This is a genomic window from Gemmatimonadota bacterium, assembly GCA_030747075.1.
GTDB lineage: Bacteria > ARS69 > ARS69 > ARS69 > ARS69 > ARS69.
Genome location: JASLLL010000006.1, coordinates 1 through 56396, shown reverse-complemented (window position 1 = coordinate 56396; position 56396 = coordinate 1). Strand labels below are relative to the sequence as shown.

At 65.7% G+C, this 56396-nt stretch carries 58 protein-coding genes and 1 tRNA gene (1 of these 59 running past the window's edge); 10 read left to right on the top strand and 49 right to left on the bottom strand.

All coding sequences use genetic code 11. From position 1 onward, the window contains the following. Window positions 1–1013 carry the 5' portion of an ornithine--oxo-acid transaminase gene (rocD, locus tag QF819_03465; GenBank protein ID MDP6802219.1) on the bottom strand. The gene continues 205 nt to the left of window position 1, outside the view, so the window shows 1013 of its 1218 coding nt (coding positions 1–1013); it begins with the start codon at window positions 1011–1013; its stop codon lies off the left edge, out of view. 147 nt (window positions 1014–1160) lie between these two features. Here rocD and QF819_03460 point away from each other — a divergent pair, with 147 nt between their 5' ends. Then, complete coding sequence (locus QF819_03460; protein ID MDP6802218.1) at window positions 1161–1811, top strand: acyltransferase; 651 nt, start codon at window positions 1161–1163, stop codon at window positions 1809–1811. After that, window positions 1808–3130 carry an aminotransferase class I/II-fold pyridoxal phosphate-dependent enzyme gene (locus tag QF819_03455; protein ID MDP6802217.1) on the top strand — a complete coding sequence of 441 codons (1323 nt, stop codon included), beginning with the start codon at window positions 1808–1810 and terminating at the stop codon, window positions 3128–3130. Before QF819_03460 ends, QF819_03455 begins: the two co-directional genes overlap by 4 nt. A gap of 71 nt (window positions 3131–3201) precedes the next feature. Here the strand turns inward: QF819_03455 and QF819_03450 are convergent. The 6 genes from QF819_03450 to QF819_03425 all read right to left on the bottom strand — a co-directional run bounded on the left by QF819_03450 (window position 3202) and on the right by QF819_03425 (window position 8720). After that, window positions 3202–3286: transfer RNA gene (locus QF819_03450), tRNA-Leu, on the bottom strand. Between the two features lie 14 nt (window positions 3287–3300). Then, window positions 3301–3723 (bottom strand): preprotein translocase subunit SecG, encoded by a 423-nt coding sequence (gene secG / locus QF819_03445; protein MDP6802216.1) that lies wholly within the window; start codon window positions 3721–3723, stop codon window positions 3301–3303. Next, on the bottom strand, window positions 3720–4484 hold the full coding sequence (gene tpiA, locus QF819_03440) for a triose-phosphate isomerase (protein MDP6802215.1): 765 nt from the start codon (window positions 4482–4484) through the stop codon (window positions 3720–3722). Before tpiA ends, secG begins: the two co-directional genes overlap by 4 nt. Then, window positions 4481–5695, bottom strand: a complete 1215-nt coding sequence (locus tag QF819_03435; protein MDP6802214.1) for a phosphoglycerate kinase — start codon at window positions 5693–5695, stop codon at window positions 4481–4483. The genes tpiA and QF819_03435 overlap by 4 nt, the downstream gene beginning before the upstream one ends. A gap of 1 nt (window position 5696) precedes the next feature. Continuing rightward, entirely contained in the window at window positions 5697–6707 is a 1011-nt protein-coding gene (gap, locus tag QF819_03430) for a type I glyceraldehyde-3-phosphate dehydrogenase (GenBank protein MDP6802213.1), read from the bottom strand. A 135-nt stretch (window positions 6708–6842) separates the two neighbouring features. After that, window positions 6843–8720: a GAF domain-containing protein gene (locus tag QF819_03425; GenBank protein MDP6802212.1), complete on the bottom strand. Its 1878-nt coding sequence runs from the start codon at window positions 8718–8720 to the stop codon at window positions 6843–6845. A gap of 249 nt (window positions 8721–8969) precedes the next feature. Here QF819_03425 and QF819_03420 point away from each other — a divergent pair, with 249 nt between their 5' ends. From QF819_03420 to QF819_03410, 3 genes are read left to right on the top strand one after another with little or no spacing between them, the layout of a single operon-like run. Next, window positions 8970–9770 carry a sigma-70 family RNA polymerase sigma factor gene (locus QF819_03420; protein ID MDP6802211.1) on the top strand — a complete coding sequence of 267 codons (801 nt, stop codon included), beginning with the start codon at window positions 8970–8972 and terminating at the stop codon, window positions 9768–9770. Then, complete coding sequence (locus QF819_03415; protein ID MDP6802210.1) at window positions 9767–10564, top strand: hypothetical protein; 798 nt, start codon at window positions 9767–9769, stop codon at window positions 10562–10564. Before QF819_03420 ends, QF819_03415 begins: the two co-directional genes overlap by 4 nt. Beyond that, entirely contained in the window at window positions 10456–12591 is a 2136-nt protein-coding gene (locus QF819_03410; protein MDP6802209.1) for a CHAT domain-containing protein, read from the top strand. Before QF819_03415 ends, QF819_03410 begins: the two co-directional genes overlap by 109 nt. 32 nt (window positions 12592–12623) lie before the next feature. On the opposite strand, the gene rnc is transcribed toward QF819_03410, so the two are convergent. From rnc to rfaE1, 14 genes are all read right to left on the bottom strand, one after another. Continuing rightward, window positions 12624–14135 (bottom strand): ribonuclease III, encoded by a 1512-nt coding sequence (rnc, locus tag QF819_03405; GenBank protein MDP6802208.1) that lies wholly within the window; start codon window positions 14133–14135, stop codon window positions 12624–12626. Beyond that, window positions 14132–15373: a beta-ketoacyl-ACP synthase II gene (gene fabF, locus QF819_03400; GenBank protein ID MDP6802207.1), complete on the bottom strand. Its 1242-nt coding sequence runs from the start codon at window positions 15371–15373 to the stop codon at window positions 14132–14134. Before fabF ends, rnc begins: the two co-directional genes overlap by 4 nt. Window positions 15374–15395: 22 nt before the next feature. After that, entirely contained in the window at window positions 15396–15644 is a 249-nt protein-coding gene (locus QF819_03395; protein MDP6802206.1) for an acyl carrier protein, read from the bottom strand. A gap of 16 nt (window positions 15645–15660) precedes the next feature. Then, window positions 15661–16395 carry a 3-oxoacyl-[acyl-carrier-protein] reductase gene (gene fabG / locus QF819_03390; GenBank protein MDP6802205.1) on the bottom strand — a complete coding sequence of 245 codons (735 nt, stop codon included), beginning with the start codon at window positions 16393–16395 and terminating at the stop codon, window positions 15661–15663. Then, the gene (gene fabD / locus QF819_03385; protein MDP6802204.1) at window positions 16392–17333 is read right to left on the bottom strand and encodes an ACP S-malonyltransferase; all 942 of its coding nucleotides are present in this window, start codon (window positions 17331–17333) and stop codon (window positions 16392–16394) included. Before fabD ends, fabG begins: the two co-directional genes overlap by 4 nt. 9 nt (window positions 17334–17342) lie before the next feature. Further along, the gene (locus QF819_03380; GenBank protein ID MDP6802203.1) at window positions 17343–18326 is read right to left on the bottom strand and encodes a beta-ketoacyl-ACP synthase III; all 984 of its coding nucleotides are present in this window, start codon (window positions 18324–18326) and stop codon (window positions 17343–17345) included. 1 nt (window position 18327) lies between these two features. Next, window positions 18328–19341 carry a phosphate acyltransferase PlsX gene (plsX, locus tag QF819_03375; GenBank protein ID MDP6802202.1) on the bottom strand — a complete coding sequence of 338 codons (1014 nt, stop codon included), beginning with the start codon at window positions 19339–19341 and terminating at the stop codon, window positions 18328–18330. Window positions 19342–19387: 46 nt separating this feature from the next. Further along, complete coding sequence (gene rpmF, locus QF819_03370; GenBank protein ID MDP6802201.1) at window positions 19388–19573, bottom strand: 50S ribosomal protein L32; 186 nt, start codon at window positions 19571–19573, stop codon at window positions 19388–19390. An 8-nt stretch (window positions 19574–19581) separates the two neighbouring features. Continuing rightward, window positions 19582–20148 carry a DUF177 domain-containing protein gene (locus tag QF819_03365; protein ID MDP6802200.1) on the bottom strand — a complete coding sequence of 189 codons (567 nt, stop codon included), beginning with the start codon at window positions 20146–20148 and terminating at the stop codon, window positions 19582–19584. Between the two features lie 20 nt (window positions 20149–20168). Continuing rightward, window positions 20169–20597 (bottom strand): nucleoside-diphosphate kinase, encoded by a 429-nt coding sequence (ndk, locus tag QF819_03360; protein ID MDP6802199.1) that lies wholly within the window; start codon window positions 20595–20597, stop codon window positions 20169–20171. A 75-nt stretch (window positions 20598–20672) separates the two neighbouring features. After that, on the bottom strand, window positions 20673–21545 hold the full coding sequence (sucD, locus tag QF819_03355) for a succinate--CoA ligase subunit alpha (GenBank protein ID MDP6802198.1): 873 nt from the start codon (window positions 21543–21545) through the stop codon (window positions 20673–20675). Window positions 21546–21554: 9 nt separating this feature from the next. Beyond that, window positions 21555–22709, bottom strand: coding sequence for an ADP-forming succinate--CoA ligase subunit beta (gene sucC / locus QF819_03350; protein ID MDP6802197.1), 1155 nt, complete (start codon window positions 22707–22709; stop codon window positions 21555–21557). After that, entirely contained in the window at window positions 22706–23236 is a 531-nt protein-coding gene (gene rfaE2, locus QF819_03345; protein ID MDP6802196.1) for a D-glycero-beta-D-manno-heptose 1-phosphate adenylyltransferase, read from the bottom strand. Before rfaE2 ends, sucC begins: the two co-directional genes overlap by 4 nt. After that, on the bottom strand, window positions 23233–24243 hold the full coding sequence (gene rfaE1, locus QF819_03340; protein MDP6802195.1) for a D-glycero-beta-D-manno-heptose-7-phosphate kinase: 1011 nt from the start codon (window positions 24241–24243) through the stop codon (window positions 23233–23235). The genes rfaE2 and rfaE1 overlap by 4 nt, the downstream gene beginning before the upstream one ends. A gap of 140 nt (window positions 24244–24383) precedes the next feature. Here rfaE1 and QF819_03335 point away from each other — a divergent pair, with 140 nt between their 5' ends. The 3 genes from QF819_03335 to QF819_03325 all read left to right on the top strand — a co-directional run bounded on the left by QF819_03335 (window position 24384) and on the right by QF819_03325 (window position 28281). Further along, window positions 24384–26132, top strand: coding sequence for a M6 family metalloprotease domain-containing protein (locus tag QF819_03335; protein MDP6802194.1), 1749 nt, complete (start codon window positions 24384–24386; stop codon window positions 26130–26132). Between the two features lie 120 nt (window positions 26133–26252). Continuing rightward, the gene (locus QF819_03330) at window positions 26253–26591 is read left to right on the top strand and encodes a DUF3467 domain-containing protein (GenBank protein MDP6802193.1); all 339 of its coding nucleotides are present in this window, start codon (window positions 26253–26255) and stop codon (window positions 26589–26591) included. Beyond that, a complete protein-coding gene (locus QF819_03325; GenBank protein MDP6802192.1) occupies window positions 26584–28281 on the top strand; it encodes a DUF1957 domain-containing protein in 1698 nt (565 codons plus the stop codon). The genes QF819_03330 and QF819_03325 overlap by 8 nt, the downstream gene beginning before the upstream one ends. On the opposite strand, the gene rnd is transcribed toward QF819_03325, so the two are convergent. After that, entirely contained in the window at window positions 28278–29456 is a 1179-nt protein-coding gene (gene rnd, locus QF819_03320) for a ribonuclease D (protein MDP6802191.1), read from the bottom strand. The two genes, QF819_03325 and rnd, sit on opposite strands and share 4 nt — an antisense overlap. 150 nt (window positions 29457–29606) lie before the next feature. Here rnd and QF819_03315 point away from each other — a divergent pair, with 150 nt between their 5' ends. Further along, window positions 29607–30311, top strand: coding sequence for a hypothetical protein (locus QF819_03315; protein MDP6802190.1), 705 nt, complete (start codon window positions 29607–29609; stop codon window positions 30309–30311). A gap of 303 nt (window positions 30312–30614) precedes the next feature. On the opposite strand, the gene QF819_03310 is transcribed toward QF819_03315, so the two are convergent. Genes QF819_03310 through obgE form a run of 3 tightly spaced genes read right to left on the bottom strand, consistent with a single transcriptional unit; the run spans window position 30615 to window position 33620 of the window. Then, window positions 30615–31562: a hypothetical protein gene (locus QF819_03310; GenBank protein MDP6802189.1), complete on the bottom strand. Its 948-nt coding sequence runs from the start codon at window positions 31560–31562 to the stop codon at window positions 30615–30617. Then, the gene (gene dprA, locus QF819_03305) at window positions 31555–32589 is read right to left on the bottom strand and encodes a DNA-processing protein DprA (protein ID MDP6802188.1); all 1035 of its coding nucleotides are present in this window, start codon (window positions 32587–32589) and stop codon (window positions 31555–31557) included. The genes QF819_03310 and dprA overlap by 8 nt, the downstream gene beginning before the upstream one ends. Next, entirely contained in the window at window positions 32586–33620 is a 1035-nt protein-coding gene (obgE, locus tag QF819_03300; protein ID MDP6802187.1) for a GTPase ObgE, read from the bottom strand. Before obgE ends, dprA begins: the two co-directional genes overlap by 4 nt. Window positions 33621–33796: 176 nt before the next feature. On the opposite strand from obgE, the gene QF819_03295 reads away from it, so the two are divergent. After that, the gene (locus tag QF819_03295) at window positions 33797–34486 is read left to right on the top strand and encodes an HAD family hydrolase (protein ID MDP6802186.1); all 690 of its coding nucleotides are present in this window, start codon (window positions 33797–33799) and stop codon (window positions 34484–34486) included. A gap of 7 nt (window positions 34487–34493) precedes the next feature. Here the strand turns inward: QF819_03295 and QF819_03290 are convergent, their stop codons facing one another. From QF819_03290 to QF819_03175, 24 genes are all read right to left on the bottom strand, one after another. Then, window positions 34494–34754 (bottom strand): zinc ribbon domain-containing protein, encoded by a 261-nt coding sequence (locus tag QF819_03290; GenBank protein ID MDP6802185.1) that lies wholly within the window; start codon window positions 34752–34754, stop codon window positions 34494–34496. Window positions 34755–34788: 34 nt separating this feature from the next. After that, the gene (gene coaD / locus QF819_03285) at window positions 34789–35274 is read right to left on the bottom strand and encodes a pantetheine-phosphate adenylyltransferase (GenBank protein MDP6802184.1); all 486 of its coding nucleotides are present in this window, start codon (window positions 35272–35274) and stop codon (window positions 34789–34791) included. Then, on the bottom strand, window positions 35271–35822 hold the full coding sequence (rsmD, locus tag QF819_03280; GenBank protein ID MDP6802183.1) for a 16S rRNA (guanine(966)-N(2))-methyltransferase RsmD: 552 nt from the start codon (window positions 35820–35822) through the stop codon (window positions 35271–35273). Before rsmD ends, coaD begins: the two co-directional genes overlap by 4 nt. A gap of 42 nt (window positions 35823–35864) precedes the next feature. Further along, the gene (locus QF819_03275; protein MDP6802182.1) at window positions 35865–36416 is read right to left on the bottom strand and encodes a shikimate kinase; all 552 of its coding nucleotides are present in this window, start codon (window positions 36414–36416) and stop codon (window positions 35865–35867) included. A 155-nt stretch (window positions 36417–36571) separates the two neighbouring features. Further along, the gene (locus QF819_03270; GenBank protein ID MDP6802181.1) at window positions 36572–37840 is read right to left on the bottom strand and encodes a secretin N-terminal domain-containing protein; all 1269 of its coding nucleotides are present in this window, start codon (window positions 37838–37840) and stop codon (window positions 36572–36574) included. Next, entirely contained in the window at window positions 37833–38426 is a 594-nt protein-coding gene (locus QF819_03265; protein MDP6802180.1) for a hypothetical protein, read from the bottom strand. The genes QF819_03270 and QF819_03265 overlap by 8 nt, the downstream gene beginning before the upstream one ends. Beyond that, window positions 38423–39055, bottom strand: a complete 633-nt coding sequence (pilO, locus tag QF819_03260; protein MDP6802179.1) for a type 4a pilus biogenesis protein PilO — start codon at window positions 39053–39055, stop codon at window positions 38423–38425. Before pilO ends, QF819_03265 begins: the two co-directional genes overlap by 4 nt. Before the next feature lie 12 nt (window positions 39056–39067). Beyond that, window positions 39068–39634, bottom strand: a complete 567-nt coding sequence (locus QF819_03255; protein ID MDP6802178.1) for a PilN domain-containing protein — start codon at window positions 39632–39634, stop codon at window positions 39068–39070. Continuing rightward, window positions 39631–40662, bottom strand: coding sequence for a type IV pilus assembly protein PilM (gene pilM / locus QF819_03250; protein ID MDP6802177.1), 1032 nt, complete (start codon window positions 40660–40662; stop codon window positions 39631–39633). The genes QF819_03255 and pilM overlap by 4 nt, the downstream gene beginning before the upstream one ends. A 197-nt stretch (window positions 40663–40859) precedes the next feature. Beyond that, window positions 40860–41621 carry a prepilin peptidase gene (locus QF819_03245; protein MDP6802176.1) on the bottom strand — a complete coding sequence of 254 codons (762 nt, stop codon included), beginning with the start codon at window positions 41619–41621 and terminating at the stop codon, window positions 40860–40862. Beyond that, window positions 41618–42670 (bottom strand): tetratricopeptide repeat protein, encoded by a 1053-nt coding sequence (locus QF819_03240; GenBank protein MDP6802175.1) that lies wholly within the window; start codon window positions 42668–42670, stop codon window positions 41618–41620. Before QF819_03240 ends, QF819_03245 begins: the two co-directional genes overlap by 4 nt. Further along, window positions 42667–43434 (bottom strand): ABC-2 transporter permease, encoded by a 768-nt coding sequence (locus tag QF819_03235; GenBank protein MDP6802174.1) that lies wholly within the window; start codon window positions 43432–43434, stop codon window positions 42667–42669. The genes QF819_03240 and QF819_03235 overlap by 4 nt, the downstream gene beginning before the upstream one ends. Then, window positions 43431–44450, bottom strand: a complete 1020-nt coding sequence (locus QF819_03230; protein MDP6802173.1) for an ABC transporter ATP-binding protein — start codon at window positions 44448–44450, stop codon at window positions 43431–43433. Before QF819_03230 ends, QF819_03235 begins: the two co-directional genes overlap by 4 nt. Window positions 44451–44523: 73 nt before the next feature. After that, window positions 44524–44988 carry a prepilin-type N-terminal cleavage/methylation domain-containing protein gene (locus QF819_03225; protein MDP6802172.1) on the bottom strand — a complete coding sequence of 155 codons (465 nt, stop codon included), beginning with the start codon at window positions 44986–44988 and terminating at the stop codon, window positions 44524–44526. 110 nt (window positions 44989–45098) lie between these two features. Next, a complete protein-coding gene (locus QF819_03220) occupies window positions 45099–45563 on the bottom strand; it encodes a type II secretion system protein (protein MDP6802171.1) in 465 nt (154 codons plus the stop codon). A gap of 311 nt (window positions 45564–45874) precedes the next feature. Further along, entirely contained in the window at window positions 45875–47254 is a 1380-nt protein-coding gene (locus tag QF819_03215) for a sigma-54 dependent transcriptional regulator (GenBank protein MDP6802170.1), read from the bottom strand. After that, complete coding sequence (locus tag QF819_03210) at window positions 47251–48513, bottom strand: ATP-binding protein (GenBank protein ID MDP6802169.1); 1263 nt, start codon at window positions 48511–48513, stop codon at window positions 47251–47253. The genes QF819_03215 and QF819_03210 overlap by 4 nt, the downstream gene beginning before the upstream one ends. A gap of 8 nt (window positions 48514–48521) precedes the next feature. Next, window positions 48522–49733: a type II secretion system F family protein gene (locus tag QF819_03205; GenBank protein ID MDP6802168.1), complete on the bottom strand. Its 1212-nt coding sequence runs from the start codon at window positions 49731–49733 to the stop codon at window positions 48522–48524. Next, entirely contained in the window at window positions 49730–50830 is a 1101-nt protein-coding gene (locus tag QF819_03200) for a type IV pilus twitching motility protein PilT (GenBank protein MDP6802167.1), read from the bottom strand. The genes QF819_03205 and QF819_03200 overlap by 4 nt, the downstream gene beginning before the upstream one ends. Before the next feature lies 1 nt (window position 50831). Then, the gene (gene pilB / locus QF819_03195; protein MDP6802166.1) at window positions 50832–52541 is read right to left on the bottom strand and encodes a type IV-A pilus assembly ATPase PilB; all 1710 of its coding nucleotides are present in this window, start codon (window positions 52539–52541) and stop codon (window positions 50832–50834) included. Then, window positions 52444–52920: a helix-hairpin-helix domain-containing protein gene (locus QF819_03190; GenBank protein ID MDP6802165.1), complete on the bottom strand. Its 477-nt coding sequence runs from the start codon at window positions 52918–52920 to the stop codon at window positions 52444–52446. Before QF819_03190 ends, pilB begins: the two co-directional genes overlap by 98 nt. A 188-nt stretch (window positions 52921–53108) precedes the next feature. Then, window positions 53109–54167, bottom strand: a complete 1059-nt coding sequence (locus tag QF819_03185) for a mannose-1-phosphate guanylyltransferase (GenBank protein MDP6802164.1) — start codon at window positions 54165–54167, stop codon at window positions 53109–53111. Continuing rightward, on the bottom strand, window positions 54164–55537 hold the full coding sequence (locus tag QF819_03180; GenBank protein ID MDP6802163.1) for a phosphomannomutase/phosphoglucomutase: 1374 nt from the start codon (window positions 55535–55537) through the stop codon (window positions 54164–54166). The genes QF819_03185 and QF819_03180 overlap by 4 nt, the downstream gene beginning before the upstream one ends. A gap of 39 nt (window positions 55538–55576) precedes the next feature. Then, window positions 55577–56119 carry a CvpA family protein gene (locus tag QF819_03175; GenBank protein MDP6802162.1) on the bottom strand — a complete coding sequence of 181 codons (543 nt, stop codon included), beginning with the start codon at window positions 56117–56119 and terminating at the stop codon, window positions 55577–55579. Between the last annotated feature and the right edge of the window lie 277 nt (window positions 56120–56396).

Here is a 56396-nt window from a genome sequence, read left to right as displayed (position 1 = left end):
CCGCGGATCTCTTCCACCACCTCCGACGGGACCTCGGCCAGCCGCTCCATGAGGTACGCGCCCATCTCCCGCGAGTTTTCCACGAGGTTCTCTTCGCGAAGCACGGCCAGCGCCTCCCGGGCAACCGCGCAGCCAAGCGGATTCCCGCCGAAAGTCGATCCGTGATCCCCCGGCCGGAAGACCCCCATGGCTTCGCTGTCCGCCAGCACCGCGCTCACCGGGTAGAAGCCGCCGGAGAGCGCCTTCCCGACAATCAACGCGTCCGGCCGGATCCCGGCGTGCTCGTGCGCGAACAGCTTCCCGGTCCGTCCCAGTCCGCTCTGGATCTCGTCGGCAATCAGAAGCACCCTGTGTTGCGTGCAAAGCTCCCGCACACGCTTCAGGTATCCGTCCGGCGGAATGATGATCCCCGCCTCGCCCTGAATGGGCTCCACAAGGAACGCCGCCGTCCGCGGAGTGATCGCCGCCTCCAGTGCGTCCGCATCTCCGAACGGAACCACCGGGAAGCCGGGCGTCAATGGCCCGAAGCCCTCGCGGTACTGCTCATCCGTGGAGAAACTGATCACGGTAGTCGTCCTCCCGTGGAAGTTCCCCTCGGCCACGATGATCTCCGCCTGATCACGCTCCACACCCTTGACCTCGTACGCCCACTTCCGCGCCATCTTGACGGCGGTCTCCACCGCTTCGGCGCCGGTGTTCATGAGCAGCACCTTCTCGAACCCGGCCACCTCGCAGAGTTCCTGACAAAGCGGACCAAACTGGTCGTTGTGGAAGGCACGCGAAGTCAGCGTGACACGCTCCGCCTGAGACCGGAGCACCTCGAGAATCCGCGGATGACAGTGTCCCTGATTCACCGCCGAATACGCCGCAAGCATGTCCAGATACCGACGGCCTTCCGGGTCCCAGACCCAGACGCCCTCCGCGCGTTCAATCACGATCGGAAGAGGGTGGTAGTTGGTGGCGGAGAACTGGTCTGCAAGATCAATGAATCGGTCAGTGGATCCGGTGGTCATGAGTGACCCTCCTACGAACAAAGCCCGCGCGCATTCGCCCGGCATTCCCGGGCGGAGCGCAAGATATCAGACAGACCGGGCCGGGGAAAGCGGAAGCACATCCCACCGAGGCGACACCCGTTGCCTTCCCCTGCCCTCACGCGTACCATGGGCGGTCCTGGAATCAGCGAGGAGGGAGTCGTGGCAAGTCCTGCCGGAGTGTTCGTTCACGCGCGCGGTCTCTGCGATTCAGACACCGTGGGAGAAGGCACCCGCATCTGGGCCTTCGCCCATGTTCTCCCGGGAGCCGTCGTCGGCCGGGAGTGCAACATCGGAGAGTGCAGCTTCGTCGAGGGAGGTGGCGTCCTCGGAGACTTCTGTACGGTGAAAAACGGAGTCGCGGTGTGGGACAAGGTCACCTGCGAAGACTATGTCTTCCTCGGACCCAACGCGTGCTTCACAAACGACTTCCTCCCGAGATCCGCATTCAAGAAAGACCCGGAAACGGAGTTCCGATCCACGCTGATCCGAACGGGAGCCACCATCGGCGCCAACGCCACCATCGTCTGCGGCATCACGATCGGCCTGCACGCCATGATCGGCGCCGGCGCCGTCGTAACGAAGGATGTCCCGGACTTCGCGCTGGTGTACGGAAGCCCCGCCCGGCATCACGGCTGGGTCGGACGGTACGGAGAGAGCATCTCCTTCGATGATCAGGGACGCGCGGAATGCCCTCGCACCGGAGACATCTACCGACTCGCGGAGGGGATCGTCACGCTCGAGCAGGAGGGAAGTCCTCCGGATGGAGAGTCCGCATGACCGCCTCGAAAACCCCGGACAGGAATCTCACGCACTTCCTTCCCGGTGACGACGCCGCGCAACCCGGCCTGTCCCGGTATGCGGACCGCGTAGAGGGCTCCACCATCCTTCGGATCGCCGCCGAAATCCGCGCGATGCAGGGGCGTGGAGAGCAGGTGCTCAACCTCACGGTCGGGGATTTCCGGCCGGATCAGTTCCCGGTTCCTGAAGCTCTGGTGGACTACATCGTAGAGGCACTGCACGACGGGGAAACCAACTACCCACCCGTCGACGGCGTTCCGGAACTCCGGGAGCAGATCCGTGTGCTCAACCGGGACGATCTGGGACTGGAGTACCCCATGGAGAGCGTGCTCGTGGCCGGAGGCGCGCGCCCCCTCATCTATTCCACCTACATGGCGGTGGTGGACCCGGAGGACTGCGTGCTGTATCCCGTTCCCTCGTGGAACAACCACCACTACGCCTATCTCTCCGGCGCAAACGCCACGGCGCTTCCCGTCTCTCCAGACCGGAACTTCCATCTGGACGCGGAAGCCATCGAACCGTGGATTCAGCGCGCACGCCTCCTGTGTCTGAACTCGCCGCTGAACCCGACGGGCACCTGCATTTCGGAAAGCGCGCTCGGCGGGATCTCCGAGGCCATCGTACGGGAGAACTCCCGGCGGGAGGCCATCGGGCAGCGTCCGCTTTATGTGGTCTACGATCAGGTATACCGCACGCTGACCTATGGAGACTCCAGACACCACACACCCGTGGGGCTGGTCCCGGAGATGGCGCCCTACACGGTCCTGGTGGACGCGGTGAGCAAGGCCATGAGCGGCACCGGGCTGCGCGTGGGGTGGGCTGCCGGACCGCCGCATCTCATTGCGAAGATGCGGGAAATGGCCGGGCACTACGGGGCCTGGGCGCCGCGCGCGGAACAAGTGGCCACGGCTCGCTTCCTGAAAGACCGCACCGCGCTCTCCGCGCACCGGGTCTCCTTCATCGGTCAACTGCACGACCGTCTGGATCGCATCCACCTGGCGCTGGGCGACATGGCCACCGCCGGATGTCCCGTGGAGCACATCCCGCCGCAGGGAGCCATCTACCTCTCCGTGCGATTCGACTTGGTCGGAAAGCGGGTGGCGGGCCGCGACATCCGGACCAACGAAGACATCCGCCGACTTCTGCTGGAGGAGGCCGGGCTGGGTGTTCTTCCCTTCCAGGCTTTCGGGATGGAGGGAGACACCGGCTGGATGAGGATTTCCGTCGGCGCGGTCAGCCCTTCGGAGATCGATGCGGGCATGGTGCGTCTGAGAGATGTGCTGACCAGGGTGGAGTAGCCCACCGGGTGCTTCCGCACAGACAGAACGAAGAAAGGGCGGCCGGGTTTCCCCTGACCGCCCTCTTCTCATGGTGCCCGGGGCGGGACTCGAACCCGCAAGGGTTGCCCCACACGGCCCTCAACCGTGCGTGTTTACCAGTTTCACCACCCGGGCACTCGGATCAGACTCTACTCTCCGCCCGCACTCTCTCCCCCGTCGGTGGAGGCGGGTTCTCCCGCGCCGCTCCCCGCACCCGGCGCCGGAAACGAGGGTGCCACCGGGGTTCCTGTGCCATCGCCTCCCAGAGGCGCGCCCGTGGCGGGTGCCGCTACCGGAGCGTTCTGAGCCGCCTCCCGGGCGACGATGCTCTCCGGCCCGTCTCCTCCCCCGATACCGATCAGCGTCAGCACCAGGGAGGTCACCATAAACGAGGCCCCCAGGATGGTCGTGGCCTTCGACAGGAATGTGGCCGCGCCTCGTCCACCAAACACCGTGGCCTCCGCGCCACCGCCGAATGCGCTCCCCCCCGCGAGCCCCGTGCCCTTGGAGGACTGGAGAAGCACGGCGAGAATCAGGCCGAGACAGACAATCACATGAACTCCGAGAATCACTCCGTACATGCCGCACCCACGATGGTAGTGAAGTCGCTGGCCCGGAGGGCCGCCCCCCCGATCAGGCCTCCGTCAATGTCCTGCCGGGACAGAAGGTCCGCGGCGTTGTCCGGCTTCATGCTCCCTCCGTAGAGGATGCGAACGGAGCCCGCGGGCTCTTCGCCGAACAATGTTTCAACCTCTGCGCGAATCCGCGCATGCACCTCCTGAGCCTCTTCCGGCGTGGCCGTCTTCCCTGTACCGATGGCCCAGACCGGCTCGTAAGCGAGGATCAACCTCCCGACCTCCGGGGCCGGCAGACCTTCCAGCGCCCCGCGCACCTGGCCCAGCACCACCTCTGCGGTGCGGCCTGATTCGCGTTCCTCCAGGGTCTCTCCCACGCAAACGATGGGGACGAGGCCCGCTCCACGAGCCGACTCCAGCTTTTCCCGGACACCCGAATCGGTCTCTCCGAAGAGCTGGCGACGCTCCGAGTGGCCGAGTATCACGAAATCGCAGCCGAGGTCAACCAGCATCGGCGCGGAGACCTCTCCAGTGTACGCCCCGGACGGGGCGGAATGGGCGTTCTGGGCGCCCATACGCACCCCGGACCCTCCCAGCACCTCCCCCACCGCCGCCAGTGCCGTGAACGGCGGGCATACCACCACATCCACGCCCCCGGCCCCGCCGCGAAGCGAGTTCACGATCTCCCGCGCGAGCGCCCGGGCCTCTCCCGTCGTCTTGTGCATCTTCCAGTTCCCGCATACGAATGGCGTTCTCAAGAGTTCACCTCCGTCAGGGCCGCCACGCCGGGAAGGAGTTTCCCCTCCAGGAACTCAAGGGACGCACCGCCTCCCGTCGATACATGGCTCACTCGATCCGCGCACGCGGCCTTCGCAATGGCGGCGGCGGAGTCTCCCCCGCCGATGATCGTGGTCGCTCCGAGGTCCGTCGCCTCGGCCATGGCACGCGCAATGCCCAGCGTTCCCTCTGCAAACCGATCCATCTCAAAAACACCCATGGGCCCGTTCCAGAGGACGGTTCGCGCGCCGAGAATCACCTTGCGGTACTCCGCCACGGTTTCCGGGCCGACATCCAGCATCCAGCGATCCACGGGGATCTCGCCCACGGGGACGACCGACGCATCCGCATCGGCATCAAACGCCGAAGCCACCACGCCGTCCACAGGAAGCCGAAGGTCCCGGCCGTTCTCCGAGGCCCGTGCGAGAAGCCCCTTCGCCAGCCCGATCCGGTCCTCCTCCACGAGGCTGTTCCCCGTCTCCAGCCCGAGCGCCCGGAAGAAGGTCCCGGCCATCGCCCCGCCAATGAGAATGGAGTCCATCCGATCCAGCAGGTTCTCCAGCACATCCATCTTCCCGCTGATCTTCGCGCCCCCGAGAATGGCCACGCACGGCCGCTCCGGGTCCGTCACGGCGCCTCCCAGAAACGCCAGCTCCTTCTCCAGCAGAAACCCCGCCGCCGCCTGTTCAAAGTGCGCGGCCGCGCCTGCCGTGGAAGCGTGTGCGCGATGCGCGGTCCCAAACGCATCACTCACGAACAGATCCGCCAGCGCGGCGAGACCCTTCGCAAAGGACTCCTCGTTGGCGGTCTCCTCTGCGTGGAATCGCAGGTTCTCCAGCAGGAGCACCTCCCCGTCGCCCAGTTCGGCGGCCAGCCGCATCACCTCCGGCCCGACGCAATCCGGCGCCATCGCGACCGGCATCCCCAGTTCCCGCGACAACTCCCCGGCCACCGGCGCAAGGCTCAGGTCCGGCACGACACGGCCTTTCGGGCGACCCAGATGCGACATCAGGATGACCCGCGCCCCGGCCTCTGTCAGGTGGCGGATGGTGGGCAGGCTGGCCCGAATCCTCGTCCCGTCCGCCACCGCTCCGTGCGCGAGCGGCACATTCAGGTCGCATCGGACGAGCACCCGCTTCCCGGAAGCGTTCAGATCCCGGACGGACAGCCGACGAGCAGAGGAGGACACCATGTCAGCCGGAAATCCCCTTCGCCATGCGCAGCGTCATTTCCGCCAGACGATTGGAGTAGCCCCACTCGTTGTCGTACCAGCTCACCACCTTCACCAGCGTTCCCCCGATCACCGTCGTGCACATGGAATCGAAGATGGAGCTGTGCGGATTCCCAATGATGTCCACCGAGACAAGCGGCTCGTCGGAATACTCCAGCACCCCGCGAAGCTCTCCTTCGGCAGCGGACTTCATGGCCTCGTTGATTTCCTCTGCGGTGGTTTCGCGCGAAAGCACCGCCGTGAGGTCCACCACCGAACCGTTCGGTACCGGAACGCGAATGGCCATGCCCGTCAGCTTTCCTTCCAGCTCCGGAAGCGCCTTGGACACCGCAGCCGCCGCGCCGGTCGTGGTGGGAATCATGCTGACCGCAGCGGCACGCGCACGACGCAGGTCCTTGTGGGGAAAGTCCAGGATCCGCTGGTCGTTGGTGTACGCGTGGATCGTCGTCATGAGGCCGTGCTCAATCCCCCAGGTCTCGTGGAGCACCTTCGCGACGGGAGCCAGGCAGTTGGTGGTGCAACTGGCGGTCGAGACCACTTCGTGGCCAGCCGGATCCACCATGTCATCGTTCACGCCGATCACGACCATCACATCCGCGTCCTTCGACGGCGCGGAGATCACCACCTTCTTCGCGCCGGCCTTCAGGTGCAGCGCGGCCTTCTCGCGGGCGGTGAAAAGCCCCGTGCTCTCCGCCACGACATCCACACCGAGCTCTCCCCAGGGGAGCTTCCCCGGATCCCGCTCCGACAGAACGCGCAGCAGGCGACCCTCGACTTCGATGCCCCCGTCCACCACTTTGACATCCTTGCCGAGACGACCGTGGACCGAGTCGTACTTGAGCAGGTGCGCCAGAGTCGCGGAGTCCGTCAGATCATTCGCGGCGACGATTTCGACATCCGGGTTGGACATCAGGACGCGATAGAAGTTTCGGCCGATGCGACCGAACCCGTTGATTCCGATCCTGACTGGCATGTGAAGTTCCTCCCGGGGCGCAGCCCCGTCCGACCCGGCCCGAAGGGCCCGGAAACTGTGAAGACCGGGCCGACCGCGTGCGCGAGGGCGACCCATTCAAAAGGCGATTGAGGTTACTTCCTGACCCCGCGGGGGTCAAGAACGGGAGTCGCTCGAAGCGATGCACCTTCCGGGAATCGTGCCCGCGCTCTCCAGAAGCTGAAGGGACTCGTCCGCGAAGGTGTCGACGGCCGTTCCTTCAACCGAGACCACGCCAACCACCCGACCGTCATGTCGAAGTGGCGCGGCCGCACTGAACGGAGCCGGACCTCCCCCGGTCGCGGCGGGAGCCAGCACGATGGCGTGATCCTCCGCCGCCGCCCACCCCACCAGCCCCGTTCCGACCGGAGCCGACACGGATCCCTCGGGAACCGCCGAAATCCCGGCCGCCGCCCGCAGAACAAGCCGGTCACCCGAAGGGTCCAGCGAGTAGATCGCGCACGACTGCGTACCGAGCCCGGACGCAAACCGCTCGGCCATCCGCTCCAGCCGGAGAGCCAGCCCCTCACCCGACGCGGCAATCGCCTCCAGGTCCGCCTCCAGCGAATGCTCCCGGGTTCCCCTCTCCGCGCGCTCCAGCAACAGCGCGCGTTCCAGAAGCGGCCCGGCCCGGCGGCCCAGCGCGGCAGCTTCTTCGAGTTCGCCACGGTCCAAATCCGGCGCAAGAGGTGAGGAGCGGAAGTTGAGAACACCCAGTATCCCGGTGGCCGTTCGAACAGGGACACACACGGAAGAGGGAATGGTCGGCCGGTCGGGGTCCAGATCGAACGCCGCGTCCGCGACCTGCCCGGTGAGAAGAAGTGGCTCCCCCCGATCCGCCACCCTTCCGGCGATCCCTTCGCCTCGAAGCCTCCGGGATTCCTGAACGACCGTCGGCGGCAATCCTCGCGACGCCACCACACGAAGCGCTTCCCCTTCCTCGTCGAAAAGCATGAGGCTCCCGGAAGAGGCCCCGATCCGCTCGATGCCCATGTCGACAATCTGCCCGCCCAGCCGGGCAAGATCCGACAAGAGCTCCGCCGCCGCCTCGAGTCGTTCGACTTCGTCCATGGGAGCCGGGCCTTTCGCGGGCTGCTCCCCGGATGGAGGTTCCTCCGCGGCGGGTTCCCCGGGTGCGGCAGGCAAGGGGTCCTCCGCAGCCAGTTCCTGTGGCGGCGACTCCACCAGCACCTCCGGCGCGGCGCAGGTGCGGTCGAGGAAGGGGTCCGGTTCCACGAGGAACTCCTCCAGGTCGTCGCGACGGACACGGGGCACCGCGCTCAGCCCGAGCGAGTCAAGAGAACCCTCCAACCCGTCGCGTGCCAGCACCACCGCATCCGGCGGGGTCTCCAGCGTCACGGAGAGGTTTCCGGAGATCGCGGGAATGCCCAGATCCTGCGCCAGCGAAAGCCCGGGAGCCTCCGCGTCGGGGTCAAAGACCATGGCGATGGCCATGCGGCGAACCCGGTAGAGCAACCGGAGCGCGGGAATCTCGTTGTCACCGGCACCCAGAAGAACCACCCGGATGGCGGGAGCGTCCGCTTCAATCAAGCTGTCCTGCACGGGAGCGACCTCCTCTTTCGAGGACCGCCCCATCCTACCCTGTCCCGGGGGGGGCGTGCCTTCCTTTGCGCGGGAAGCCGTCTCCTCCCCAATGGAAGCCTCGGGAACCGGTTCCTTCAGCGGGACTTCCGCGACCCAGAGGAGAATCCGCCGGTAGGCCGGGTCCTCGGTGTCCCACGCCGCGGCCCTGATACGAACCCGGGGACCGCCCTCCGCAGGCGCGGCCACTTCCACCGACCCGACTCCCTGGTCGAGCAGATCCGTGAGCACCGCCCCTACCGTACGGTCACTCCCGTCATCCACCAAGATGTCGATGAGCGGATGCTCGGCCAGCGATGCGCCCCGCGCCTGATTCGGCTCGTCGAATCCCAGGAGGCACGCCATCGCGCGGTTCGCCGAGCGAACGCACAGGCGGTCGTCCAGCACGGCCATGCCATCCGGAGCCAGGTCGAGCAGCTTCTCGCTGAACGCGAGAAGATACGCCAGACCCTCCTCCCAGGGCGCCGCGCCGCCGGGGGGGTTCTCGTGGTCGATGTCAGCCTCCGGGCCGAGGTGTCAGGACACTCCAATCCTGATCAATAATCGGCGGAACCGCGCGTGGACTTGAAGGAACCCACGGAGATGCGTGCGCGGCACCTGCCTCCGTGCTAGCCTTTGAGCCTCACGGGTCCGGAGGAGTTCGTGTCGAACCATCGCCCCCTGTCCGGGATGCTGAAAAGCTTGGAAGGCATGGAAACCCGCCATGACGGCGTGGCGATCGGAGAAGTCGTGGACCTCCTCGGTTCCGACGCGCCGCGCGGCTGGCGTCTCTTCGTCGAGAAATACTCGCGATTCGTCTATTCGGTTTCGCTGAAGTTTTCCGGCGGTCTGGACGACCCGGAGGAGTTCGCCGCAGAACTCTACCGACGCGTCTTCGTTCGGCTGGAGGCCCGGGACTTCGCGCTCATTCGGGGCTTTCGAGGGCAATGCGAGTTTCGCACCTACCTCTACCGGGTGATCCAGACGGAGCGGTTTCGGCTCTTCAGACGGCGTGGCGTGGAGAGAGGCGGCAAGGACATTCTGGAGCGGGAGGCTCTCCTTTCCGTGGAAGCACCCAAGGGAGACTCATTGGATCCGGGGAAGAGCCCCCTCCCCGACTGGAATCACGGAGTCGGGCGGAAAGCAGCGCGTGAGGCGCTGGAGGCGTTGGGGGAGGAGGACCGCCGAATCCTCACTCTGCGCTTCGCCGGAGGGCTGAAGCTCCGGGAGCTCGCTGAAGTCCTCGGAGCACGAGACACCAACGACGCCGCCTACCGGCTCCGGAAGGCGCTGGGACGGTGCCGGGCCTTGACGACCGCGCGTTCCTCCCCGGAATGGGACGAAAGCGCGTTTCACGGAGCGGCCGACCAGTTCCGGGAGGCGCTTTTTGCGGCAAACGGTATTCAAAACGCGGGTGAAGAGGTGTCTGATCATGGAGAACAGGGAAAGGACCACCAGCCATGACGCACGACAGGAACCAGCCACCCGGGAAGGCCCTCTTTCGAGATCTCGAAGAGGAAGCGCTGATCCTGACCGATTGGGGCCGGGGGGGCTCTGCGGACCCGTTCACGGAGGGCGCAGATCTTCCGGAAGCGGTCCTCGGACTGCTGGACGGCACCCCATCCGGCAAAGAAGCGGAAGCTGCCCGGACGCTCCTGGCGTCGGATCCGGACCTCGCACGGAGGTTCGGGGAACTGGTGGCGGCGCTTCGCGAGACGGGCGGCTCTGTGGACGCACACGATGCGCCCGCGGCACTTCTCCGCGAGGCCGTCGAGAGAGTTCCCGCCGTGGCGGATTCCCCGGCGCGACGCTCCTGGTCGACATCGCTCCGCGAGATGATGTCTCTGTCGCCCGGATGGACGGTCGCGGGAGTCGCCGCGACGGCCGCCTTGGTGCTCTTCTTCGTGCGATCCGCACCGCTGGAACACGAGACACCCGCCTACCGCGCCGCCCGTTCGGGCACGAGCGCTGTCGTCCTGCACACTCCGGAAGACGGCGGATTGGCCTCCGGGCCGGTGACGCTGTCCTGGGAACCGGTCGCGGGCGCGGTGGAGTATCGCGTGGTGCTTCACGACCTGAAAGCCGGGAAGATCCTGGAGGCGGGACGCACCGGCGGAACCACACTCCTCATCGACCCGGAGTCCCTTGGATGGCTCGAAAGCGGAAGCGGCATCACCTGGGTGATTCATGTGCGCACGGCCGATGGCTCGCATGCGTCGTCGGCGCCGTCCTCCTTCCGCTGGTCGCCCTCGCGCTGATCGCACTCCCCGCGGAGGCGGAAAATCCGGCGCCCGCGTCGGATGTGCTTCGCCTCTCCGATGAAGCGCTCGACCTCCAGTCGCGCGGGTTTCCGGCGCGGGCGGAGCCTCTTCTTCGCCGCGCGGCCCGACAGGCTGCGGGCCTGCCTGCGAACCACCCCGATGCCCCCACTGCTCTTGGACGATGGGCATACTGGCTTCTGCACGACGGCATCTGGGAGAGCGCCGCTGCCGTCGCATTGCGAGCGGCCGACCGCGCGCGCGACCTGGGTGACACGCCGGAGGATCGCGCCGAAAACGCACGGCGGGAGGTCTGGTACCTGTGGATCCGGGCCGATGCATGCCGCCTGACAGGAGACGCACCCGGCGCGAGGGAGGCACTCCGCCGCGCGTGGAGCCACATCGAGGCGGAGGCCCCACGCGGGATGCCCGAAGCGGAACTCGCGCTGGTCGAGGCCCTTCTGGCGCTGGACGACGACCGCCCCGGGGACGCGCTGCCGTGGCTCGACCGCGCAAAGGAGCTTCCCTCGGCGGACCCCGCGGGCGGCGCACTCCAGATCGAACTGGCCCGGGTGGAGGCGCTGGCCGCATCAGGCCGCCGGGCGGACGCGGAACGAAGTCTGGCCGCTGCGCACACGCTGGCGCGAACCGCCGCCGACCGCGCCGATGTCCACCAGCGGGAAGCGCTGACCGCGCAGCTCGCGGGGGAGCCGGGACGCGCGTGGGCGGCCGCGCACCGCGCCATGGAGTTCGCCCGGTCGTGGATTGCGGACGCTCCCGACGCCGGGGAGCAAGCTCTTCGGCAGCGCCGGACCCGTCCCTATCTGGAGACCCTCCTCGACCTCGCCCTTCACTCGCCCGCCGGGTCCGGTTTCGCCGAAGACGCACTGGCCCTGACGCTGGGCTTCCCTCCGCCGGCGCTTCGCCCGGGGGAGGCGCTCGTCGCATGGCACTGGGGCGGCGCCCGCGTCCTCGGGTTCCTGCGCGAAGGGCCTTCGGGGTCCGTCCGCCCGTTTTCCGCAGGCGCACCGGAAGAACTTCGCGAGTGGATCCTGCTCTACCGCGCGTGTCTCGCGGACCCGGCGCGATCGGAGGACGCTCACCGCGTCGGCCAGATTCTCTCGAAGCGTCTCCTTCCCTTCGCCGAAGCACTACTTCCGGAGCGCATTCTTGCCGCGCCGGACGGGATTCTGGAAGGGCTCGCGCTGGCGGCCCTCCCGATCGGCGGGCTCGCGGAGCCCCTGGGGATCCGGTGTTCGGTGATCCGCATCACCTCAGCGACCGTCACCGAGCGCCCGGCGGATGACTCGGTGCTCCTGGATCTATTGGTGCTCGCCGCTCCGTCCCCTCCCGCCGGAGCGATCCCTGCCACGCAACTCGTCGGCGCGGAAAGAGAAGGCGCGCGCATTGCAGCCGAATCCCCCGACGCGGAGGCCCTCTGCGGAGAGGCGGCGACCGAGGCGCGCCTCTCGGCGAAGCCCGCCGCACGAATACTGCACATCGCCGCACACACGGGTTCCTCCGGAGGGGCTGCGGGTCTCCTGCTGGCTCCCGGTGCCGACGACGACGGGGTCCTGACGCCCGCTGAAGCAGCCGCGCTCCCGCATCCGCCGCGCCTGGTGATCCTGTCGGGATGCGAGACTCTCCTCGCCGATGTCCCCGGGCGCCGGGCCGTCGGGGACATCGGCACCGCGTTCCTGATGGCCGGTGCAGAGACGGTCGTGGGGGCTCTCTGGAAAGTGGACGATCAGTCCACGACTCGGTTCATGGAACGGTTCCACCGGAACCTGCGCACCGGCGTGCGCCCGTCCGAGGCGTTGCGGGAAACTCGGAGGCAGTGCGCGGAGTCACGGCGGAAGTCGCTGGCGGACCCGTTCACATGGGCGGCATTTGTCGTGCGCGGGCGGGATCTTCCTCCGGGAGCCGCGCCTCCCCCCCGACCGGGCCGGAGGGGAGCGTGGTGGCTCGGCGTACCCGTCGCCCTCGTGGCGGGGGCGGTGCTTCTCCGACGGAGAACCACCGGCTGACCCCCCACCGGAGGTCGCCCTCCCGGCGAGAACTACCGGCGGCGGGCAGCCTTCTTCTTCCGCGGCACAAATGCCACGGGCTCTTTCTTCGCCTCTTCCGGCGCGGGCGACGCCGGGGCCTTCGGCTCCACCGGGGGATCGGCGGGCGAGGACGCTTCCGGCTTGTCCACAGATCGAACGCGAGACTCCCGCTCCCGAGGCGCGGGGGCTTCTTCACGACGGGAAGTCCGGCGGCCGCGGTCCGATGTCCTCTCAGGCTCTTCGGCGGAAGAGGGCGTCCGGGGTTCCTCTTCGCGGGTCGGTTCGGACATGCGCGTGCGCGACGGACGCTTCCTCGCAGCGGCCCGCTTCTCCTTCAATGCACGCGACTCTTCCTCTTCCAGGCGCAACTCTTCCTGCCGCGACTTGCGCAGTCTCTCCCGCGAAGCGTGAACTCCGTGCGCAGAACCTTCCGCAGGACCGCGCCCCGTAAGGTCACGATCCTCCCGCTCCCCATTCGCCCGGATGGGCTCCTGCGACCTGCGCCTCCCCCGGGGGGACCTGCTCCCGTCGCCGCCGGATCGGCGGGACTCATCCCGACGGGTGCCGCCACGCGACCTGTCCGACGGCCTGGAGTCGGACGGCGCTCGCCGCCCTTGGTTGGACTCCGCGGAAACCGTTCGCTCTCCGCGTGAGCTCTGCGCCCTCTCGGGTCCACTCCTCGAACCCTCCCCGCCGCGAGTGCGTCTGCCGCGCGCTCGTCGTCCGCCCCTTCGGGAACCGCTCTTCTGAAGGTGGGTTTCCAGCGCGGCCCGTGCGGCCGCCTGTTCCGCGTCCTTCTTGTTCTGACCGCGACCCTTTCCCCAGACTTCGTTTCGAATCACAACTTCCACCGCAAATTCCTTCTTGTGCTCGGGTCCCTTCTCGGCACGAACCCGATACACGGGATGCGGCAGGTGGTGCCCCTGCACATGCTCCTGAAGGAGCGACTTGTAGTTGATGTGCGCCTCGTCCTCGCAGATCTCGTCGATCTGTGCCAGGAGAAACGCTCGCACGAAGTGGTTGGCCGCGCGATAACCCTGATCGAGATAGATCGCCCCGATCACGCCCTCGAACGAGTCCGCAATGATAGAAGTGCGGTCGCGCCCTCCGGTGTCCGCCTCTTCCTCCGACAGAAGAAGAAACTCCCCGAGGCCGACCTCCCGGCTCACGCTGGACAGCACTTTGCGGCTGACGAGCAGCGATTTCATCTTCGACAGCGCACCTTCACTCCGCTCCGGGAAACGCGTGTAGAGGAACTGACTCGTGGACAGCCCCAGCACGGAATCTCCGAGAAACTCCATTCGCTCATTGGAGTCGTTTCGGGAGCCGGAGGTGATGTGGGAATAGGAGCGATGTGTCAGCGCCTGCTCCAGAAGCGACAGATCGTTGAAGTGAACGCCGATCCTTCGCTGGAGCTTCTTCAGTTGCCGGACCCTCTCCGGAGACGGGCCCGACCTGCTTCCTGAAACGAGCTTTCCGACGACGGACCAGCCGCGGCGGAACATGGAATCTTGTTTTTTCATAGTTTCCTGGTTGCCAGTGTCACATTGTGTCCACCAAAGCCCAGCGAGTTGGAGAGCGCGGCCCCGACATCTGCGGAGCGCGCCTCGTTCGGAACGCAATCCAGATCACAGTCGGGATCCGGGTGGGCATAGTTGATGGTCGGCGGGATGCGGCCGTGGCGATGAGCGAGGCAGAGTATCATGAACTCCACGCCGCCCGCGGCGCCCAGCAGATGTCCCGTCATGGATTTGGTGGAACTCACGGCGACGCCGGATGCACTTTCGCCCAACACCGTCCGGATGGCTTCGGTCTCCAGACGATCGTTCAGCGAGGTGGAGGTTCCGTGGGCGTTGATGTAGTCCACTTCCCCGGAATTCATCCCGGCATCCTCCATGGCCCGAGCCATCGCCCGCGCCGCGCCTTCCCCGCCCGGGGAGGGTGCGGTCATGTGGTGGGCATCGGCCGTACAGCCGTACCCCACAATCTCGCAATAGATGGAAGCGCCACGCGCCTGCGCGTGTTCCAGTTCCTCCAGGATGACTACCCCGGAGCCTTCCCCCATCACAAAACCGTCCCGCTGAGCATCAAACGGGCGGCTGGCGACCTGGGGGTCGTCGTTGCGCGTGGACAGAGCCTTCATAGAGCCGAACCCCGCCACGGACAGGGGAGTAACGGGAGCCTCTGCGCCCCCCGCGATCATCGCGTCCGCATCGCCCCGGGCGATCACACGGAACGCGTCCCCGACCGCGTTGGCACCGGACGCACACGCAGTGACGGGAGAGCCGCTCGGCCCCTTCGCCCCGAACCGGATGCTGACCATGCCGGTGCCCATGTTGATGATCATCATCGGAACGAAGAAGGGGCTCACCCGGCCCGGACCCCGTTCCGTAAGGACGGAATGCTGCTCCTCGAAGGTCAGGAATCCGCCGATGCCGGACCCCACCATCACCCCTACGCGAGCAGCGTTCTCTTCTCCGATTTCCAGACCGGAGTCATCCATGGCCATCTGGGAAGCCGCCACGGCGAACTGCGTGAAGCGGTCCATCCTGCGAACTTCCTTCCGGCTGATGAAGCTCAGCGGGTCGAAGTCCCGAACCTCCGCGGCGAATCGGGTACCAAACCCCGATGCGTCGAAGCTGGTGATCGGCCCCGCACCGCTGACGCCGTTCAGAAGGTTCTCCCAGGACTCCTGCGCCGTGTTCCCGAGCGGGGTCACCGCCCCGACTCCGGTCACGACTACCCGTCTTTCGCCTTTCATTCGATCCCCTTCGGCAAGAGCACTAGCTCTTCGCGGCCACATGTTCGTCGAGGTACTTCACCGCATCGCCGACTGACTTCAGCTTCTCGGCGGCCTCGTCGGGGATTTCGATGTCGAACTCCTCTTCCAGCGCCATCACAAGCTCCACCGTGTCCAGCGAATCGGCTCCAAGATCGTCGATGAACGACGCCTCGCCCGTCACTTGCGCATCTTCCACACCGAGCTGCTCCATCGTGATTTCCTTCACCTTCGCGAAATACTGTGAGTCCATTCCAGAGCTCCTTTCCTCACATCACCATTCCACCGTCCACAGTCAACACCTGACCGGTGACGTACGACGAATCCTCCGAAGCCAGAAAAGATACGATACCCGCTACATTTTCGGGAGTCCCCAACTTCCCGAGGGGAATGGACTTCAGCATTCCCTCCTTGACGCTTTCGGGGAGGTTCTCGGTCATGGCGGTTCCGATAAAGCCCGGCGCCACCGCATTGACGAGAATGCCGCGCGAAGCCAGTTCCTGGGCGAGGCTCTTCGTGAAGCCGATCACCCCTGCCTTCGACGCAGCGTAGTTGGACTGTCCCGCATTGCCTCGCAGCCCGATCACCGACGATATGTTGATGATCCGGCCTGAGCGCTGCTTCATCATGGGGCGTGCCGCCGCCTTCGAAAAGTGGAAAACGCCCTTCAGGTTCACAGACAGAACGAGGCCGAAGTCCTCTTCGGACATACGAAGGAGCAGCCCGTCCCTCGTGATCCCCGCGTTGTTCACCAGCACATCCACGCGACCGAACGCTTCCATGGTCGCGTCCACGGCGGCGCGACTGCTCTCTGGATCCGACACATCCGCGGCCACAGCCACGGCACGGCGACCGAGCGACTCCACTTCCGCCACCGTCTCCGTGAGCGAATCCTCCGTCATGTCCACACACGCCACATCGAAACCGTCCGCGGCAAGTCGCGTCGCGATGGCGCGTCCGATGTTTCGCGCCGCTCCCGTCACCAAAGCTACGGGCACACTCATTGGGCCACCTCCCCTGCGCCGGTCAGGACCGCCGCGATCGTTTCCGCATTCCCCACACTTGAACACTTTGCCTTTCGATCCACCGAGCGGAGAAGCCCCCGCAGAACCCGACCGGCACCGATCTCCGTAAACACCTCCACGCCCGCCTCCAGAAGGAAGCGCATCGACTCTTCCCAGCGAACGGGAGAGGTCATCTGGTCGACGAGGTTCCGGCGAATCTGCGCGGCCTCCGTCACGGGCTTCGCGGACACATTCGCCACTACGGGAATGGCCGCGTCCCGGATTTCGATCCCGTCAAGGAAAGCCGCCAGCTCGTCCCGCGCGTCTTCCATGAGTTCGCTGTGAAACGCGCCCGACACATTGAGCCGCATGGCACGCTTGGCCCCGTGCTCCGGCGCGAGTTCCACCGCGCGTTCCACCCCCGGGACCGATCCGGAGATGACGACCTGCCCGGGGCAGTTCAGGTTTGCAGGCTGCACGACCCCTGCGGCGCTGGCTTCGGCGCAGAGGTTCTCCACAGCATCGCCGGACATCCCGAGAACTGCCGCCATCGTCCCCGGGCGTTTCACGCCGGATTCCCACATGAGTTCCCCGCGACGGCGCACGGCGCGAAGACCATCCTCAAAGGAAACGGCTCCCGCCACCGCCAGCGCGGAATACTCCCCCAGAGAGTGCCCGGCGACAAAATCCGCGCGAACCACCCCGCGCACCACCTCCCAGGCGGCAAAGCTCTTGACGAAGAGCGCAGGCTGCGTGTTCCGCGTTTCGCGAAGTGCGTCCTCCGGACCGTCCGCGCAAAGCGCAGCAAGGTCGAAGCCCAGCACCTCCGACGCACGGTCAAACACGGCGCGCGCAGCCGGGTACTCTGCGGCCAGCGCGGCCCCCATCCCGACATACTGCGCCCCCTGACCGGGGAACAGAAACGCGGCCTTCGACATGACTCCCTCCTACAACCGAATGACGGCGGATCCCCAGGTGAAACCCGCACCGAACGCCACCACTCCCACCAGATCCCCCTCCGCCACGCGACCGTCCTGAATCGCTTCGTCCAGCGCGATCGGGATCGAAGCGGCGGAGGTGTTCCCGAAGCGATCCACATTCACCAGGAGCTTCTCCTTCGGGACGCGCAGCTTCCGTCCCGTGGCCTCGATGATCCGAATGTTGGCTTGATGGGGGATGAACAGCGCCAGATCGTCCGTGGTAACCCCGGCGGCGTCCATGGCCTCGCGAGCCGCGCCCGCCATGCAAGTGACGGCCGCCTTGAACACGCTGTTCCCGTTCATGCGAAGGTAGTGCAGGCGCTTCGCCACCGTCTCTTCCGTGGCCGGGTGCAGCGACCCGCCGCCGGGCAGCTTCAACTCGTCCGCGAGATTCCCGTCCGAGTGAATCCGGAGCGAAAGGAATCCGCGCCCCTTCTCCACCGGGCGAACCACCGCCGCCCCCGCACCGTCGCCGAACAGCACGCAGGTCCCGCGGTCCGTGTAGTCGGTGATCTTCGTCAGCGTCTCCGCACCGATCACCAGCACGGTCTCATGCACGCCCAGCGCAATCATCCCCGACGCCAGATTCAGCCCGTAGATGAAGCCGGTGCACGCGGCCGCGATGTCAAATGCCGCCGCGCGTGACGCGCCCAGATTCCGCTGCACAAGACACCCCGTGGACGGGAAGAGCATATCCGGCGTCGCCGTCGCCACGATGATGAGGTCCAGGTCTTCCGGCCCCACACCGGCAGCCGCCATCGCTCGACGACCCGCTTCGGTAGCCAGCATGGAGGTCGTCGTGGCGGAATCCGTAATGTGGCGCGTTCGAATGCCGGTGCGCTCGACGATCCACTCGTCGGAGGTGTCCACCATCCGTTCCAGATCCTGATTAGTGAGGGTCCCTTCCGGAACGGCCGACCCAATCCCCACAATCCCCGCCGGGCGGTCCATGTCACGCATTTCCAAGGCACTGCCCCTGCAATTCGTTTCGGATGTGATCGTTGATTCCTTCCCGGGCGAACCGCGCCGCGACAAGAACCGCATTCCGTATGGCTTTGGGCGAGGAACTCCCGTGTGCGATGATGACCGCTCCGTTCACTCCCAGCAGCGGTGCGCCCCCGTACTCCGCGTAGTCCAGTTGCTGCGAGAGGCTTCGGAACACCGGTCGCATGAGGACCGCTCCAAACCGCCGCCGGAGATCATCACCCACCTCCTCCCGAATCAGGGAAGTCACCAGATGGATGACGCTCTCAGAGAACTTCAGGACGATGTTCCCGGTAAAGCCGTCCGTCACCACGACATCCGCGCCACCCTGGAAGATATCGCGCCCCTCCACATTCCCGATGAAGTTGAGCGAACTCTCCTGAAGCAGCGGATAGGTGCCGCGCACGAGGCTGTTCCCCTTGGAGCTTTCCTCTCCGATGTTCAGGAGTCCCACCTTCGCCTCCGCACGCCCGAGCACGCGACGAGCGTAGATGGCACCCATCACGCCGAACTGGAGAAGATGCTGCGGGGTGCAGTCGGAGGTGGCGCCCACATCGAGAATGATGGCGCCGCCCGTATTCGTCGGGACGAATGTGGCGATGGCGGGACGCCGCACGCCTTCCAGCCGCCCCAGAAGAAACAGCGAAGACGCCACGACCGCGCCCGTGTTCCCCGCGCTCACAAGCCCGTCGACCGCACCCTCCTTCAGGAGCCGGGTCGCGACCACAATGGAGGCATCCCGCTTCCGCCGAACCTGGCGGGCGGGATCCTCTCCCATCTCGATCTGCTCGGGCGCATGTTCAATGGTGATCTCCGGGGTGCCCTCGGCACCCTGCCGGGAGAGTTCCTCCCGCAGGACCGCCTCGTCCCCGACAAGCACCACACGGGTGTTCGTTTCATCCTGCGCAACGGCTTCGATGGCGCCCCGCACTTCGACTGCGGGAGCACCGTCGCCGCCCATGGCGTCGATGGCGATTCTCATGATTCCGTCCCCGGTCTATTCGGGGGACGACAGCCGAGCCCGCAGGCTAGACGTCGTCCTTCCCGGCCATGACCTTGCGACCTGCGTAGTTGCCGCAGTGGGGACAGACCCGATGGGGAAGCTTCACCTGTCCGCAATCGGGGCAGATGTTCTTCGCGGGAATGTCCAGGGCATGATGTGAGCGGCGCTTGAGCTTCCGCGTCCTGGAGATGCGTACCTTTGGCAGAGCCATGCTATTTCCTATTCCTCTTGCGTCCCGCCCGAAATGGGGCCGGACAGATTCTTGAGCGCATCCCAGCGGGAGTCCCCGCCCTCGGGCACGCATTCACAGTTTCCCTCGTTGCGGTTCTTTCCGCACGAAGGGCAGAGCCCCCGGCACTGCGGCCGACAAAGGCTCTTGATGGGACTCTCCAGAAGTACTGCGCCCACGACCTCTTCCGTCAGGTCCACCGCAGTCGCGTCCGGGGCAATCCCGAGTACATCCTCTTCCAACCCTTCACCCTGTACGACCCGGCGGATCCGGAGTTCCAGCCGGACACCGATCGGGGCGACAAAGCGAGCCAGACAACGGTCGCACAGAGCCTCCAGTTCCGCGTGCAGGTTTCCCTCTGCACGGTACTCCCCGCCGTCGAAAGCCAGCGATCCGGAGATCCGGCTCCCGGGCAGAAGACGCGCCCCTCCGTCACCGACGGGCAGGGCCGTCTCCGGTTCCCGGACGACGAGCGGACAAACTCCCTCCCGGACCCCGGAAAGGTCCAGACGGAATAAGCCGCCGGTGAGACTAGAGTCCTGCGTGCCCCGTGTCAAACTGGAATCCTCTCCCGGAGTCAGCCTGCGTGAACCGCCGTGTCCGCGAAAAAGTGCGGAATCTCGGTCTCCGCCGACTCCGGAGAGTCCGAGGCGTGGACCGCGTTATTCTGGATGCTGGCACCGTAAAGCTGCCGTACAGAGCCTTCTTCGGCCTCTGTCGGGTTCGTCGCCCCGATGAACCCCCGCAACGCGAAGATGGCATTCTCCCTCTCCAGCACCATCGGAATGCACGACCCGGAGGTCATGAACTCCACGAGGTCCGCGTAAAAAGGCCGCTCTTCGTGAACGGCGTAGAACGCCCGCGCGGACTCCTCCGTCAGGTGCTCCATCCGAAGGGCGACAATCCGGAAGCCCCCTTCGCCCTCCAGCATGGAAAGTATCTTCCCGGCGTTCCCGGCCGCGACCGCGTCCGGCTTGATGATGCAAAGTGTCCGCACTAGGCTCATGTCGTCTTCACTCCTCAGGAGATGGTCATGAAATGGGGAAGGACGATCAGTTCCGCCCCTCCCCGTCGATTCCGGTCAGGCGGGCACAAGTCCCGCCACCAGCCGACCGATTTCCGTAGGCGTCACGGCAACCTTCACGCCCGCCTTCGCCAGCGCGTCGATCTTGTCCTCCGCCTTCCCGCTTCCGCCCGCAACGATGGCCCCCGCGTGACCCATCCTGCGCCCCGGAGGGGCGGTCTGCCCCGCGATGAACCCGACGACCGGCTTGGTCACATGCTCCGCGATGAACTCGGCGGCGGCCTCTTCGTCCGTGCCGCCGATTTCGCCGATCATCACGATGTACTCCGTCTTCGGATCCTTCTCGAAGAGATCCAGCACATCGATGAACCGCGTGCCGATGATTGGATCTCCGCCGATGCCCACACAGGTGGACTGCCCGATTCCCGCACGCGTCAGTTGATCCACGACCTCGTAAGTCAGCGTCCCGCTCCGGCTGACGACGCCCGCCGGTCCCGCCTGGTGGATCTCACCGGGCATGATGCCGACCTTGCACTCGCCCGGAGTGATCACGCCCGGGCAGTTCGGACCGAGAAGCCTTGTCTCGCTGCCTTCGACCGCGGCCCAGACATTCACCATGTCCCGCACCGGCACGCCCTCGGTGATGCATGCCACGAAGGGCACGCCCGCTTCCACCGCTTCGATGACCGCGCCCGACGCGAACTTCGCAGGGACATATACGACGCTCGTATTTGCGCCCGTCTCCTTCACGGCCTCCTTCACCGAGTCGAAGACGGGAACTTCGTCCATGTTCTCGCCGCCCTTCCCGGGCGTCACGCCAGCCACGACGCGGGTGCCGTACTCCACCATCTTGCGCGTGTGGAAGGAGCCGTCCCGCCCGGTGATCCCCTGGACGAGCAGCTTTGTATCCGTACCGACCAGAATGCCCATGGGTCTCTCCTAATCCGCGATCTTGCTCATGAGTGCGGCTCGGATCCCTTCCTTGACCACATCATCCATGGTCTCCGCAGGGATGATGTCGACATCCGAGTCCGCCAGAATCTTCCGTGCTTCTTCTTCATTCGTACCGGTCAGGCGCACCACGATCGGGTGACTGATTCTCCCCTTCTTTACGGCTGCCACGATCCCGCGCGCGACATCGTCACACCGGGTAATCCCGCCGAAGATGTTGAAGACGATAGCCCGCACACTCTTGTCCGCGAGGATGATCTTCATCGCGGTCAGCACCTTCTCCGGGGAGGAACTGCCTCCGATGTCCAGGAAGTTGGCGGGTTCTCCCCCGTAGTACTTGATGAGATCCATGGTCGCCATGGCCAGCCCGGCTCCGTTGACGACGCAACCGACATTCCCGTCGAGCTTGACATAGGAGAGCCCCATCTCCCTGGCGGACCGCTCCCACTTCGTCTCCGAGTCTGGATCCCGGAGTTCTTCCAGTTCCGGATGACGGAAGAGCCCGCTGTCGTCCACCGACACCTTCGCGTCCAGCGCGACGACGCGCCCCTGGTCATCCACGATGAGCGGATTCACTTCCACCAGAGATGTGTCCTTCTCGGTGGCCACGCGGTAGAGCTTCTGGAGAATGTCCGCAGCCTGCTTCGCTTGTTCCTCATCCGCATAGACCGTTCGCGAAACCTCCAGCGCATCATCTGCGGTGAGCCCCGTTGTCGGATCCACCAGATGGCGATGGATCTTGTCCGGGGTTTTCGCGGCCACCTCTTCAATGTCGATCCCGCCCGCCGCGGAGACGATCACCATCTGGCGACGCGACTCCCGGTCCAGCGTAATCCCGTAGTACGCTTCCGAAACAATGTCCGCCGCCGCGGCCACGAGCACCTTCCGGACGCGCCAGCCCTTGATCTTCAGCTTGAGAATGGCCTTCGCGACCTCCGCCGCCTGCTCGGGAGTGTCCGCAAGCTTGACCCCCCCCGCTTTCCCTCGCCCTCCGGCGTGGACCTGCGCCTTGACGACAACGGATCCGCCCAGCTTTCGAGCGGCGTCCGCGGCTTCCTCCGGAGTCCCCGCGACGAGACCCGCCGGAATGGGGATGCCGTAGGAGGCGAAGATCTCCTTCGCCTGGTATTCGTGCAGATTCATGCGTCTTCCTTCCCCGGTTTCGGGTCCGACTGTTTCCGGTCACCAGTACCGGAATACCGCTCCAGAATGTCGCGGACCAGCCCTCGCGTGGACCGGCCCGGCGTCAGTTCCACACGGACGACTCGACCGCCCGCTCCTTCCACCGTCTCCCGCCCTACAATCCCGTCCGGCGGGTAATCTCCACCCTTTACCAGAATGTCCGGAACGAGGGCTTCAATCAATGCCCCCGGGGTGTCTTCCGGAAAAAGAACGACCGCATCCACCATCTCCAGCGCCGCGAGAATCTCCGCGCGATCCCGTTCCGGCACAAGCGGCCGCCCGGAGCCCTTCAGGCGGCGGACCGAGTCGTCGTCGTTGATTCCCACCGCGAGAAAATCGCCAAGCGAGCGGGCTTCCCGCAGGAGATCCACATGCCCCCGGTGCAGAACATCGAAGCACCCGTTGGTGAAGACAAAGGTCCGGTCGGCTTCGCGAAGTTCCCGCCGAACCTCTCCCAGATCCTCGCGGGAGAGAATGCCGCCGGTCATGCGGCACCCGCGGGAGAAGCGCCCACCGCAGAGAGAAGCGCTTCCGGGGAGACACAAGCCGTCCCCAGTTCCCCGACGACAATCCCCGCCGCCGCGTTGGAGAGAACCGCCGCCGCCTCCATGGAACCGCCCGCGGCGCGTGCCATGGTGAAGGCTGCCACGACCGTGTCTCCGGCGCCGGTGACATCGAAAACCTCGCGGGCGGTGGCGGGAATGTGGACCGGAGGGCAGTCCGGGCGGAAGAGCGACATCCCCTCTGCCCCACGCGTAATGAGCACGCCCTCGGCGCCGAGTTCGGAGAGCAGAACACGCCCCGCCCGGGCAAGGGACTCCTCGTCCACGATCGCGACCCGCGCCGCGCCGCCCGCTTCATTCGCGTTGGGGGTCACGATGCTGACCCCTGCGTACCGGTGGAAGTGCGATTCCTTGGGGTCCACCGCCACAGGGACATCCCGCTCCCGCGCTTCCCGGATCAGCCGCTCCATGAAGGGCAGATCCACGATGCCTTTCCCGTAGTCAGACACAATCACGCCGTCCACTCCCGCAAGCAGATCCGAAAGGCGGGCATCGAACTCCTCGCGGACAGCCCCCGTGAGAGAGGCACGGCTCTCGCGATCCACGCGTACGACCTGTTGTCGCCCCGCGATGATCCGGGTCTTGAGCGAAGTCGGCCGGTCCGCATCCTCCACCAGTCCGTCCGGGAGGATTCCCTCCTCATCCAACACTTCGCGGAGCTTCCCCGCACGATCGTCCGCGCCGACCACGCTCAGCAGGTGAACTTTCCCGCCCAGCGACACGACATTCCGCGCCACATTGGCCGCACCTCCCAGACGCACCGAGCAGCCGGAAACCTCGACAACCGGCACCGGGGCCTCCGGGGAGATTCGCCCGGCATCACCCCAGACATACTCGTCCAGCATGACATCCCCGACGACCAGAACGCGTCGCGTCGAGAGACGGGACACGAGAGCGCGGGCTTCCTCGATTCCAAGGGTCGGTGGTACCATGCCGCCCTCCCGGGAGAGGCGCCACGGGCGACTGCCCGGACAGGTGGAAGACGATTCCATGCAAATCGACCGGGCAGGCTAGCACGCCCCCCGGAGGGCGTCAAGAAACGGGCCGGACGGCGGCGCGGGAGGAGAGACGGGTGACCGGCAGAGGCGGGAAGCGGAAGTTCGGACGAGAAATGGCCGCGCTGGTCGTGGCGGGCGCGTGCGTGTCGGCGGGCGACGCCGGGGCCGTGGCTCCATTCGGCACCGGGGCCGGGCGAAGCCCCTTCGCGGAGGCGGTCCGGGAAGCAGCCGGGCGAGGACTCGACGCGCCGGCACGGCGGGCAGTGCCCCGCACGGGCGACACCCACCTTCTCGTCATTCTGGCGGAGTTCTCCGACACGCCGCACCGGATTGAACCCGCTCGCTTCGACCGGCTTCTCTTCGCGGCAGACACCGTGAGCATGCGCACCTACTACGACGAAGTCAGCCGGGGTGCGTTCCAGTTGACCGGAGACCTTCACGGCTGGGTCACGCTCCCCCGGACGAAGCAGTACTACTCGCAGGGCGTGGGCGGCGTCGGCTCCTACCCGACCAACGGGCAGCGTATGGCCGAAGACGCGCTGACGGAAGCCATCGACGGAGGGCTGGACCTCTCCGCCTACGACGCCGACACCGATGGATTCGTGGACGCGCTCCTTGTCATCCACTCCGGACAGGGGTACGAGTGGGCATCCAATGCACAGGTCACCCCGGAACACGACACGGACGCGATCAACTCGCACAAGTGGGCGCTCCGGCGGACGGACTACGGCGCGGGACTCCCGGAAGTGGAGGACTACTTCACCTGCCCGGAGCTTCAGCTGGCGAGGAAGATCCACTACCCCGCATGGGACGATTCGATCGCGACGATCGGCGTCTATTGCCACGAGTTCGGACACATGCTGGGGTTGCCGGATTTCTACGACACCTTCACCTTTGAGAACCGGATCGGCCACTGGGACCTCATGGACTACGGCAGCTGGTGCGGCCTCCTTCTGCCGGGCGATCTTCCGTCCCACTATTCGGCGTGGTCGCGGATGTTCCTCGGGTGGACCACGGAGGAGACCCTCCCTCCGCCAACCGGCGACACGCTGGGCGAGACGCTCACGCTCGCCCCCGTCACGGCGGAGGGCGTGCCGCTCCGGCTTCTCTCCAACCCCGGCGGGGTCGACTGGTCGATGGGCTCCCCGGGAGACGGGGAGTTCTTTCTGGCCGAAGTGCGCCGCCGCGAAGGGTTCGATGCCGCACTCCCGGCGGACGGGTTGATTCTCTTTCACGCGGACGAGTCTCGCGAAGGCAACCGAACCGACGAGAACCCCGACGGCGGCGGACTCCTGCTGCTCCTGCCGCAGGACGAGGTCGTCTCTGTCATGCCGGGCAACGCCGCCGCGGACCCGTGGCCCTCCACAGGCGGGCAGAACGCGTTCGACTCGACGAGCACGCCGTCGTCACGGCTCTTCGACGGAACAGACAGCGGCGTGGAGTTGCGCGAGATCACGCAACCCGACGCGGAGGGCCGCGTGTTCTTCTTCGCTGCGGCTCCCCTGGACAAGACGATGATCCCGCCGATTCCCTTCGCTCGCCCGAACCCGTTCCGCCCGGGATCGGAGGAGACCGTTCAGCTGGTCGTGTCGCTCGTTCCTGACGCCACGGGGGAAGACGCATCCGTCACGATCCATGACCTCTCGGGGAGAAGGCTGCGGACGCTCCGCGTGTCCGCGGGAGACTTTGCCGGGGACCGGCGCGTCGCGCGGTGGGACGGCCGCGATGATGACGGACGGCCGCTGCCGTCGGGCGTGTATTTCTTCGGCGTCGCGGGAGGCGCGGGAGACGGAGGGGCGGGGAAGATCCTGCTGCTGCGGTGACCTCCCGGCCTGTGTCGATGCGGTCCCCCTTGCCTCCGCGCGCGGCTGCGAGTAATCTGGCGCGGCCCGGTCGCACACGGCGGTGCGCCCGGAAGCCACCCGATTCTCAAGGAGAGCTCCATGAACCAGCCAAAGCCCCCGCCCGGCCCCGGGCAGGTCCAGATCCACCTGCCGGACGAGGTCGCGCAGGGCCAATACTCCAATCTGGTGTTCGTTACCTTCTCTCCGTCCGAGTTCATTCTTGACTTCGCCCGGGTGCTTCCCGGAGCGCGCAAGGGGCAGGTGTACTCGCGGATCATCACCACCCCGCAACACGCGAAGGCCCTCCGGGATCTGCTCGTCCGGAATGTAGACGCCTTTGAAGACAAGCACGGCGCCATTCCCACGCAGGGACAGAACGCCGATCCGTCGCAGATCGGATTCGCGCCCACCTCGCCCGAGGGAGACGCGGGTGCCTGACGCTCGCCGGGCGTTCTCCTTCTTCCTGCATGGCCACCTCCCCTGGGTGCTGGGGCACGGGAGCTGGCCGCACGGGGAGGAGTGGCTGCACGAAGCCGCGCTCGCCACCTATCTGCCTCTCGTTGCGGCCGCACGCAGGCTCCGTGAGAAGGGGTGCGACGGGGGCATTACGCTCTCGCTGAGTCCGGTTCTCACCGAGCAACTGGCGCATGGGTCGTTCCGGCGGGGGCTCGTGGAGTACCTGGAAACGCGCGTCCGCTCGGCGGCGGCAGACCAGCGGCGCTTCGGAGAGGATGGGGACACCCGCCGGTCGGAGCTGGCGCGGCGCTGGGAAGAGCGCACTGCGGGAATGCTCCGCCTCTTCACGGAAGACCTCGGCGAAGACATCCCCGGCGCCTTCCGCGACCTGGAGGCTTCCGGCACGCTGGAGCTGGCCACCTGCGGCGCCACGCACGGGTACCTGCCGCTTCTCGCACGAGAGGAATCCGTGGCGCTCCAGGTGGAACTGGCCCGACGCACCCACGAACGCCATTACGGGCGCGCGCCGCGCGGGATCTGGCTGCCGGAGGCGGCATACCGGCCTGCGGGAGCGTGGACTCCGCCGGTCGGCGGCGGCCACTGCCGCACGCGTCCCGGAGTGGAAGCGTTCCTCGACCGCGCCGGGTTCGAGTACTTCATCGTCGACTCCGGGCTCCTTGCACGCGGCAAGAGCCTCGGGTCGTACCCGGATCACTTCCGCGACATGGAGAACTTCCGGCATGACGCGGCAGCGGCCGCGCCCGGACGGACGGCGGCGGATGCGTCAGACACGCGCCTCCCCTACCGCGTGGGCAACTCCGGGGTCTCGTGCTTCGTCCGGGATCCCGCGACCGGCCTTCAGGTGTGGAGCCGGGACACCGGCTACCCCGGAGATCCGGTGTATCTGGAGTTTCACAAGAAGTCGGACACGGGCGGACACCGATACTGGAGCGTCACCGGTCCCGATGCAGACCTCGGGGACAAAGCGCTGTACGACTTCGACGACGCCGCCCGATGTGCCACGGACCACGCCCGGCACTTCGCGGGGCTCGTGACCGGCCTCCTCGCGGACGCCTCGCCCGGCGGCATTCTGGTCGCGCCGTTCGACGCGGAACTCTTCGGGCACTGGTGGTTCGAGGGCGTCGACTGGCTGGAAACCGTGCTCGAGGAGCTTCACACGAGTGGTGCGGTCGCCCCCGGTTCCCTGTCGGAGCATCTGCACACCCACCCGGCGACGACGGCGGTCGACCTGCCGGAGGGCTCCTGGGGCCAAGGCGGGCATCACTTCGTCTGGATGAACCCTCAGGTGGAGTGGTCGTGGGAGAAGCTCTATGCCGTGGAAGACGAGGTCTGGTCGGTCATGGAAGCCGCGCGGACGGCGGAGAGCCGGGACGCGCTCAGGTTCGCGAAGGCTGCGCTTCGCCAGCTCCTGGTGATGTCCGCGTCCGACTGGCAGTTCCTGATCACAACGGGTGCCGCCGGAGACTATGCCGCCGAGCGGCTCGAACTCCACGCGAAGGATGCATCCAGGCTGGCGGAGGTCGCCCGTCGTCTCGCGGGCGGCGCGGAAGCCACCGCGGAGGAGATGGAACTCCTTCGCACTCTGGAAGCGCGTGAACCGCTCTTCTCCGAACTGGAGGCTGCCGTGGGTGGAGGAGTGCCGGTCGGTTAGGCGTCGCCCTTCCGGACCGCCTCCAGCGTATTCCGCTTCGGGTTCACGCGCAGGGAGATCCGACCCTCCAGGATCCCGAAGAGATCATTGCCGACGAGTTCCTTCCGCCAGCCCGTAGCCACGGCAGGCGGCGGACGGCCGTCGTCGTCTCCCTCGTGGATTCCGACGACGCGGTCCAGATCCAGCCGCGTAGCCAGCACATTCCGGCCCACGCCCTCCGCCGTTGCGCGCATCTGCACGAAGAGATCCATGATGTCCACCAGACGCGCCCGGGTCGGGTCGTCCGATCTCTGCGCAGGAGGAATCGGGCGATCCTCCCTGGGAACCGACCGCCCCTTCTCCACGCGACGGAGGATCTCCTCCGCATCCCGCCGAAGCACACGCTCCGGGATATTGCGGATGGCGCCCAGGGCCGAGGGATCTCCGGGTGCCCGGCGCGAGATCTCCACCACCATGTCGTCCGTCACTACTCTCCCGCGCGGGACATCCCTCCGGGAGGCTTCCTCTTCCCGCCAGGCCGCCACTTCGCGAAGCACAGCCAGCGACTTCGGGTCCAGCGACTTGCGGCGCGCCAGTCGCTCCCATGCACGCATGGGATTCCGCTCGAAGGCCGTCGGGTCCTCGTAGTGCGACTGGTCCTCCAGGAACCACGGCAGCCGCCCTGACGCCTCCAGCCGATCCAGAAGGCGCTTCTTCACCTCCAGCAGGTCCCGGACATCTCCCGCCGCATACTCCAGCTGGGAGTCGGTCAGCGGGCGGCGCGACCAGTCGGTCAGCGTCTCCTTCTTCGAAATCCGGATCCCCAGTTCCCGAAGCAGAAGTCGCGCATAGCTCACGCTGTCCCCGAATCCGGCGAATGAGGCCGCAATCTGCGTGTCAAAGACTCGGGCCGCCGGGTGCCCGCAGGCGTCGTATGCGATCTGGAAGTCCTGCCCGCCGGAATGGACCACAATCTCCACTTCAGGGTCCGTGATCAGCTCCCAGAAGGCCGAGAGATCCTCCACGGCCAGCGGGTCAATCATCGCGAGAATGCCGGGCGCGGCCACCTGCATGAGGCACAGGCGGGGCCAGTAGGTGCGATCCTGAATGAACTCCGTGTCCCATGCGAAGGACCCGGCGTCACGAAGACGCAGGACCAGTCCCGCCAGTTGCTTCCCGTCCCTCACATACTCCACGCCAGCCCTCCCGGAATGCCCTCGATCGCGTCCGCCCCTATCCGGGACAAGGCCGTGGATCATAACCTGCAAAAGAACTCAAGTCCCGGCAGTTCTTGCCCGATCTTCCCGGTGAACGGCGGGAAAACACCGATCCGGAGGACGGCGGGAATGAAACGCCTCCCATGGCTCCTGACGGCGATGATCGGACTGTCGGTCGTCTTGGCCGGCGCACTGGGTGACACCGGCGGGGCGAACACCGTCCGGCCGTACCTGGACGATCTGAGCGGGGCTCCCCATGCTCCCCGGGCACTCTCCGCGCTGGCGGCGGGACTCTTCGCGTGTGCGGCCCTGCTCTTTGCGCTGGAGTACCGGGCGATGGGAATCCGCAAGACCGGTGGAACGGGCCGTGAGCGGCTCTTTCTGGTTTCGCAGTTTGTGTTCTTCGCGCTCCTGGCGTGGGATGCCCACTTCCACCCGGCGGGAGGGTCCGGGGAAATGGAACTGGCTCTCGTGCTCGCCGCGCTGGAGGCGGCGGCCCTGTACTTCCTCGCACGCGCTCATCTGGGGCCGACCGCCGAGTCGGTCGTTCTGATCCTGGCGGGAACAGTCTACGCAACCTCCCGCCTTCCGGGAACGACTCAGACGCTCACCGGGGACGCATGCGGAGTCCTGGCGGCTGCGCTGATTCTCGTCTACGGGTGGAGGCGGCTGCGTCGCAGAGTGGGCGACCTGCTCCTCTTCGGCCCTCCCGGGTCCGCCTTTGAGCTGGGAAGGACCCTCGGTACCCGGAGTGCGCCGATCGCCGGGACACCGGACCCCAAAAACAAGGACGCTCTCCCGAAGGAGAGCGCCCGAAGAGCCGTTATCAGCTGAAGCTTGATGCGGGTCAGCGGCTCCCCCCCGGAAGCTCCTCTCACACTGACCGCCGGCCACTTCCTCTGTCGCCAGCTCAAAGCCGAGACCGCGGGAAAGACTAGATGCGTGAATCCAGCCCCGACACACGGAGTCTTAGCGAGAACCGTGCCGACTCTCTCCCCGTCTTGGAGAAAATGGCGGATTCTGACAGGCAGCGGCGCCTAACTTGCCGATTCAGCGAGCATTACCACACACGCATCAAGTCCGGCGTGACACGCTCCGCAGCACTGGCCGACACCCGAATGGGAACCTCCGGCCCCGTCACCCTGTGGGCCATGTCCCCTTCGGTTCCTGTTGGACGGACCCCGCCTCTGCGACGGGGCGGGTCTTCCATCGGCGATGTGCCCAGAAGTAGTGCTCGGGGTGCTCCCTCACAAGCCGCTCCAGAAAACGGGTGAAGTGCGCGGCGCCCAGCGGGGCGAAGACCTCCTCGGCCGCGCCCTCTCCGGGCTCCCAGGGCTCCCCCGTGATGAAGCGATACTGCCCCTTGCCCTCCCGGACCAGCGCCACGGGAATCAGCGGAACGCCCGCCCGGGCCGCCAGCACGACCACGCCCGTGTGCGTCTTCGCGGGAGTGCCGAGGAAGTCCACGAACACCCCCCGGTGGCGCGCATCCTGATCCATGAGCGTCGCCAGAAACTCCCCGCGACCAAGCCCGTCCAGGGCGGCCCGCACGCCGGTTCGCGCCGAGTGCGTCAGGATTCCCGCCCGGCCGCGGATCTTCTTCACACGGGAATCGACGGCCGGGTTCGCCTGATCTCCGGCCAGCGCGTTGAGCTTGAGCCCGCATCGGCGAATGGCCAGCGCCATCAGTTCCCAGTTCCCGAAGTGCCCGGAGACCAGGACGCCGCATCGGCCGCTTCGGGCATGCGCCACCAACCGATCCAGATCCTCCCGGCGGACACGCTTCCAGAGGGAGTCTTCGTCGATGAGGTCGATTCGCAGCAGATCCAGGAAGGTCAGGGCAGTGATCCGATAGCTCTTCCGGGCGATGCGAACCGCCTCCGCTGCCCCCCCCGGCGGCGCAATGCGGTCCAGCACATTTCCCACCGCCACCGCCCTGCGGATCCGCAGGACATCGAACGCCAGCCAGCCCAGCACCGCAGCCAGCGCCCCAAGCCCGGCAACAGGAAGCCGACGCACACCTCCGGCGAGCAGCGCAACGCCCAGCGACTCAAGCGGGCGGCGGAACCGGCGGCGGTCAGGCACAATCCGCCCGCGGGAGTTCCCCCTTGAGTTCCAGTCTCGCGAGGAGATCCTGGGCATGCGCGCGGTCCACGCCAAGTTCCTCCGCGAGCGCGTCCGGGGTGGTCGCTCCGCCCTCCAGGGCTTCGCGAGCCCGAACTTCCTCCGGGTCCAGCGCAAGGCCACCGGAGATTCCGCCCAGATCCTCCAGCAGATCCGCCGCGCCCCGGACCGGACGCGCCCCCTGCCTCAACAGCGAGAGCGGACCGTCGGAAAGCGGGGCCGTCGGCCAACCGGGGACCACGAAGACCTCCCGGCCCTGATCCAGTGCGTGCCGGGCCGTGACGAGAGCGCCGCTTCGCATTCTTCCCTCCACGACCACCGTCGCCTCGGACAGCGCGGAGAGAACCCGGTTCCTCCGGGGGAAGTGCCCCGGGCGCGGGTCCGTGCCGGGGGGGAACTCCGACAGCAAGAGCCCTTCGTCGGCGATCCGGTCCTGCAGCGCCGCGTGTTCCCGCGGATAGACGACATCCGGGCCGCAACCGAGGACCGCCACGGTCACCCCCTGCCCGGAGAGGGCCCCCTCATGCGCACCGCCGTCGATGCCCCGGGCCAACCCCGACACGACGCTCCATCCCTCGGAGGCGAGACCGGCCCCGAGGTCGAACGCCATGCCGCGCCCGTCCGGGGAGCACTCCCGCGCTCCGACAATGGCCACGCCTCGCTCTTCCAGGGCGGTGGGATCTCCGCGGAGGAAGAGCACTTCGGGCTCATCCGGCACTCTTGCCAGATCCTTCGGCCATCCGGGGTCTCCCCGGAACAGCACGCGCGTCCGTGTACGCTGACACGCCGCCGCGATCTTCTCCCCGCGGTCGCGGGCCTGCCCGATCCCCGGTCGAAGCCGGGAGGACGCCGGGCCGCGTCCGCGCGCTGCATCTCGCGCGACCGCTTCCCACGCGCCGGAAGCATGAAAGAGCTTGCGAGCCGTCATCGGCCCCACGCGCGGAGCGGTGACCACACCCAGTCGGCAGAGCGATTCCCGATCCGTCATCCGTGTTCCTCCCCGGCTTCCGACTCCTCGCCGGGGAGTTCCGGGGGTTCCTCCGCCTTCGCCGCCTTCACCATGTCGTGAAGTTCCTCCAGAAGCGCGTCCACGCCATCGCCACGCACCGAGGAGATCACGCGCACATCCTCCCGCCCCGCCAGTTCCGCCGGAATCGACGCATCCGGAAGAAGGTCCGCCTTGGAGAGCGCCACAAGGAACGGGCGCTTCTCCAGCCCCGCACCGTGAAGCGCGATCTCCGTCCGGAGCTTGCTCCACTGTTCGTGGGGGCTCCCGTTCCCGGGGTCCACCAGAAACAGAAGCACGCGCGTCCGCTCCACATGGCGGAGAAACTCCAGCCCGAGACCCTTGCCCTGATGCGCGCCCTCGATGATCCCGGGGATGTCCGCCACCACCATCTGCCGGTACCCGGGAAGACTCACCACTCCCAGGTGGGGCGCCAGCGTCGTGAAGGGGTAGTCCGCAACCTTCGGCCTGGCTTCGGACACCCGCGACAGGAAGGTGGACTTGCCCGCGTTCGGGAACCCGACGAGACCGACATCCGCGATCAGCTTCAGCTCCAGCCGGACACGCATCTGCTGCCCCGGGCGACCTTTCTCCGATCGCCGCGGAGCCCGGTTGGTCGCCGTGGCGAAGCAGGCGTTTCCCCGGCCGCCCCTTCCTCCGGTCGCCAGCAGGAACCGCGCGCCATGCGCCCGAAGGTCTGCAAGAACCTCTCCGGTTTCCGCATTCTCCACGACGGTTCCGGGGGGCACCGGAATCATGAGGTCCTCGCCGGAGCGGCCGGTCCGGTCCTTCCCCTGCCCGTGTCCGCCCCGCCCTCCCCGGAAGAGCCTGCGGTAGCGGAAGTCCATCAGCGTGGAGGATCGGGGGTCCACCTGCAGATAGACATGCCCGCCGCTGCCGCCGTTTCCACCGTCCGGTCCTCCGCGCGGGACATACTTCTCCCGACGGAAGCTCATGCACCCGTCTCCACCGTTTCCGGCAAAGACCTCAATAGCCGCGCGATCCAGAAACATGATGACCCAAAGGGGAGTCGTGAACCTGTCCTCTATCTCCAGCGAAGGCGAAGAAGAACCTACCGGCGTCGGGCCGGAGCGTCAACGCCGCCGCCACACCGCCGCAGGCCGGACTGGACGCCGCGCACGCTCTCCGGCAGGATTCCACCCAGCTCCAGAAAGGAGGTCTTCTCCCCGTGTGCCGCGCCCGACCCGCCTATCGTCTGACGATCTTCGATATCGACGGCACCCTTCTCGCAACGGACCGCTTCTGGATTACGGTGGCCCGTGAAGCGGTGGCGGAAGTCTATCGCCGCCACGACATCGACCTCCCGCTTCCTTCTCCGGAGGTTCTGCTCGACATGATCGGCCGCCCCAACCGCGAGGGCTGGCGGATTGCGCTTCCACCGGAGGCCTACGAACTGGCTGACGAGATCGACCTGCTCGCCACGCGCGGAGAGGAAATCGCCTTCGCCCGGGGGCTGGGCGGGCTGTACCCGGGAGCGCGGGGACTTCTCCACGACCTTGCCGCCGCCGGGACCCGGCTGGGAGTCGCCTCCAATTGCGGGCTGCGTTTTCTGGACGCATTCCTCACCACTTTCAATCTCCACTCGCTCTTTCATGAGACGCGATGCGCGGAAAGCCCGGGGATCGGGTCGAAAGCGGACATGATCGAAGACATCCTGCTGCATGAAGACACGCGGGACGCCGTGATGGTGGGCGACCGCTGGAACGACCGGGAAGCCGCTCTTGAGAACCGGATCCCCTTCGTTCTCTTCGCGGGAGGCTTCGCCGGAACGGAGCGCCATCCATCGGACCGCGTGGCCGTCACCTACGAGGAGCTTCGGGAGATTCTCCTGCCTACGGGTGCCGACGGCACCCGGTGACGGGGCCTCAGCCGCCGGACGACTTCTTTCCCTTGTCGCCATCGGGGGACGGGGGGCGGTCCTTCTTCTGAGCGCTGCGGTAGGCATCGGAGCGATAGTCCGTCGTGTAGAACCCCTGCCCCTTCAGCAACACTCCCCCTCCGCCGCCGATCAGCCGCCTGAGCTTTCCGCCGCAGTCCGGACAATCTTCCTCGGGCTGCGCAGACATGGAGTGGAAGACTTCACGGACCTCCTCACAGGAGGCGCATTCATAACGATAGGTGGGCATGAGTTTCTACCTCGGTGATATGCGGTCGCGGGAGTCAGATGGAATGGCCGTACCGGATGCGAAGAGCTTCCTCCACGCCGTCCGGCACGAACTCCTGGACGGAACGCCCCATCCGGGCGATCTCCTTCACGAGCGTGGAGTTCAGGAAAGAGTAGTGTTCGTTCGGGCAGAGGAAGACCGTCTCGATGGAGGAATCCAGCTTTCGATTCATCCAGGCCAGCTGAAATTCGTAGTCGAAGTCCGAGACCGCGCGCAACCCCCGGATGATGGCGACCGCCCCGCGCTCCTTCGCAAACTCGACGGTCAGCTTCTCAAACGGAGTCACCTCCACATTCTCCAGGTCTCCGAGTGCGGCGGCAAACAGCTTCACGCGATCCTCCTGCGGAAAGAGCGGATCCTTGCCGCCGCTCTTCGCGACCGCAACGATCACCCGGTCGAAGAGCCCGAGCGCACGCACGACAAGATCCAGATGCCCCAGAGTCACCGGATCGAATGTCCCCGGATAGATGGCCGATCTCACAGAATCTCCTTCGACTGTTTCCGGTACAGCGTGACCGAAGTCCCCCCGTACCGGCGATGCTTCCAGACCGTCATGCCGCCCGTCCCCTCCGGCGAGGCGACGACTGCGGAATGCTCCAGCACGAACACCCCTCCATCCGCAAGAACGAGGGAGGCCAAGTCCGCAACCGGTTGCTCCAACTCCTCCCGGTAGGGCGGATCGGCGAAGACCAGATCGAACCGGTCCCGCCGGTCAGCCAGAACCCGGAACGCGTCGCCCGGCCATACGGCAGCACTCTCCGCCACTCCCAACGCCGTCAGGTTGCCGCGCAACACACGCAGCGCAGGTTGCGCCCGCTCCACGAATACCGCCCGGATGGCTCCGCGGCTTAGTGCCTCAAGCCCCAACGCCCCCGACCCGGCGAAGAGATCCAGCACGACGGTCCCGGGAAGCACCGGACCCAGGAGGTCGAAGATAGACTCCCGGACCCGATCTGCGGTCGGGCGTGTGGAGGTGCCTTCCGGCGCACGAAGTTTCCTGCCCCGAAAGCCTCCCCCGACGATCCTCATGCGAACACACGGAATAGAGGGTTGCAGTCCGCGGGGGCCGAGTCAAGATCCATCACTTGCCCCGAAGTACACGCCGAAACCGTCCATCTCACGAAGGAGCTGTATCATGTGGCGCGCCGCGTTTCTGGGATGATCGAATCCGCCCGGAACCGAAATGCCGTACTTCCGGTAGAGCGGCTCGCGCTGCCTCATCAACTGGGCCACGCGATCCTCAAGATCCGGCCCCTCCAGCATGGGTCGACGCGGAGCCCAGGGCCGCCGCGCCCGTTCCGCCACATCCTCCGGTTCCACCCGCAGCCAGAAGATGGGGCCCTGCACGCGGAGGATCTCCATGGCGATCTCGTTCAGAACAAACCCGCCTCCGGTAGACACGACAGCGTCCCGCTCGGGAGCAAGTTCCTCCACGACTTCGGATTCCATCCGACGAAACGCCTCTTCCCCCATCGATGCGAAGATCTCCGCCACTTCGAGCCCGGTGCGTTCGACGATCATGCTGTCGGTGTCGTAGTGGGGCCAGCCGAGTTGCCGCGCGAGGGACCGCCCGCTGGCGGACTTCCCGCAACACATGAACCCGATGACGGAGACCCAGGGCATTCCCTTCCTCCCGTGTTCGCCACGATCGCCGCGCCCGGGCGGGGCCGACCGTGAGTGACCGGGAGGATACTGCCTGCCCGGGTTTCTCACTAGACCGCAGATAGCGTCACGCCCCCGGGCGGGGAACTCGGTCAACAAACCGCAAGGGCCCCGGACTACGAGGCCTGCGGCTCGATGATGCGAGGCGTCACAAAGATCAGGAGTTCCCGCTCTTCCGTCGTCCGGTTGGAACTCTTGAACAGGTTCCCCAGAACCGGAATGTCCTTCAGGAACGGAACCCCCGTCTCGGAGACCGATTCGTTGAGTCGGATCAACCCGCCGATCACGGCAGTTTCTCCGTCTCGGACAATCACGCGAGTCTGCGCCTGGCTGGTCACAATGATGATCCCGCCCTGAACGGTCGCCTGCGAGGACAGGTCCGACACCTCGGGAAACAGATCCAGCGTGACACGGGAGTCCGAGTTGATGTGCGGAGTCACGACCAGCTTGATTCCGATGGTCGTCAGTTCGGTCATGGCATTGCCTGCTTCATCCGCCACGACGAGCGGCACTTTCTTCCCGACCAGAATGCGCGCTTCCCGATTGTCTGCAGTGGTGATCCGGGGGTTGGAGATGATCCGTGCGTGGTTCGACCGCTCCAGCGCGTCGATCACTGCACTGAGATCCCCGTCGGATCCGAGAAGCCCCACATTCACACTTCCCGCCGCGGACGCAATCGAGGTGGCCACGCCCCCGCTGATCGTCGCGTCGCCGCCACCCATGCCCAGCGCGTCCCACTTGATTCCCAACTCCCGCACATGGCGCGCGTCCACATCGACCAGCTTGGCGACAATCTCCACCTGCGGCGTGCTGAAGTCGAGGATCGCCACCAGTTCTCTCAGGCGCGTCAGCCGATCGAAGATGTCCGTCACCACGAGAGCGTTCGTCCGCTCGTCCACATCCACCCTTCCCCGCGACGAGAGCAGCGTCTCCAGCGGCTTCACCAGTTCGGCGGCGTTTGCGTAATCCACCCGCATGACCTCCGTCTCCAGAGGCAGGTACTCTTCGCGCTTCCTCTCGATGACCTGCTCGTTCAGGCGTTCGTTCTGAAGCTTGTCGACCGTCGTCACGCGAATGATGGAGCCGCTCCGTTCCCATCCGTACCCGTGCGCGCGAAGAACGGTGTCCAGCGCCGTGAGCCACGGAACATCGTCCAGGCGCGCGGTGATGGTCCCCTTCACCTCCGGGCCGGCGACAATGTTGATGCCTGAGAACTCAGCAAAACTACGGAGCACGGACGGGGTTCGCGCGTCCTGAAAGTCAATGCTGATCGTCGGCATCCCGTCGGTGTCCTCCACTTCCGCCATCGCGACCGCAGCCCACGCGAGCAACGCCCACACCATGAGGATCCGTCCCGGCGACGCGAAGATTCGGTGTCTATTCATGCTGATCATCCTTCCGATCGACGAGTCCCAGGCGGACTGTCGTGGTGTAGCCGAATACGGATCTTGATGCGATCAACGAGTTGCTTCCGACACTGACGACCCGCCCGTTCCTCACGCGATCCCCCTTCCGAAGGACATGGCTCATCCCGTCCGCATCCTCGACGACACAGAAGACGCCTCCCGCCCCCTCGACCACCGCGACGAGTTTCGCGAGAGCCAGATCGACGACGCCGCTCTTCTTGTCGTTGTTTCCTACCAGTGCGCGAAATGGATCGCGCCGGTCGGAGGAGCGGTACCGCCAGACCTGCTCGCGAACTTGCGTGTCCTTGTCAGTCGCTTCCTCCGCGCCAGGCGTAGCGACCTCCGGGTTCTTGTCCCGCAAGACCGGTTCGTCCAGGACTCCCGGAAGTGTGGACAGGGACTGGACGACCGAGGACGCAGCCACCGTCGGAGGGATTTCCTTCTTGTCTGCGGAGTCCGATCCGCGGAAGAGGCCCGCGGCCTTCTCGCCCACGCCGCCACACCCGCTGGCCAGTACGCATGCGGAAAGGATCGCCATCAGGAACGCTGGACGCGTGAACTTCATCGCCTTCCTCCCCCGTTTGCGCGAGCGCGAAGTCTCTCGCGCTCCCCCTCCGACAGAAGCGTGTACGCCGCCAGTTCCAGTTCCGCCTCTACTTCTTCGCCCGCTTCCGGATCCAGCGGATCGCGAACAGTCTTCAGCTTCATGGAAGCGATATTTACGATTCTCGGGAGGTTGCTCACGCGACCCAGGAACTCCCCGACTTCGTGATAGCCACCCTGCACTCGCACAGCCACGGGATGCTCCGAGTACACTTCCTTCGGACGGGCCGGTTTCGGTTCAAAGTGGAGGAACTCAATCCCTGCCCGCTGTCCCGCCAGCGTCATCTGCGACAGAAGTGGCGCCATCTCCGTCTTCTCGGGAAGAAGTCGCCGCGTCTCCTCCCACATGGCAGAGACCTTCTCGTATCGCACCTTCGCCTCCGAAAGGCGTCCGACGCTCTGCGTCCCCTTCACAAGATCTGCCGAGAGCTTCTCGTACTCCTCCTCCAGAAGCGTGATCTCGGCGCTCCGCACGGCATAACCGAACGGGAAGAGGGATCCCGCGAAGAAGAGATACGCGACGGTCAGCGAAACCAGCACGACCAACCCCGCGACCTGAACGCTCGGATCTCTGAAGTCCACTCCCGGCATGCCCGCCTCCTGTCAATCCGCCTCGGGCGCCGCGCGAATGCCCGAGGTGACGGTGAAGTCCACAGCGTCCTGCCCTTCGACCACACGACGCTTCGCCAGCGAGAGTTCCACTTCCGTAAAGCGGTCTGATTCGCCCAGTGCCTCCATCAGTTCCGAGACCATCAGATTCGAATACGCCACTCCCTGAATGGCGATGCGTCCGGGTCCGGTCTCCCGCAGCGAGGTCAGCCAGACATGGTCAGGAAGGCGGCGTGCAACTTCGTCCAGAATGCCGACCGTGCGGAAACGGTCGCGGTCCAGATCGCGAACGAGATCCAGTCGCCTCACGAGTTCCTTTTCCTTGCGAACGAACTCGTCGATCATGTGGATGGTGCGGCGGTACCCCTCCACTTCGGTGCGAGCTGTTTCCACTTCGCGGCTCAGCGTCTTGACGCGCCCGTCCTGAACGACGGTCGTCACAAGGCACGCGCTCAGCACCGCACCGAGCAGGAGAAGCGGCACCACGCGCATCCGATCGAGTCGAAAGGCGCCGCCGGAGTTCGGACGCTGATCGCGGGAAAGAAGATTGATGCGAATCATGAGTCATGCTCCCCGCCGCGCAGGGCCAGGCCGGTGGCCACCATGAAGCGAGACGCGACATCCTCCGGTTCCTCTTCCGCGAAGAGACCATCCGCCCATTCCAGACTTCGGAACGGGTTGGCGATTTCCACCGGCACACCGTGTCCCTTCTCGAGGCACTCGCGAAGCCCCGGAGACATCCCGCCGCCGCCCGAGAGGCAGATCCGGTCGATGGATTCCGCTTCACCCGAAGACTGGAGATAGGAGAACGACTTCGCGACGCTTGCGGAGAGTTCCCCGGCCGCCTTCTCCACCACGCTTCGCACATCTGCGGAGGGCGCTTCGTTCGGCCCGCCCAGCGCGTGGCGCGCTCCGTCCCGATCCATGCCGAGTTCCTTCTGCACCGCTTCCAGTATGTTGTTCCCCGCAAATGAGAGGTCGCGCGTGAATCGGGGAATCCCGTCCTTGACGATATTCAGGTTGCTCGCATAGCAGCCCACATTCAGCAGCACCGTCACCGCATCGGCCTCCGCAGAGGAACCGCATCCAATTTCGAACGCGTTCTGAACGGCAAAGGAGTCCACATCCACAACGACCGGGTCGAGACCGGCCGCGCGCACCAGGTCTGTACGCGCCTCGATCATCTCCTTTCGTGCAGCCACCAGCACAATGTCCATGCGATCAGGAGCCGCCTCCCGGTCCACCATCTGGAAGTCGAGCGACACATCGTCCATCTCGAACGGAATGTGCTGCTCCGCTTCCCACTCGACGGCGTAGGAGACTTCTTCATCACTCATTCGATCCATCTGGATGACCTTGACGATGAGGGCCCGACCGCTGACCCCGATCACCACATCCCGGGTTCGAATGCCCTGCTCTTCCATGAGTTCCGCGATCGTGTCGACCACGACATCGTGATCCATGATCTCGCCGTCGACGATGGCTTCCGGAAGGAGGCTCCGGAGTCCGTACCTGACGAGGCGGGGATGGTCCCCGGAGTGGTCAATTTCCACGACCTTCACCGAACTTGAACCGATGTCGAGGCCCACGCACCGTTTGGATCGTCTGCCGAATGATGGCATCTTGTCGCCACTCCTGCGGGGGGGCTGACTGGCGGAGGCATTCCCGCCGATTCATCGGGTCACCCGTTCCCTCTCCGGGGGCGCACGCCTCCCCCGGGGTTCCCTCGAAACCGGACCCGCTTCCCGTTCTATCGGTAAATGGCGCGCCCCGCTGAAGCCCGGCGTTACGAAACGAGTCCCCAGTACAACGCAACCAAGCGCCCCCCGAAGAAGAGAACGACCACCGCCCCCGGCGCGAGGAATGCGCCAAAAGGAAGTTCGGAAGTGCGATGCAGCCCGCCTCGTGCCATACCGACCGCCGCCACCAGCGTCCCCGCGAGCGAGCCCGCGAGAATCGTCAGGAACGCTCCGGAAGGACCGAGGAAGGCGCCGACCATCGCCAGGAGTTTGATGTCGCCCGCGCCGAGCCCGTCGCGGCCCGTGGCGAAGCGGTAGATGCTCCCGACCGCCAGGAGGCTCCCTCCGCCCGCGAGAACTCCCAGCACCGCGTCCAACGGCGCAATCCCCCAGCCGAGCGAAGCGGCCAGAATCCCCAGGAGAATCCCCGGCAGCGTGATGGAGTCGGGGATGATCATGTGGTCGAGATCGATGAAGGTGACCGCCATCATCGCCGCGACAAAAACCAGCGCCGGCACCAGTTCGACCGGCCCGCGAAGGACCACCGCCGCACCGGCGAACAGAAGAGCCGTCGCCGCCTCCACCATTGGATAACGCGAGGAGATGCGCGTTCCGCAGTTTCGGCATCGGCCGCGCAGAAAGACCCACGACACGATCGGGATGTTGTCCATCGGACGAACCGGATGCGCACATCGGGTGCATCGCGAACGGGGCCGAACCACGGACTCCCCGCGCGGCACTCGATGGATCACCACATTCAGAAAACTCCCGACCGCCATTCCCAGAAGAACCAGCACGAGAATCGTCATGCTCCCTTCCCTCCCTGATTGCCCGGCTCGGAAGGAGACCATGGCGGGTTCCACGACACGACACCGGTGGTCGAGTCATACTCCAGTGAAAGACCCAGCGGACTCCACGACGCCTCCATGGTTCCGCGAGCCATCAGTTCTTCCAGGCTCCCCGGGTATCGCCCGTCGCGGGTCCGCACGCCTGCGGCGGCTGCCGCGAAGCGATCCCGCTCACGAGCCATGCGACGGTCCACCAACGTGGTCGAAAAGACACCTCCGCGATCGGGCTGGATCACGAACGACCCGCCGAAGGGGTCCATCGGAAGACCGTCCAGCAGCCCGGCGTCCACGACTTCACCCGGGTGCACGGGGAGTCGACCCGTCTTCTTCGCGAAGAGATCCACCCCCTGCGCAAGCGTGGCCACGGCATTCTCAAGATCCAGATTCCGGAGCGAGTGCGCGGCCAGTTCCGCCATGCCCTGATTGCGTTTGTCCGCCAGCAGCATCTGCCAGACCTGCCGCGCGGCGTCGCTCTCTCCCAGTCGCTGCCAGGACAATCCCGCCAGTCGAATCGCCAGATCGGGCGCCCCGTCCAGAGATGCCGCCCGGGTGTAGGCCGCGGCCGCGCCTTGCAGATCGCGCCGAACCGTCTGGAGGATGAACCCCCGATCGAACGGGAACTCCCATCTGTCGGGATGGTCGCGCTCCGCACGCTCCAGAAGAGCCAGCGCGGATTCGGGATCATTCGCGTCCTGCGCCAGAATGAGCGCACCAAACCGGACCGCACCCGTAAAGGCGGGGTCGGTCTCGTAGATGCCCTCAAAGAGCGTCTTCGCGGAGTCGTACTTGCGGTCGGTCATGCGATGATATCCGTAGTACTGAATCGCGCGCACCCAGAGAAGGTCCGCCACGAGAGCCCGGTGTCCCAGTCCGATTGCGCGAAGCACCGTCGCTCTGGGAAGGCGAACCGTACCGTCCGCATCTCCCGCGCGGATGGCACGATCGGCGCTCGCGTGCGCGCCAACACCTGTCGCAACCGCAACAGCCAGCATGACCGCCCGGGCGATCACTGAAGATCCCGCCGTCGGAACACCACGACGGCCACGAGAAGAACCGTCGTCGTGTAGAGCAATGCGTGCAGAAGACACCACGCCACCGACCCGGCCGGGACGGCTGCGCCGGACACAAGATCACTCCGGAGATCGAATCGGTGAAGCGCGGGAAGCAGCATGGCGACCAGTTCCAGCGCCGTGCGTGCCACGATGGATCCGGCCTGCCCCACCAGCGCATCCAGATCACCGGCCAGGTGCCCCAGCACAAAGACCGAACCGGTGAGGACGCCGCTGAGGAGCGGAGAGACGAGCGTCGAGAACATCATCGCGACTCCCCCCACGACCGACACCTCCGCCGCGACAAGAACCACCGCCGTCAGAAGCCCGGGGCGAAAACCGCCGCCGAAGAGCGCAACCACGCCGAAGTACATCAGCGCAAGGACCGCCAGCGCGGCCAGAACCGCGCCGACCATCCCGAAGTACCGCCCGAGAATGTACTCTCCGCGCCGCACCGGCATCGCCAACAGGAAGTGAACGGTACGCCGCTCGGCGTCGCGCTGAACGAGTCCCGTCCCCGCGAGCACGACGACGAGAACCGAGAACGCGCTGAGCATGCCCAGGCCCACGCTGGCCACAACACGCGCCTCCTCCCCCAGCGCAAGCGGCGCGAGAAGCGAACACGCGCCCACCAGAAACGCGCCGCACGCGACGGCCGATAGCAGAATTCTGTCGCGAACGGCTTCCCGAAAGGTCGATCCCGCAATCGCGGCGACGCGCGTCATCGGGAGGCCCCCTCGTTTTCGGGAAGTGCGCCCACACCGAAGAGCTCGGCCTGCTTGCGCAAAGGCGACACGCCGCTCGCTTTCGACTGGCAGACTTCGCGCAGGAATCGTTCCTCCAGCGCCCCCGCCGAGGGGACGAACTCCACCAGTTCGCACCCCGCGTCCAGAACGGCCGCCACGACTCCTCGTGCCGTCTCCCGATCGGGTGCGCACCCCGTCCATCCGCGAGCCTCCCGCCGGAACCCGGCGAGAACGCCCGCGAATCCGGCCAGCGACACGCCTTCGGGAGCATGGAACACAATGTCCACGCCTTCGCAGTCCGCCGCGCCGATCTCCCGGGCCCGCCCACAGGCAACGAGATGCCCGTCGCGGAGAATCCCCACGCGGTCGGCCATGCTCTCGACATCGGAGAGCACATGGGACGACAGGAACACCGTGGTGCCACCATCGCGAAGCAAGACCAGCGTGTCGCGAACCAGTCGGCGTCCCATGGGATCCAGACCCGACATCGGTTCGTCGAGAATCAGAAGCCGGGGCCGGTGCAGTGTGGCCGCGGCGAAGCGCACGCGCTGGAGAGTTCCGCGCGAAAGATCGCCAAGAGACCGGTCGCGATCAGCGGCACGCACTTCCATGGAGTCGAGCGATTCTTCCACGCGCCGGGTCAGGGAGTGCCCCGAAAGCGCGTGCAGGCGGCCGCAGAACTTCAGATGCTCGCGAACAAGCAGCCGCTCGGGGGAGTCGGGAGAGTCGGAGAGAAACCCCAGCCCGCGTCGCCCCGCGAGACTCCCGAGGGGATGCCCGAGGAGCGTCCCGTTACCGGAGTCGGGCCGGATGAGTCCCAGCAGAATGCGGATAGTGGTGGTCTTGCCCGCGCCGTTGGCGCCCAGATACCCGAAGATCTCCCCTTCCTCCACGCGGAGGTCGAGGCCGTCGAGCACGACCGATCTACGGCCGAGGATTCCGGATCGGAAGCTTCGGCAGAGACCGTTCAGTTCCATGGGGCGAAGCACGGGCATCAGGTTCCTCCGGTGGAAGCCCTCTCACGAATCATCGGCCGCCCGGGGCCGTGTCTGGAGAGGGCTCGGCCGGTCAGCTGTTCCCGAGAACGAGAGGAAGGACCGCTCCCGCCTCGTCTGCGCCCGTGATCTCGTAGGTGTCCGCGGCCCCTCCGCCGCTCGACCAGATATTGATCTCGATCCCCCCGCCTGGATCGCTCCCCGAATAGGCCGCGCCCTGAACGACTCCCCAGCCGATCACCGTCGGGGAATCTGTAAACGGGTTGGTGGGGGGCACTCCCGAGGGAAGGAGCTGCAGAAGGACCATGCCGCCTTCGCTTGTCGTCGATGCGGCCGTAGCCGGGTAGACGCCGTTGTTGCGTGTGGCGAAGTCCTCCGTGGCGATCTGGATCGTGTGCATGTTGCTCTTCACGCTGGAAACCCGGGCGCGATCCCGAATCCCCCCGTAGTTGGGGACGGCAATCGCCACCAGGATTCCGAGAATCACGACCACGATCAGAAGCTCCACCAGCGTGAAGCCCCGGTTCGTTCCTCTCATGGCAGTGCGCTCCTCGGTTGAGTTCATTCCGTACCGGACGCGACGGAAGGCGGAGCAAACGCCCCACCTTCCCCCGGCCACTCGTCAGGCCGCAACGACCGTCAGGATGACTACTGGTTTGTGAGAACCAGAGACAGCAGGTTGCCGCCATCGTCCTCGCCGGTGATGTCGTAGGCGTCGACGACCGCATTCGCCTGGGTGGAGATCGTGTTCATCGAAATGCCGCCCGCCGCATCGGTGGCCGGAGCCGTACCGAGGGCCGCTCCCCAGTCGATGGTCGTGGCCGCACCCGTGAACGGGTTCGCCGGCGCCGCACCGCCCGGAAGGAGACTGGCAAAGGTCAGGCCGCCCTCGGCGGTGGTGCTGGCCGCGCCCGCCGGGTAGATCCCGTTGTTGCGTGTCGCATAGTCTTCGACCGTCACTTGGCAGGTGTGCATGGAGGACTTCACCTGCGCCACCTTCGCCCGGTTGGTCATTCCCATGAAGTTGGGAATCGCGATGGCGGCCAGGATGCCAATGATCACCACGACGATCATGAGCTCGATCAGTGTGAAACCGCGGGTTCCTCGAAGCATCAGTTTCTCCTTTTCCGGGGATCAGTGTTGGGCGTCTTCTTCCCCTGACCCCTTCGGTGTGCATGGGTCGTGCCAAGGTCAGCCGACCTCGAAGTGTTGCGTGCAACCCGTTGTCATTACGCCGGTTGAATGACGACAATCCTACAGGTCTTCCTCCGGCCGGCCACTCCCCGCGACCCGGAATGCGACGCCGATTCGCAATCTGCAATCAGCCCCTTTCGCATCCGACCCGGGGTTTCGTGGTCTTTATCGGCGAAATGGGGGCGCTTCTGGAGGGTTCATTGCAGGACACGCGCGACCCCGGCAGGGCGTCAGTCTGCGGTCGGCCCGGTCTGCTCCAGCCCGTACCGCTGGATCTTTCGATAGAGCGTAGAGGAGTTGATCCCCAGAATCGACGAGGCCCGCTTTTTCTTCCAGCCGGTCTCCCGAAGCACTTTGACGAGGTATGCCCGCTCGATGCTCTCCAGCGTCCCCGTACATTCGCCCACTGCGGGATCGCCGGAACGGGACGGGCCCTGCCGAATCTTCTCGGGAAGTGATTCGGGCGTCACGGTGTCCGACTCCTCCAGAATGACCGAGCGCTCAATGATGTTCTCCAGTTCGCGGACATTGCCCGGCCAGTCGTAGGCCGCAAGGACTTCGAGCGCTGCCTCGGAGATCTCCATGCCTGAGCGGTCGGAGATGCGACAGTGGCGCTTCAGGAAGTGCACGGCAAGAAGGGGGATGTCATCCGCGCGTTCACGCAGCGGCGGAAGCACGACCGGGATCACATGCAGCCGGTAGAAGAGATCCGCGCGGAAGGTCCCGGCCTCCACCGCCTTCTCCAGATCCGCGTTCGTGGCCGCGATCAGACGCGCATTCACTTTCACGGGCTTGTGCCCGCCGACCGGCACGATCTCGCGTTCCTGCAGCACGCGCAGCAGCTTGACCTGGATTGCGGGGGAAGTCTCGCCCACTTCGTCGAGCAGGAATGTCCCGTCGCTCGCGACGCTGAACAAACCCTCCTTGTCGCGCACGGCCCCGGTGAAGCTGCCTTTCACATGCCCGAACAGTTCGCTTTCCAGGAGGCCCTCGGGCAGTGCACCGCAGTTGATCGACACAAACGGCCCTTCCCGTCTGCGGGACGCCGCATGGATTTCCCGTGCAAAGAGCTCTTTCCCGGTGCCGCTCTCGCCGCACAGCAAGACGGTGGAGTCGGTGGGCGCGACCTTTCGAATGGTCGCAAAGACGCCGCGGAGCGACTCGCTCTCCCCCACGATCCTGCGAGTGGGAGCGCTTTGCCGGACCTCATCGAGCAGGACACGGTTCTCCCGGCGAAGGCGCGTGGTCTCCAGTGCGCGACGAACGACGAGCTTGATTTCCTCGTTGCGCGCCTGCTTGATGAAGTAGTGGAACGCGCCCTGATTCACCGCCTCGATGGCCGTATCCAGCGAAGCAAACGCCGTCATCACGATCACCGGAACCACCGGATCCAGAGCGCGGATTGCGCGAAGGAGTTCGATCCCGCTCATCCCCGGCATCTTGATGTCCGTGATGACCGCATGAAACACATCGTTTCGAAACGCTTCGAGCGCTTCCGTGCCGCTCGAAACCACCGTCACTGAGTATCCCTCCCTGCCCAGCATGATGGACAGGAAACGACACATTCCACTCTCATCATCCACGATGAGAATCCGGGATGAATCCGTCACGCGCTCACCTCGTTGCGGGAAGGGGTGCCTTCCTTCCTCTTCGGCGCGTCAGATCGCATTCCTGAAGGCCGATTCGCGGGAACCACGGGAAGTTCCACCGTGATGGCCGTGCCCATTCCGGGCGTGCTTCTCACACGAATGGACCCGCCGTGCTCCTCCACGATGCGCGAAGCAATGGAAAGGCCCAACCCCGTACCGCCCGGGCGCGTGGTGTGGAACGGCTTGAAGATCTCTTCCAGTTCGTGCGGCGGGATTCCCTCTCCCGTGTCCCGAAACACCAGCGCGACATTCCCGTCGGGCAACTCTTCGGCCGTGATCCGGAGGATGCCACCCAGATCCATCGCCTCCAGACCATTCCGCACGAGGTTGTGGACCACCTGACGCATGCCTTCGTCCTCGGCCTCGATGACCGCCCCCGCATCCTCGGGCAACTCCATGAGCACGGTCTTGCCGAAGGTGAGGCCGCGGTCATGGCGAAGGAGACGCACGACATCCCGGACAAGAACGGAGAGTTCGCAGCGTTCCCGGCGCGTTCCGGGATCCCGCGTGTAGCTGAGGAATCCTTCGATGAGTCGATTCAACCGCTCCGACTCCCCGACGATCAGGTCCATCAGTTCGCGGGAGTCGCCATCGACGCAATCGTCTCCTCGGAGAACCTGAACGGCGCCGGAGATGGATGCCAGCGGGTTGCGAATCTCGTGCGCGATCCCCGCCGCCAGTTCTCCCTGGGCAGCCAGTTGCTCGGAGCGCCGAATCCGACTCTCCAGATTTCGCACCACCTGGAGATCCGTGAAGCAGGTCATGACGCCTTCCGGGACGCCGCCCTCTCCGGTCAGCGGAGTGATCGAAACGCCCACGGGCCTCTTCGCGCGCCCCTTCCCGAGGACGACCTCCTCCCGCACCGCCCAGCGACGACCGGACAGCGCATCGTCGAGCGCTTCCACGAGACGCGGGTCGAGCGAGCCCAGAAAGGCCGACAGATCCCCGCCGGTGACCTCACCCGGATCGTCGATCTGGAGCACTTCGAGCGCGGACCGATTGAGGCGGGTGATCTCCCCGGTGGCGGACGCCAGAACAAGGGCCGCGGGCATGCTCTCCAGAATCCGATCGGTGGATGATGCCATCCGCGCAAGGTCTTCGGCGGCGTGCTCCCGGCGGTTGCGGTCGCGCCGAACCGCCATCAGGAGCACCATTCCGAGCGAAGCCGCGCCGCAAAGCGGAAGGAACATGGCCCCCGCGACCTGGTGAAGGCTGTGCATCCTGTCCCCTACTGCGCCATGATGACATTGACCATCTTGAAGATGGGCAGGTACATGGACATGACCATTCCTCCCACCATCGTCCCCATCACGACAATCATCACCGGTTCGATGATGGAAGTGAGGCCGTCGACGGCGGTGTCCACCTCTTCGTCGTAGAAGTCCGCGATCTTCCCGAGCATATCGTCCAGCGCGCCGGTCTCCTCTCCCACGGCGATCATCTGCGTCACCATCGGCGGGAAGACACCGGACTCCCGCAATGGCATAGCGATCGTCTGGCCCTCGCGGATGGCGGTTCGCGCATCCATGACGGCATCCTTTACCACGGCGTTTCCAGCCGTCCGCGCTGTGATTTCCAGGCCATCGAGGATGGGGACACCCGAGGAGATCAGCGTTCCCAGCGTCCGGGTGAAGCGCGAGACCGCGCCCTTGCGAATGACATCTCCCAGGACGGGCACTCGCAGAAGAAACCGGTCCAGCGTGCGGCGCCCCTTTGGATTGGCGTAACACTTCCGAAGCGTGAAGAGCCCGCCCGCGACACCGGCCACCATCACCCACCACCACGCCCGCACGAACCCCGACATACCCAGCACGATCCGGGTCGGTGTCGGGAGTGCCGCGCCGAAGTCCGTGAACATCCTCGCGAAGGTCGGGATGATGAAGATGAGCATGAACATGGTGGCAACCATCGCCACCACCATCACGACCACCGGGTAGGTCATGGCGCTTCGGACCTTTCGCTTCAGCGCGTCGATCTTCTCGATGTACTCGGAGAGGCGGAGGAGGATCGTGTCCAGTACGCCGCCCGCTTCGCCCGCGCTGACCATGCTCACGAAGAGTTCATCGAACGCTTTGTCGTGCTTTGCCAGCGCTTCGGAGAGCGTGGAACCCGCCTCGATATCCTGCATGACGCGTTTGGTGATCCCGCGCAACGGGCCCTTCCCCAACTGCCGCGAGAGAATGTCCAGACACTGAATGAGCGGAAGTCCGGAATCGATCATGGTCGCGAACTGTCGCGTGAAGACCGCCATGTCGCGCGTAGTGATCTTGTCCATGAAAGGCAGGTTGAGGCGGATCTCCTTCGGCTTGGGACGAACCGATTGAACGACGATCTTCCTTCGGCGGAGATTCGCCAACAGCTCGCCCCGGTTCCCCGCCGCCAGTTCTCCCGTCACCGTCTCTCCGCCGGGTGCCTGCCCTCGCCAAACCCAGGTCGTCACGACTGAACCCCCTGTGCTTGCCTGCGCTCCGGGACTCTGCGCCCGAACAGCGACTCAAACTCCTTCTTGTCGGGACTTCGCAGGAGCGCGTCTTCCACTGAGACTTCGCGGCGAGTCGCGAGTGCCGCCAGGCTCTGGTTCATCGTCACCATGCCGTGCTTCTGCCCCGCCTGAATCATGGAGTGGATCTGATGGACCTTCCCTTCCCGGATCTGCGCGCGAATCCCGGGAGTCACCGCAAGGATCTCCGCGGCCAGGGCTCGACCGGCGCGTCCCGACCTTGGGAGAAGCAGTTGCGTCACCACCCCCTGCAGCACGAACGCCAGTTGCGCGAGAATCTGCGACTGCTGCTCCGAGGGGAAGACATCCACAATCCGGTTGATCGACTCGACTGCGGAGTTCGTGTGGAGCGTCGCGAATGCCAGGTGCCCGGTCTCGGCCAGGGTGAGCGCTGTCTCGATGGTCTCGCGGTCGCGCATCTCGCCGAGCAGAATCACATCCGGATCCTGCCGGAGAACATGGCGCAGCGCCGACCCGAACGACTCCGTATCCGACCCCACTTCGCGCTGGTTCACGATGGCCTTCTTGTGCGAGTGCATGAACTCGATGGGGTCTTCCAGCGTCAGGATGTGGACGGCGCGCTCTTCGTTGATCCGGTCGATGAGCGATGCGAGCGTCGTGGACTTTCCGCTTCCTGTCGGCCCGGTCACGAGGACGAGCCCGCGAGTCAGCCCGGCAAACGAAAGCACCGAGCGCGGAAGACCCAGCGACTCAAACGGAGCCACCTCGAACGGAATCATCCGCACGGCCATCGTGACCACTCCGCGCTGGATGAAGCAGTTTCCACGGAACCGGGCCAGCCCCTGCACTCCAAACGAGAAGTCCAGTTCCCGCGTGCGCTCGAAGAGCTTCTTCTGCTCGTCGGTGAGGGTGCTGTAGGCCAGGCGCTGCGTCACTTCCGGCGTGAGCACATCCCCCGCCGATGCCGTCTCCAGAACGCCGTCCACGCGGAACCTCGCGGGGACGCCGGCCGTCAGGTGGAGATCCGACGCCTTCATGCGCACCATCTCTTCCAGAAGCGCTTTCATGGTCACCATGTCATGGTCCCTCCGGGGTCTCGTCTGCCGCGGCCTCGCGCAGCACTTCTTCCGGCGTGGTCTCCCCCGCCATCATCTTTCGCACTGCGTCCCGCCGGAGAGTCAGCATTCCCTCCTTCACGGCAACGCGCTTGATCTCCGTCCCGGGAGCCCGGTCCAGGACCATCCTGCGGATGACCGGGGACAGCGCGAGAACCTCGAAGATCCCCGTCCGTCCTCGATAGCCGGTATCGTGACAGGCTGGGCAACCCACAGCCTCGTAGACGGTCGCGTTCTCTTCCGTCACATCCATCTCGAGTTCGCGCGCGGTTTCTCCGTGCAGCACGATCTCCTTGCGACACTCCGGGCAGACCCGCCGGAGCAGCCGCTGCGCCACCACCAGATTGAGCGAGGAGGAAACCAGAAACGGGGGAACGCCCATGTCCACCAGCCGGTCGATGGTGGATGCGGCGTCGTTCGTATGAATGGTCGACAGAACCAAGTGCCCGGTGAGTGCGGCCGTGACCGCAATCGATGCGGTCTCCTGATCGCGGATCTCACCCACCATGACAATGTTCGGATCCTGTCGCAGGAACGACTTCAGCGCCGATGCAAAGGTCAGCCCCACATCGGAGTGGACCTGTACCTGGTTGATTCCCTCCAGGTTGTACTCCACGGGGTCTTCGACAGTCATGATGTTCGTCCCGGGCACATTGACCCGCGAGAGCGCGGAGTAAAGCGTGGTCGTCTTGCCGCTTCCGGTCGGACCGGTGACCAGCACCATTCCGTACGGGCTCCCGATGGCTTTCTCGAACCGATCCTGCGCCGACCGATCGAATCCGAACGCCTCCAGATTCACATTCAGGTTGGTCTGGTCGAGAACACGCAGCACGATCTTCTCGCCGAACACCACCGGCAGCGAAGACACGCGAAGGTCAATCATCCGTCCCTGAATGCGGATCTTGATTCGACCGTCCTGGGGGACGCGCCGCTCCGCAATGTCGAGTTCCGCCATCAGCTTCAAGCGCGAAGTAATGGCGGCCTTCATGCGATATGGAGGGGATGCCATTTCGTGAAGTGTCCCGTCCTGGCGCAATCGCACGCGGATGTGCTTCTCAAACGGCTCGACATGAATGTCGGACGCGCCTCGCATGACCGCCTCGGCGAGCAGCGAGTTCACATACTTGATGACGGGGGCGTCGCCGGAACCGTCGTCCTGATCCCGGTCGTCGTCATCCGGATCCTCGACGACCTCCAGGCCTTCCCCGTCTTCCATGTCCTTCATGATGTCCGCAAGGGCATTGGCGGTGCCGTAGTGCCGGTCGATGGCCTTTCGGATGGCGCCCTCGCTGGCGACCACCGGCTGTACTTCCAGTCCCGCGATGAACTTGATGTCGTCCACGGCATAGATGTTGAGAGGGTCCGCCATGGCGAGCGTCAGCGTGCGCCCGGTCTTCTGCACGGGAAGAACACCCAGTCGGGTCGCCACTTCGCTGGGGACGATCTCGAGAACCTCCTCCGGGATCTCGATGGTGGGAAGATCCACGGCGGGCATTTCGAAGATCCGCGCCAGCGTCATGAGGAGGTCCTGCTCCGTGAAGATCCCCAGCTTGACGAGGCTCTCGTCCAGCGTGTCACCGGAGGATTTCTGCTGCGTTCTGGCCTGCGCCAGTTGCTCCGGAGCCAGGATCTCGTGCTCCAGAAGAAGGGTCTCGATGCGGTTCGTGTCCACGCTGCGTCTCCTCCGCTGTACCGTCCGCGTCCGCCATTCCGGCAACCGCACGATCTTCCAGACCTTCCACCGTCCGCGGGCCGATGCCCCGGATCCGCGTGAGTTCGGCGAGCGACTCAAACACCCCGCGCTCTTCCCGCAACGCCACAATCGCCCGCGCCCGCGACGGTCCGATCCCGGGCAGCCGTTCCAAGAGATCCGCGTCGGCCCGGTTCACATCGATGGGGAACAGGTCGCGCACGACCACCCCGTCCTCTTCCCGCGCCTCCCCGGATTGCGGTGGCGCGAACACGCCCCACTCTCCACCGTCGGGAACGAGACAGCCGAGAACGACCCCCGCCACCAGAAACAGAAGGACATTCCGTTCCTCACGCGTCATCGCACTCCTCCACGACAACACGGGACGGGAACTCTTCTTCCGTATCGACCGGTGCCGCAGCCGGCTTGAAGCCGACCGGCCCGGGCTCTGTTTGCAGGTGTCATTTCTGCCAGCGTTTCACTCCAGGGAGGCAGGTCATTCCGGGGAGAACGCGTCGGACGGATCGATGGTCCAAAACCGCGCCGGGGTTAGAGGAGTTCCCGGCGACCCTTCTGCTCCAGTGCATCGACGACTCGACGCACATCCTGACAGCGGTCCCGGGGACAGACGAGGAGAGCGTCGCCGGTATCGACGACGATCGTGCCGGTCATGCCGACGACTGCGGTGAACCTGCCGGGGGAGCGCACCAGACAGTTGGTGGAGTCCACAACAAGCGCGTCTCCGGACACGCTGTTTCCTGACTCGTCGCGGGGAAGAATGTCCGGCAGCGAATCCCACGACCCGACATCGGACCAGGCGAAATCCGCTGGAAGCACGAACACGCGCTCGGAGGGCTCCAGCACGGCGTAATCGACGGAGACGGATTCCATTGAGGGGAAGTCCGCCTCCATGGCCTTGGCCGTATCCTCAGCTGCGGCGATCCGCTCGCACGCGGCCGCGAGTTCCGGCCGGTAGCGCGCCAGTTCTTCCATGAAGACATCGGCGCGCCAGCAGAAAATACCGCTGTTCCAGTAGTGCCGCCCGCCCGCGAGGAAACCCTCGGCCGTGGCGCGGTCCGGCTTTTCCGTAAAGCGCGCAACCCGCGACACGCCGCTCGTCGCGGCCTCTCCCCGTTCGATGTATCCGAACCCGGTCTCCGGCGAAGTCGGCAGAATGCCAAAGGTCACCAGCCCGCGCGTCTCCTGCGCGGCGGCAGCCGCGTCCTGAACAGCGGCCCGGAATCGGTCTTCATCGCCGATCCAATGATCCGCCGGGGCCACCAGAAGCACCGCCTCCGGGTCTTCGCGTGCAGCCAGCGCCGCGGCGACTCCGGCGCACGGCGCGGTATTCCGCCCCACGGGTTCCCCCACGATGCGCGTCCGCGCCACCTGCGGAAGATGCCCGGCGACGAGATCCACATGCGCCGCGCTCGTGACGACCCACACTCGATCTTCCCCCGTCAGCGGAAAGAGCCGTTTCCCGGTTCGCGTGAGCAGTGAATCTCCGCCCGCCACCGCGAGGAACTGCTTGGGAAGCTGCGTGCGGCTTTCAGGCCAGAATCGGGTGCCTCGCCCCCCCGCCATGATGACCGCGTGAATCGTGCTCATGACGCCACGGCCCTCGCGCGCAGGATCTCCGCCAGCTTCGACTCCACTTCCGACCGGATTTCGGCCAGCCGATCTTCGGTGGATGCTTCAAAGCGAAGCACAAGAAGCGGCGTCGTGTTGGAGGCGCGGACGAGTCCCCATCCGTCCCCGAAATCGATGCGGGCTCCGTCCACATCGATCACCTCGTGATCTGTCGCGAAGTGCTGGAGGATCTCCTCGACCACCGGAGCCTTGTGCTCCTCCGGGCAGTCGATCCGGATCTCCGGCGTAGACGGATACGACGGGATCGTGGCCATGATCTCCGAAAGTGGCGCATTCTCATTCGCAACGATCTCCACCAGACGCGCCGCGGAGTAGAGCGCGTCGTCGAATCCGTAGAACCGGTGCTTGAAGAACATATGCCCGCTCATCTCCCCCGCGAGCAAGGCACCGGTTTCCTTCATCTTCTCCTTGATGAGGGAGTGCCCCGCCTTCCACATGACCGGTGTGCCCCCGTGCGCTTCGATGTCCTCGATGAGGCCGCGCGAGCACTTCACCTCAAAGATGATGGATGTGGGGCCGTCGCGAAGGACATCCCGCGCGAAGAGCGCCAGCAGCCGGTCTCCCCAGATGATCCCGCCCTGGTCGTCCACCGCGCCGATCCGATCGGCGTCTCCGTCCAGCGCGATGCCGAGATCCGCGCGGGTCTCATGGATCTTCGCGATGAGGTCCGCAAGGTTGGCCTCCACCGTCGGGTCCGGATGGTGGTTCGGGAAGTTCCCGTCGGGTTCGCAGTAGAGACGGTGGACCGTACACCCGAGCGTTTCCAGGATATTGCAGACATGCGAGCCGCCCACGCCGTTCCCGCCATCCACCACAACGGTCAGTCCCCGCTCCGGCCTGATGTCCTCCGTCAGGCGCCCGAGGTAGTTGGGGAGGATGTCGCGCGCTTCCAGCACACCGCCGATGGCCTCGACAAAGTCGTCCGCCTCAATCAGACGCCGGACTTCCTGGATCTTCTCGCCGTGGATGGACTCCTTTCCGACGGAGGTCTTGAAGCCGTTGTACTCCGCCGGGTTGTGGCTGCCGGTAATCATGATCCCTCCGCCGCATTCCAGCGTATGCAGCGCAAAGTAGGTAGCGGGCGTGGGGACCACGCCGACATCGATGATGTGCAGCCCGGTGGAGAGAAGCCCTTCCACAAGATCGTCGCGGATGCGGTCGGAGGAGAGGCGCACATCGCGTCCGATGACGACCTCGCGAGCACCGGATCGCACGAGAAGCGTCCCGAGCCCACGCCCGATCAGGCGCGAAGTTCGCGAATCCAGCTGGGTGTCCGTGATTCCCCGAATGTCGTACTCGCGAAAAATCTCCGCGTGGATCTCGGCCATGTTCTTCCCTTCCCGGCCGGACCCTTCCGACCTTCGAAATCAGTCGTTTGGATCCGCTCCCGGCAGGGCCGGAAGACCCTCCGGAACCCTGTCCATCAGTTCATCCCAGTCAAAGCGATCCCGCGTCTCCTCCGGAACCAGTTCCAGCAGGAACTCCCCTCCCCAGAGCGCCCAGGGGTAGGTCACGGACTCCCGGGCGGCCCCAAGAGACCCGGCCCCTTCGACAAGGAGCGACAAGAGCCCCAGAATCAGCGCGGCCCTGAGAAACCCGAAAACCGCTCCCAGCGTGCGGTCGACCCACGACAGCGAGAGCCCCTCCAGGATCTTCCGCAGCACCGCCCCCACGAGGGCGAAGATGGCGGCCACCACCACAAAGACCGCAAGGAAACCCACCACCCCGGCGGCCTTCTCCGGCATCCAGTTCTCGAAGACCATCGCCACGGCCCCCGACTCGCGAGAGGCCAGAACGAACCCCGCAAACACCCCGGCCAGGGAGAACACGGTCTTCACCACCCCTCGGATGATGCCTGCCACAAGACTGACACCCAGAATCACGAGAATGACCAGATCCACCCAGTTCATGTTCTGAAACCTCCCGATTTGCGAGAAGTGCAGACGCACCCGGCTACCCGGGCGGGCAAAGGGTATCGGTGGGGTCCGATGGTGTCAACGGGGCCAGATCGACCTAGCCGATGAAGCGCCAGGAGATTCCGTAGGAGAAGGAGAACCCGGGCAGGCGGATACCCGGCTCCACTTCATCCGCACGCTCCAGAAGATCATGCAGGCGGTAGAAGAAGATGGCGTCGCCGATTTCACCTCGGAGAACGACATCGGTGATCCAGGCGTCTGTCACCGCACT

Bases quoted from the DNA above. Each gene is read 5' to 3' on its own strand.
- QF819_03460 (MDP6802218.1), top strand. From the start codon at position 1,161: ATGGGCGGTCCTGGAATCAGCGAGGAGGGAGTCGTGGCAAGTCCTGCC.
- QF819_03455 (MDP6802217.1), top strand. From the start codon at position 1,808: ATGACCGCCTCGAAAACCCCGGACAGGAATCTCACGCACTTCCTTCCC.
- QF819_03435 (MDP6802214.1), bottom strand. From the start codon at position 5,695: ATGGTGTCCTCCTCTGCTCGTCGGCTGTCCGTCCGGGATCTGAACGCT.
- gap (MDP6802213.1), bottom strand. From the start codon at position 6,707: ATGCCAGTCAGGATCGGAATCAACGGGTTCGGTCGCATCGGCCGAAAC.
- QF819_03425 (MDP6802212.1), bottom strand. From the start codon at position 8,720: ATGGCCGTGCTGGACGACCGCCTGTGCGTTCGCTCGGCGAACCGCGCG.
- QF819_03415 (MDP6802210.1), top strand. From the start codon at position 9,767: ATGACGCACGACAGGAACCAGCCACCCGGGAAGGCCCTCTTTCGAGAT.
- QF819_03410 (MDP6802209.1), top strand. From the start codon at position 10,456: ATGGCTCGAAAGCGGAAGCGGCATCACCTGGGTGATTCATGTGCGCAC.
- rnc (MDP6802208.1), bottom strand. From the start codon at position 14,135: ATGAAAAAACAAGATTCCATGTTCCGCCGCGGCTGGTCCGTCGTCGGA.
- fabF (MDP6802207.1), bottom strand. From the start codon at position 15,373: ATGAAAGGCGAAAGACGGGTAGTCGTGACCGGAGTCGGGGCGGTGACC.
- QF819_03395 (MDP6802206.1), bottom strand. From the start codon at position 15,644: ATGGACTCACAGTATTTCGCGAAGGTGAAGGAAATCACGATGGAGCAG.
- fabG (MDP6802205.1), bottom strand. From the start codon at position 16,395: ATGAGTGTGCCCGTAGCTTTGGTGACGGGAGCGGCGCGAAACATCGGA.
- fabD (MDP6802204.1), bottom strand. From the start codon at position 17,333: ATGTCGAAGGCCGCGTTTCTGTTCCCCGGTCAGGGGGCGCAGTATGTC.
- QF819_03380 (MDP6802203.1), bottom strand. From the start codon at position 18,326: ATGGACCGCCCGGCGGGGATTGTGGGGATTGGGTCGGCCGTTCCGGAA.
- plsX (MDP6802202.1), bottom strand. From the start codon at position 19,341: ATGAGAATCGCCATCGACGCCATGGGCGGCGACGGTGCTCCCGCAGTC.
- rpmF (MDP6802201.1), bottom strand. From the start codon at position 19,573: ATGGCTCTGCCAAAGGTACGCATCTCCAGGACGCGGAAGCTCAAGCGC.
- ndk (MDP6802199.1), bottom strand. From the start codon at position 20,597: ATGAGCCTAGTGCGGACACTTTGCATCATCAAGCCGGACGCGGTCGCG.
- sucD (MDP6802198.1), bottom strand. From the start codon at position 21,545: ATGGGCATTCTGGTCGGTACGGATACAAAGCTGCTCGTCCAGGGGATC.
- sucC (MDP6802197.1), bottom strand. From the start codon at position 22,709: ATGAATCTGCACGAATACCAGGCGAAGGAGATCTTCGCCTCCTACGGC.
- rfaE2 (MDP6802196.1), bottom strand. From the start codon at position 23,236: ATGACCGGCGGCATTCTCTCCCGCGAGGATCTGGGAGAGGTTCGGCGG.
- rfaE1 (MDP6802195.1), bottom strand. From the start codon at position 24,243: ATGGTACCACCGACCCTTGGAATCGAGGAAGCCCGCGCTCTCGTGTCC.
- QF819_03330 (MDP6802193.1), top strand. From the start codon at position 26,253: ATGAACCAGCCAAAGCCCCCGCCCGGCCCCGGGCAGGTCCAGATCCAC.
- QF819_03315 (MDP6802190.1), top strand. From the start codon at position 29,607: ATGAAACGCCTCCCATGGCTCCTGACGGCGATGATCGGACTGTCGGTC.
- dprA (MDP6802188.1), bottom strand. From the start codon at position 32,589: ATGACGGATCGGGAATCGCTCTGCCGACTGGGTGTGGTCACCGCTCCG.
- obgE (MDP6802187.1), bottom strand. From the start codon at position 33,620: ATGTTTCTGGATCGCGCGGCTATTGAGGTCTTTGCCGGAAACGGTGGA.
- QF819_03290 (MDP6802185.1), bottom strand. From the start codon at position 34,754: ATGCCCACCTATCGTTATGAATGCGCCTCCTGTGAGGAGGTCCGTGAA.
- rsmD (MDP6802183.1), bottom strand. From the start codon at position 35,822: ATGAGGATCGTCGGGGGAGGCTTTCGGGGCAGGAAACTTCGTGCGCCG.
- QF819_03275 (MDP6802182.1), bottom strand. From the start codon at position 36,416: ATGCCCTGGGTCTCCGTCATCGGGTTCATGTGTTGCGGGAAGTCCGCC.
- QF819_03270 (MDP6802181.1), bottom strand. From the start codon at position 37,840: ATGAATAGACACCGAATCTTCGCGTCGCCGGGACGGATCCTCATGGTG.
- QF819_03265 (MDP6802180.1), bottom strand. From the start codon at position 38,426: ATGAAGTTCACGCGTCCAGCGTTCCTGATGGCGATCCTTTCCGCATGC.
- pilO (MDP6802179.1), bottom strand. From the start codon at position 39,055: ATGCCGGGAGTGGACTTCAGAGATCCGAGCGTTCAGGTCGCGGGGTTG.
- QF819_03255 (MDP6802178.1), bottom strand. From the start codon at position 39,634: ATGATTCGCATCAATCTTCTTTCCCGCGATCAGCGTCCGAACTCCGGC.
- QF819_03245 (MDP6802176.1), bottom strand. From the start codon at position 41,621: ATGACGATTCTCGTGCTGGTTCTTCTGGGAATGGCGGTCGGGAGTTTT.
- QF819_03235 (MDP6802174.1), bottom strand. From the start codon at position 43,434: ATGACGCGCGTCGCCGCGATTGCGGGATCGACCTTTCGGGAAGCCGTT.
- QF819_03230 (MDP6802173.1), bottom strand. From the start codon at position 44,450: ATGCCCGTGCTTCGCCCCATGGAACTGAACGGTCTCTGCCGAAGCTTC.
- QF819_03225 (MDP6802172.1), bottom strand. From the start codon at position 44,988: ATGAGAGGAACGAACCGGGGCTTCACGCTGGTGGAGCTTCTGATCGTG.
- QF819_03220 (MDP6802171.1), bottom strand. From the start codon at position 45,563: ATGCTTCGAGGAACCCGCGGTTTCACACTGATCGAGCTCATGATCGTC.
- QF819_03210 (MDP6802169.1), bottom strand. From the start codon at position 48,513: ATGCACAGCCTTCACCAGGTCGCGGGGGCCATGTTCCTTCCGCTTTGC.
- QF819_03200 (MDP6802167.1), bottom strand. From the start codon at position 50,830: ATGGTGACCATGAAAGCGCTTCTGGAAGAGATGGTGCGCATGAAGGCG.
- QF819_03190 (MDP6802165.1), bottom strand. From the start codon at position 52,920: ATGACGCGTGAGGAACGGAATGTCCTTCTGTTTCTGGTGGCGGGGGTC.
- QF819_03185 (MDP6802164.1), bottom strand. From the start codon at position 54,167: ATGAGCACGATTCACGCGGTCATCATGGCGGGGGGGCGAGGCACCCGA.
- QF819_03180 (MDP6802163.1), bottom strand. From the start codon at position 55,537: ATGGCCGAGATCCACGCGGAGATTTTTCGCGAGTACGACATTCGGGGA.
- QF819_03175 (MDP6802162.1), bottom strand. From the start codon at position 56,119: ATGAACTGGGTGGATCTGGTCATTCTCGTGATTCTGGGTGTCAGTCTT.